Source organism: Citrobacter sp. KH_055_1, from assembly GCF_057838705.1.
The window spans coordinates 3,214,779-3,272,449 of record NZ_CM174473.1; the positions used below are offsets into that span (position 1 = coordinate 3,214,779).

The 57,671-nt window shown below is 53.6% G+C and carries 52 protein-coding genes, 5 tRNA genes and 1 riboswitch (2 of these 58 cut by a window edge); of the genes, 19 read left to right on the forward strand and 38 right to left on the reverse strand.

What is annotated here, in order from left to right; all coding sequences use genetic code 11:
• On the reverse strand, nucleotides 1-590 hold the 5' portion of the coding sequence (gene moaA / locus AC3ITF_RS15240) for a GTP 3',8-cyclase MoaA (protein ID WP_096757779.1). 400 nt of this gene lie to the left of the window's left edge; only the first 590 of its 990 coding nucleotides appear in the window; it begins with the start codon at nucleotides 588-590; its stop codon lies beyond the left edge, outside the window.
• A riboswitch (molybdenum cofactor riboswitch) is annotated at nucleotides 578-723 on the reverse strand. It overlaps the preceding gene by 13 nt.
• A 288-nt stretch (nucleotides 724-1,011) precedes the next feature.
• Here moaA and yvcK point away from each other — a divergent pair.
• A complete protein-coding gene (yvcK, locus tag AC3ITF_RS15245) occupies nucleotides 1,012-1,920 on the forward strand; it encodes a uridine diphosphate-N-acetylglucosamine-binding protein YvcK (protein ID WP_115259004.1) in 909 nt (302 codons plus the stop codon).
• A gap of 159 nt (nucleotides 1,921-2,079) precedes the next feature.
• Here yvcK and uvrB read toward each other — a convergent pair whose 3' ends face one another.
• The 5 genes from uvrB to bioB all read right to left on the reverse strand — a co-directional run bounded on the left by uvrB (nucleotide 2,080) and on the right by bioB (nucleotide 8,340).
• Complete coding sequence (gene uvrB, locus AC3ITF_RS15250; protein WP_115259005.1) at nucleotides 2,080-4,101, reverse strand: excinuclease ABC subunit UvrB; 2,022 nt, start codon at nucleotides 4,099-4,101, stop codon at nucleotides 2,080-2,082.
• Between the two features lie 632 nt (nucleotides 4,102-4,733).
• The gene (bioD, locus tag AC3ITF_RS15255) at nucleotides 4,734-5,414 is read right to left on the reverse strand and encodes a dethiobiotin synthase (protein ID WP_411508849.1); all 681 of its coding nucleotides are present in this window, start codon (nucleotides 5,412-5,414) and stop codon (nucleotides 4,734-4,736) included.
• Entirely contained in the window at nucleotides 5,407-6,162 is a 756-nt protein-coding gene (gene bioC, locus AC3ITF_RS15260) for a malonyl-ACP O-methyltransferase BioC (protein ID WP_411508850.1), read from the reverse strand. Before bioC ends, bioD begins: the two co-directional genes overlap by 8 nt.
• Nucleotides 6,149-7,303: an 8-amino-7-oxononanoate synthase gene (gene bioF, locus AC3ITF_RS15265; protein WP_489175808.1), complete on the reverse strand. Its 1,155-nt coding sequence runs from the start codon at nucleotides 7,301-7,303 to the stop codon at nucleotides 6,149-6,151. Before bioF ends, bioC begins: the two co-directional genes overlap by 14 nt.
• The gene (gene bioB, locus AC3ITF_RS15270; RefSeq protein ID WP_096757785.1) at nucleotides 7,300-8,340 is read right to left on the reverse strand and encodes a biotin synthase BioB; all 1,041 of its coding nucleotides are present in this window, start codon (nucleotides 8,338-8,340) and stop codon (nucleotides 7,300-7,302) included. The genes bioF and bioB overlap by 4 nt, the downstream gene beginning before the upstream one ends.
• Nucleotides 8,341-8,416: 76 nt before the next feature.
• On the opposite strand from bioB, the gene bioA reads away from it, so the two are divergent.
• Both bioA and AC3ITF_RS15280 read left to right on the forward strand, forming a co-directional pair.
• On the forward strand, nucleotides 8,417-9,706 hold the full coding sequence (gene bioA, locus AC3ITF_RS15275) for an adenosylmethionine--8-amino-7-oxononanoate transaminase (RefSeq protein ID WP_489175809.1): 1,290 nt from the start codon (nucleotides 8,417-8,419) through the stop codon (nucleotides 9,704-9,706).
• Between the two features lie 57 nt (nucleotides 9,707-9,763).
• The gene (locus AC3ITF_RS15280; RefSeq protein WP_115259010.1) at nucleotides 9,764-10,240 is read left to right on the forward strand and encodes a kinase inhibitor; all 477 of its coding nucleotides are present in this window, start codon (nucleotides 9,764-9,766) and stop codon (nucleotides 10,238-10,240) included.
• Between the two features lie 92 nt (nucleotides 10,241-10,332).
• Here AC3ITF_RS15280 and hutH read toward each other — a convergent pair whose 3' ends face one another.
• The 5 genes from hutH to hutI form a co-directional block, all read right to left on the reverse strand.
• A complete protein-coding gene (hutH, locus tag AC3ITF_RS15285) occupies nucleotides 10,333-11,853 on the reverse strand; it encodes a histidine ammonia-lyase (protein WP_096757788.1) in 1,521 nt (506 codons plus the stop codon).
• A 1-nt stretch (nucleotide 11,854) separates the two neighbouring features.
• Complete coding sequence (gene hutU, locus AC3ITF_RS15290; protein WP_096757789.1) at nucleotides 11,855-13,540, reverse strand: urocanate hydratase; 1,686 nt, start codon at nucleotides 13,538-13,540, stop codon at nucleotides 11,855-11,857.
• A gap of 135 nt (nucleotides 13,541-13,675) precedes the next feature.
• Nucleotides 13,676-14,401, reverse strand: coding sequence for a histidine utilization repressor (locus AC3ITF_RS15295; protein ID WP_096757790.1), 726 nt, complete (start codon nucleotides 14,399-14,401; stop codon nucleotides 13,676-13,678).
• A gap of 65 nt (nucleotides 14,402-14,466) precedes the next feature.
• Nucleotides 14,467-15,408 (reverse strand): formimidoylglutamase, encoded by a 942-nt coding sequence (gene hutG / locus AC3ITF_RS15300; RefSeq protein ID WP_115259012.1) that lies wholly within the window; start codon nucleotides 15,406-15,408, stop codon nucleotides 14,467-14,469.
• A complete protein-coding gene (gene hutI, locus AC3ITF_RS15305) occupies nucleotides 15,405-16,628 on the reverse strand; it encodes an imidazolonepropionase (RefSeq protein WP_411508853.1) in 1,224 nt (407 codons plus the stop codon). Before hutI ends, hutG begins: the two co-directional genes overlap by 4 nt.
• 223 nt (nucleotides 16,629-16,851) lie before the next feature.
• Between hutI and AC3ITF_RS15310 the strand changes: the two genes are divergently transcribed.
• Entirely contained in the window at nucleotides 16,852-18,135 is a 1,284-nt protein-coding gene (locus tag AC3ITF_RS15310) for a putative acyl-CoA thioester hydrolase (protein WP_182296414.1), read from the forward strand.
• 93 nt (nucleotides 18,136-18,228) lie between these two features.
• Here AC3ITF_RS15310 and AC3ITF_RS15315 read toward each other — a convergent pair whose 3' ends face one another.
• The 3 genes from AC3ITF_RS15315 to AC3ITF_RS15325 all read right to left on the reverse strand — a co-directional run bounded on the left by AC3ITF_RS15315 (nucleotide 18,229) and on the right by AC3ITF_RS15325 (nucleotide 23,154).
• Nucleotides 18,229-20,493, reverse strand: a complete 2,265-nt coding sequence (locus AC3ITF_RS15315) for a hydratase (protein ID WP_489175810.1) — start codon at nucleotides 20,491-20,493, stop codon at nucleotides 18,229-18,231.
• 91 nt (nucleotides 20,494-20,584) lie between these two features.
• Nucleotides 20,585-22,018, reverse strand: coding sequence for an anion permease (locus AC3ITF_RS15320; protein WP_117341659.1), 1,434 nt, complete (start codon nucleotides 22,016-22,018; stop codon nucleotides 20,585-20,587).
• An 80-nt stretch (nucleotides 22,019-22,098) separates the two neighbouring features.
• Nucleotides 22,099-23,154 carry a 4-oxalomesaconate tautomerase gene (locus AC3ITF_RS15325; protein ID WP_181490426.1) on the reverse strand — a complete coding sequence of 352 codons (1,056 nt, stop codon included), beginning with the start codon at nucleotides 23,152-23,154 and terminating at the stop codon, nucleotides 22,099-22,101.
• 179 nt (nucleotides 23,155-23,333) lie between these two features.
• Between AC3ITF_RS15325 and AC3ITF_RS15330 the strand changes: the two genes are divergently transcribed.
• Nucleotides 23,334-24,278, forward strand: a complete 945-nt coding sequence (locus tag AC3ITF_RS15330) for a LysR family transcriptional regulator (protein ID WP_181625530.1) — start codon at nucleotides 23,334-23,336, stop codon at nucleotides 24,276-24,278.
• Between the two features lie 65 nt (nucleotides 24,279-24,343).
• Here AC3ITF_RS15330 and pgl read toward each other — a convergent pair whose 3' ends face one another.
• Nucleotides 24,344-25,339: a 6-phosphogluconolactonase gene (pgl, locus tag AC3ITF_RS15335; protein ID WP_115259018.1), complete on the reverse strand. Its 996-nt coding sequence runs from the start codon at nucleotides 25,337-25,339 to the stop codon at nucleotides 24,344-24,346.
• 166 nt (nucleotides 25,340-25,505) lie between these two features.
• On the opposite strand from pgl, the gene AC3ITF_RS15340 reads away from it, so the two are divergent.
• Entirely contained in the window at nucleotides 25,506-26,324 is an 819-nt protein-coding gene (locus AC3ITF_RS15340) for a pyridoxal phosphatase (protein WP_115259019.1), read from the forward strand.
• Here AC3ITF_RS15340 and modC read toward each other — a convergent pair whose 3' ends face one another.
• The 4 genes from modC to AC3ITF_RS15360 form a co-directional block, all read right to left on the reverse strand.
• A complete protein-coding gene (modC, locus tag AC3ITF_RS15345) occupies nucleotides 26,325-27,383 on the reverse strand; it encodes a molybdenum ABC transporter ATP-binding protein ModC (protein ID WP_115259020.1) in 1,059 nt (352 codons plus the stop codon).
• 2 nt (nucleotides 27,384-27,385) lie between these two features.
• Nucleotides 27,386-28,075, reverse strand: coding sequence for a molybdate ABC transporter permease subunit (modB, locus tag AC3ITF_RS15350; protein ID WP_117341655.1), 690 nt, complete (start codon nucleotides 28,073-28,075; stop codon nucleotides 27,386-27,388).
• Nucleotides 28,075-28,848: a molybdate ABC transporter substrate-binding protein gene (gene modA, locus AC3ITF_RS15355; RefSeq protein ID WP_489175811.1), complete on the reverse strand. Its 774-nt coding sequence runs from the start codon at nucleotides 28,846-28,848 to the stop codon at nucleotides 28,075-28,077. The genes modB and modA overlap by 1 nt, the downstream gene beginning before the upstream one ends.
• 199 nt (nucleotides 28,849-29,047) lie before the next feature.
• Nucleotides 29,048-29,197: an AcrZ family multidrug efflux pump-associated protein gene (locus tag AC3ITF_RS15360; protein WP_085047482.1), complete on the reverse strand. Its 150-nt coding sequence runs from the start codon at nucleotides 29,195-29,197 to the stop codon at nucleotides 29,048-29,050.
• Nucleotides 29,198-29,326: 129 nt separating this feature from the next.
• Between AC3ITF_RS15360 and modE the strand changes: the two genes are divergently transcribed.
• The 7 genes from modE to gpmA all read left to right on the forward strand — a co-directional run bounded on the left by modE (nucleotide 29,327) and on the right by gpmA (nucleotide 37,507).
• The gene (modE, locus tag AC3ITF_RS15365; protein WP_096757798.1) at nucleotides 29,327-30,115 is read left to right on the forward strand and encodes a molybdenum-dependent transcriptional regulator; all 789 of its coding nucleotides are present in this window, start codon (nucleotides 29,327-29,329) and stop codon (nucleotides 30,113-30,115) included.
• 67 nt (nucleotides 30,116-30,182) lie between these two features.
• Nucleotides 30,183-31,655 carry a molybdate ABC transporter ATP-binding protein ModF gene (gene modF / locus AC3ITF_RS15370; protein WP_135912372.1) on the forward strand — a complete coding sequence of 491 codons (1,473 nt, stop codon included), beginning with the start codon at nucleotides 30,183-30,185 and terminating at the stop codon, nucleotides 31,653-31,655.
• A gap of 618 nt (nucleotides 31,656-32,273) precedes the next feature.
• A complete protein-coding gene (gene galE, locus AC3ITF_RS15375) occupies nucleotides 32,274-33,290 on the forward strand; it encodes a UDP-glucose 4-epimerase GalE (RefSeq protein ID WP_096757802.1) in 1,017 nt (338 codons plus the stop codon).
• A 9-nt stretch (nucleotides 33,291-33,299) separates the two neighbouring features.
• The gene (gene galT / locus AC3ITF_RS15380) at nucleotides 33,300-34,346 is read left to right on the forward strand and encodes a galactose-1-phosphate uridylyltransferase (RefSeq protein WP_117341651.1); all 1,047 of its coding nucleotides are present in this window, start codon (nucleotides 33,300-33,302) and stop codon (nucleotides 34,344-34,346) included.
• A 3-nt stretch (nucleotides 34,347-34,349) separates the two neighbouring features.
• Nucleotides 34,350-35,498 carry a galactokinase gene (galK, locus tag AC3ITF_RS15385; protein ID WP_137362292.1) on the forward strand — a complete coding sequence of 383 codons (1,149 nt, stop codon included), beginning with the start codon at nucleotides 34,350-34,352 and terminating at the stop codon, nucleotides 35,496-35,498.
• Entirely contained in the window at nucleotides 35,492-36,532 is a 1,041-nt protein-coding gene (galM, locus tag AC3ITF_RS15390; protein ID WP_489175812.1) for a galactose-1-epimerase, read from the forward strand. The genes galK and galM overlap by 7 nt, the downstream gene beginning before the upstream one ends.
• A 222-nt stretch (nucleotides 36,533-36,754) precedes the next feature.
• Nucleotides 36,755-37,507, forward strand: a complete 753-nt coding sequence (gene gpmA / locus AC3ITF_RS15395; protein WP_489175813.1) for a 2,3-diphosphoglycerate-dependent phosphoglycerate mutase — start codon at nucleotides 36,755-36,757, stop codon at nucleotides 37,505-37,507.
• Nucleotides 37,508-37,625: 118 nt separating this feature from the next.
• Here gpmA and aroG read toward each other — a convergent pair whose 3' ends face one another.
• On the reverse strand, nucleotides 37,626-38,678 hold the full coding sequence (aroG, locus tag AC3ITF_RS15400) for a 3-deoxy-7-phosphoheptulonate synthase AroG (protein ID WP_115259029.1): 1,053 nt from the start codon (nucleotides 38,676-38,678) through the stop codon (nucleotides 37,626-37,628).
• Nucleotides 38,679-38,995: 317 nt separating this feature from the next.
• On the opposite strand from aroG, the gene AC3ITF_RS15405 reads away from it, so the two are divergent.
• Entirely contained in the window at nucleotides 38,996-39,370 is a 375-nt protein-coding gene (locus tag AC3ITF_RS15405) for a YbgS-like family protein (protein WP_117341648.1), read from the forward strand.
• A 113-nt stretch (nucleotides 39,371-39,483) separates the two neighbouring features.
• Nucleotides 39,484-40,425: a CDF family zinc transporter ZitB gene (gene zitB, locus AC3ITF_RS15410; protein WP_115259031.1), complete on the forward strand. Its 942-nt coding sequence runs from the start codon at nucleotides 39,484-39,486 to the stop codon at nucleotides 40,423-40,425.
• Here the strand turns inward: zitB and pnuC are convergent.
• The 18 genes from pnuC to cydA form a co-directional block, all read right to left on the reverse strand.
• Nucleotides 40,422-41,141: a nicotinamide riboside transporter PnuC gene (gene pnuC / locus AC3ITF_RS15415; protein WP_489175814.1), complete on the reverse strand. Its 720-nt coding sequence runs from the start codon at nucleotides 41,139-41,141 to the stop codon at nucleotides 40,422-40,424. The genes zitB and pnuC overlap by 4 nt on opposite strands.
• 25 nt (nucleotides 41,142-41,166) lie before the next feature.
• On the reverse strand, nucleotides 41,167-42,210 hold the full coding sequence (gene nadA / locus AC3ITF_RS15420; protein WP_117341645.1) for a quinolinate synthase NadA: 1,044 nt from the start codon (nucleotides 42,208-42,210) through the stop codon (nucleotides 41,167-41,169).
• A 290-nt stretch (nucleotides 42,211-42,500) separates the two neighbouring features.
• Nucleotides 42,501-42,576, reverse strand: a tRNA-Lys gene (locus tag AC3ITF_RS15425).
• Nucleotides 42,577-42,623: 47 nt separating this feature from the next.
• Nucleotides 42,624-42,699 (reverse strand) — tRNA-Lys (locus AC3ITF_RS15430).
• A 49-nt stretch (nucleotides 42,700-42,748) separates the two neighbouring features.
• A tRNA-Lys gene (locus tag AC3ITF_RS15435) sits at nucleotides 42,749-42,824 on the reverse strand.
• A 3-nt stretch (nucleotides 42,825-42,827) separates the two neighbouring features.
• Nucleotides 42,828-42,903 (reverse strand) — tRNA-Val (locus tag AC3ITF_RS15440).
• A 35-nt stretch (nucleotides 42,904-42,938) separates the two neighbouring features.
• A tRNA-Lys gene (locus tag AC3ITF_RS15445) sits at nucleotides 42,939-43,014 on the reverse strand.
• Between the two features lie 165 nt (nucleotides 43,015-43,179).
• On the reverse strand, nucleotides 43,180-43,968 hold the full coding sequence (gene cpoB, locus AC3ITF_RS15450) for a cell division protein CpoB (protein ID WP_096757816.1): 789 nt from the start codon (nucleotides 43,966-43,968) through the stop codon (nucleotides 43,180-43,182).
• 9 nt (nucleotides 43,969-43,977) lie between these two features.
• Nucleotides 43,978-44,496, reverse strand: a complete 519-nt coding sequence (gene pal, locus AC3ITF_RS15455) for a peptidoglycan-associated lipoprotein Pal (protein ID WP_006685431.1) — start codon at nucleotides 44,494-44,496, stop codon at nucleotides 43,978-43,980.
• A gap of 34 nt (nucleotides 44,497-44,530) precedes the next feature.
• Nucleotides 44,531-45,823: a Tol-Pal system beta propeller repeat protein TolB gene (gene tolB / locus AC3ITF_RS15460; protein WP_096757817.1), complete on the reverse strand. Its 1,293-nt coding sequence runs from the start codon at nucleotides 45,821-45,823 to the stop codon at nucleotides 44,531-44,533.
• 128 nt (nucleotides 45,824-45,951) lie between these two features.
• Nucleotides 45,952-47,223 (reverse strand): cell envelope integrity protein TolA, encoded by a 1,272-nt coding sequence (tolA, locus tag AC3ITF_RS15465; protein WP_117342263.1) that lies wholly within the window; start codon nucleotides 47,221-47,223, stop codon nucleotides 45,952-45,954.
• A 64-nt stretch (nucleotides 47,224-47,287) separates the two neighbouring features.
• On the reverse strand, nucleotides 47,288-47,716 hold the full coding sequence (tolR, locus tag AC3ITF_RS15470; protein ID WP_005125437.1) for a colicin uptake protein TolR: 429 nt from the start codon (nucleotides 47,714-47,716) through the stop codon (nucleotides 47,288-47,290).
• Between the two features lie 3 nt (nucleotides 47,717-47,719).
• Nucleotides 47,720-48,412, reverse strand: a complete 693-nt coding sequence (gene tolQ, locus AC3ITF_RS15475) for a Tol-Pal system protein TolQ (protein ID WP_096757819.1) — start codon at nucleotides 48,410-48,412, stop codon at nucleotides 47,720-47,722.
• On the reverse strand, nucleotides 48,409-48,813 hold the full coding sequence (ybgC, locus tag AC3ITF_RS15480; protein ID WP_045441116.1) for a tol-pal system-associated acyl-CoA thioesterase: 405 nt from the start codon (nucleotides 48,811-48,813) through the stop codon (nucleotides 48,409-48,411). The genes tolQ and ybgC overlap by 4 nt, the downstream gene beginning before the upstream one ends.
• Nucleotides 48,814-49,088: 275 nt before the next feature.
• Nucleotides 49,089-49,382: a cyd operon protein YbgE gene (gene ybgE, locus AC3ITF_RS15485; protein WP_096757820.1), complete on the reverse strand. Its 294-nt coding sequence runs from the start codon at nucleotides 49,380-49,382 to the stop codon at nucleotides 49,089-49,091.
• Nucleotides 49,382-49,495: a cytochrome bd-I oxidase subunit CydX gene (cydX, locus tag AC3ITF_RS15490; protein ID WP_096757821.1), complete on the reverse strand. Its 114-nt coding sequence runs from the start codon at nucleotides 49,493-49,495 to the stop codon at nucleotides 49,382-49,384. Before cydX ends, ybgE begins: the two co-directional genes overlap by 1 nt.
• A 14-nt stretch (nucleotides 49,496-49,509) precedes the next feature.
• Complete coding sequence (gene cydB, locus AC3ITF_RS15495; RefSeq protein ID WP_115259034.1) at nucleotides 49,510-50,649, reverse strand: cytochrome d ubiquinol oxidase subunit II; 1,140 nt, start codon at nucleotides 50,647-50,649, stop codon at nucleotides 49,510-49,512.
• Nucleotides 50,650-50,664: 15 nt separating this feature from the next.
• A complete protein-coding gene (gene cydA, locus AC3ITF_RS15500; protein ID WP_096757823.1) occupies nucleotides 50,665-52,233 on the reverse strand; it encodes a cytochrome ubiquinol oxidase subunit I in 1,569 nt (522 codons plus the stop codon).
• A gap of 1,226 nt (nucleotides 52,234-53,459) precedes the next feature.
• Here cydA and glmS point away from each other — a divergent pair.
• The 4 genes in view from glmS to AC3ITF_RS15520 are tightly spaced (at most 18 nt apart) and all read left to right on the forward strand, a layout consistent with a single transcriptional unit that may run on beyond the window.
• Nucleotides 53,460-53,909 (forward strand): methylaspartate mutase subunit S, encoded by a 450-nt coding sequence (gene glmS, locus AC3ITF_RS15505; protein WP_096757824.1) that lies wholly within the window; start codon nucleotides 53,460-53,462, stop codon nucleotides 53,907-53,909.
• The gene (gene glmL / locus AC3ITF_RS15510) at nucleotides 53,909-55,297 is read left to right on the forward strand and encodes a methylaspartate mutase accessory protein GlmL (protein ID WP_115259035.1); all 1,389 of its coding nucleotides are present in this window, start codon (nucleotides 53,909-53,911) and stop codon (nucleotides 55,295-55,297) included. The genes glmS and glmL overlap by 1 nt, the downstream gene beginning before the upstream one ends.
• 18 nt (nucleotides 55,298-55,315) lie before the next feature.
• Nucleotides 55,316-56,761, forward strand: a complete 1,446-nt coding sequence (locus tag AC3ITF_RS15515; protein ID WP_096757826.1) for a methylaspartate mutase subunit E — start codon at nucleotides 55,316-55,318, stop codon at nucleotides 56,759-56,761.
• A protein-coding gene (locus AC3ITF_RS15520; RefSeq protein ID WP_117342261.1) for a methylaspartate ammonia-lyase crosses the window boundary here: on the forward strand, nucleotides 56,761-57,671 show its 5' portion. It continues 331 nt past the right edge of the window; the window shows 911 of its 1,242 coding nt (coding positions 1-911); it begins with the start codon at nucleotides 56,761-56,763; its stop codon lies off the right edge, out of view. Before AC3ITF_RS15515 ends, AC3ITF_RS15520 begins: the two co-directional genes overlap by 1 nt.

The window sequence follows — 57,671 nt, forward strand, 5'->3', positions numbered from 1 at the left end:
CCGGTTTCCATCAGCTCAATAAAGCGTAATTGAATCGGACGTGGCTGGATCCAGGCGAGAAAGGTGTCCAGTTGATGGTGGTTTACATCGCGCATCAGCACGGTGTTCACTTTGACTTTCTCAAAACCGGCATCAAAGGCGGCATCAATGCCCGCCATCACCTGTTGAAATTTATCCTGCCCGGTAATGGCATGAAACTGACGGGCGTCAAGGCTGTCGACGCTGACGTTCAGCGCCGTGAGCCCCGCCTCACGCCAGGTGGCGGCATCCCGTGCCAGACGATAACCGTTGGTGGTCACCGCTATCTGGCGGATGGCGTCATTTTCTCGCACGGCGGCGATGATGTCGGTAAAGTCGCGACGCAATGACGGTTCGCCCCCGGTCAGACGCACTTTTTCCGTTCCCAGATTGGCGAACGCACGCGTGACACGACGAATTTCATCAACGGTCAAAAAACCGTTATTGGTGACCCCACCGGGCTTGTAGCCATCCGGCAGGCAGTAGGTGCAACGAAAGTTACACACATCGGTAATCGACAAACGTAAGTAGTAAAACTTACGTGCGAAAGCATCGGTAAGTTGAGAGCCCATGTACACCTTTCCAAATACGGGAGGCGGAGTCATTTCTTCCTGCGCCCTGGTGACAATCTGATGTAAGCCTTGTCACGGCCAAAGCACCGTATCATTTGACCCAGGTGCAGAGGCTAGAGTGTTTATACTCGTCATACGTCGAGTACATGTTGGTTATGCCGATACTAGCGTGTAAATAACAGTTTTGCCATGTACACTTTCGCTATATAATCCTATACATAGCGACATGATCGTGCAATTTCGCTACAGAATAAGCAAAAATCACAGTTTTGCATTGATATACATCATCTTGCTATCAGGTGGATGTCGTCAAAAAGGGGTAGATCGCCTAAATTTATTTTCACACAACACCACCAGATAATTGCTGAAAACCCGTAATTTACGCTACTGTAACGGCGATCAATTAATATCAGGAATAACTATGCGCACTCGCACGTTGGCGGATCTGGATCGCGTTGTCGCTCTCGGCGGAGGGCATGGATTGGGACGCGTCCTCTCTTCACTTTCTCCTTTAGGTTCACGCCTGACGGGCATTGTCACCACCACCGATAACGGCGGATCTACCGGTCGAATTCGCCGCTCCGAGGGAGGTATTGCCTGGGGAGATATGCGTAACTGTCTGAACCAGTTAATTACCCAGCCCAGCGTCGCATCCGCGATGTTTGAGTATCGTTTTGGCGGTAATGGCGAACTTTCCGGGCATAACCTCGGAAATCTGATGTTAAAGGCATTAGATCACCTCAGCGTACGTCCTCTGGAAGCGATCAATTTAATTCGCAGCCTGTTGAAAGTTGACGCGCATTTAATTCCGATGTCCGAGCTGCCGGTCGATTTAATGGCTATCGACGATCAGGGACATGAGATTTATGGCGAGGTGAATATCGATCAGCTCACTATCCCGCCTCAGGAACTGATGCTGTCGCCAAAGGTGCCGACCACGCGCGAAGCGGTAGAGGCTATCGCTGAAGCCGATTTGATTCTGATTGGGCCGGGCAGTTTTTACACCAGCCTGATGCCGATCCTGCTGCTCGACGAACTGGCGCAGGCCTTACGTCGCACACCGGCTCCGATGGTATACATCGGCAATCTGGGGCGTGAATTAAGCCTCCCTGCCGCCAGTCTGACGCTTAACGATAAGCTGACTATCATCGAACAATATGTCGGGAAAAAAGTGATTGATGCGGTGGTTGTCGGGCCAAAAGTCGATGCTTCAGCCGTGAGTGACCGCATTGTGATTCAGGACGTACTGGAAGCCAGCGATATTCCGTATCGCCACGACCGTCAGCTGTTGCACGACGCGCTGGAAAAAGCGGTGCAAGCGTTAGGCTAGGTGGAATTGCCTGATGGCGCTACGCTTATCAGGCCTACCGAAGCGTTCTGTTCCGCCATCCGGCACCAAACACTGACTGATGTGCTGCGCTTATCAGGCCTACCAACGCGCTCTATCCCGTAGGCCGGATAAGGGATTTATCCCGCATCAGGCACCCACTTACGATGCCGCGATAAACAGCTCGCGCAGCTGGTGCAGCTGATCGCGGATTTGAGCAGCTTCTTCAAACTCCAGGTTCTGCGCGTGCTTCATCATCTGCCCTTCCAGTTCATGGATTTTCTGCTGCAGCGCCTTCGGCGTCATATCCAATTCAACCACCTCGGACTTCGCGCCGGAACGCGACTTGCCTCGGCCCTTGGCTTTGGTCTTGGCAATATTTTGCCCCAGCGCCAGAATGTCGACCACCTTCTTGTTCAGCCCCTGCGGCGTAATACCGTGCTCTTCGTTGTACTGATGCTGCTTCTCACGACGCCGTTCGGTTTCGCCGATCGCCTTTGCCATTGAGGCCGTAATTTTATCGCCGTAGAGGATCGCTTTACCGTTGATGTTACGTGCCGCACGGCCGATAGTCTGGATCAGCGATCGCTCAGAACGCAGGAACCCTTCTTTGTCGGCGTCCAGAATCGCCACCAGAGAGACCTCAGGCATGTCCAGACCTTCTCGTAACAGGTTGATACCCACCAGCACGTCAAACTCGCCCAGACGCAGGTCACGAATGATTTCCATACGTTCCACGGTGTCGATGTCCGAGTGCAGATAGCGCACCCGCTCGCCGTGCTCTTCGAGGTATTCAGTGAGGTCTTCCGCCATCCGCTTGGTTAGCGTCGTCACCAGTACACGTTCGTTGATCGCCGCGCGGATACGAATTTCAGACAGCAGGTCATCGACCTGTGTTGCCACCGGGCGCACTTCAATCACTGGATCCAGCAGGCCGGTCGGTCGTACTACCTGATCAACGACGTCATCGCCGGATTTCTCCAGCTCATAGTTGCCCGGCGTGGCGGAGACATAGATGGTTTGCGGGGCCAGCGCCTCAAACTCTTCAAACTTCAACGGGCGGTTATCCAGTGCTGACGGCAGACGAAAACCGTACTCGACCAGCGTCTCTTTTCGCGCCCGGTCGCCGCGATACATACCGCCGATTTGCGGAATAGTCACGTGGGATTCATCGACCACCAGCAGGCCATCGGCTGGCAGGTAGTCAAACAGCGTCGGCGGCGGCTCGCCAGGCCCGCGCCCGGAGAGATAGCGGGAATAGTTTTCAATGCCCGAACAGTAGCCCAGTTCGTTCATCATCTCCAGATCGAACTGCGTACGCTGGCTTAAGCGCTGTTCTTCCAGCAACTTGTTGTTCGCCAGCAGGTTTTTACGCCGCTCGGCAAGCTCGACCTTAATGTCTTCCATCGCCTGCACAATGCGTTCGCGTGGCGTAACGTAGTGCGTTTTAGGGTAGACGGTAAAGCGTGGAATGCTGGATTCAACCTGCCCGGTCAGCGGGTCAAACAGCGACAGGCGCTCCACTTCTTCATCAAACAGCTCCACGCGCAGCGCAATGTCGTCAGATTCTGCCGGGAAGATGTCTATCACTTCACCGCGCACACGGAACGTCCCGCGCTGAAATGCCTGATCGTTGCGGGTATATTGCAGCTCCGCCAGCCGCCGCAAAATGGCGCGCTGGTCGATGATCATGCCGACCGTCAGGTGCAGCATCATTTTCAAATACAGGTCCGGGTCGCCCAGACCATAGATCGCGGAAACCGAGGCCACCACAATGACATCCCGACGCTCCAGCAGCGCCTTGGTCGCCGACAGTCGCATTTGCTCGATGTGTTCGTTGACCGACGCATCTTTCTCGATGAATGTATCAGAACTCGGTACGTACGCTTCCGGCTGGTAATAGTCGTAGTAGGAGACAAAATACTCTACCGCGTTATCCGGGAAGAATTCTTTCATCTCGCCATAAAGCTGGGCCGCCAGCGTCTTGTTGGGTGCCAGCACCATGGTTGGCCGCTGGAGGTCCGCAATGACGTTGGCGATGGTGAACGTTTTCCCCGAACCCGTTACGCCCAGCAGCGTCTGATGCGCCAGACCATCCTCCAGCCCTTCTTCCAGGCGACGAATCGCCTCAGGCTGATCGCCAGAGGGTTTAAAAGCGGAATTCAGTTTGAACGGTTTACTCATGAGCAGCTACCTGAAGCAATGGGCGGGCAGGTGTCTAATTTTACTCGCAGCAGTAGATTTTGCCAGTAAAATATACTGGATGAAAAAACAGTAACACACCACAATATTTCTGTTACGCCCCCTTAACCCCCATCACGGCGGGCTAAAATTTCACCGCAGGCAAGATAAAACACCAGCAAAAATGTGTTATCCCCAGACCTATGACTTTTTTAACATTTGTCAAGCCAGGAGATGAAAGTTTTATGGCAACAGATGACACTTCCGCGACAGCCATTGCTTTTATCTAACAATCTGTATTTGAATAACTATTTCCTCAAGCCGTCTTTCGCAGCAATTTAGTCGCAGGCCGCGTCTTCTCTCGCTTACATAGTGTTTTCTAACTCTAATGCACAAGGTTATCCACAGGAATAGTGGATAACTGTCTCCAGCCCGTGCTGACTGCCGCCTGGCAGAAACGTATCGATGTCCTTTTTTGGTCGAATAAAAAAAAATTATCGCTAAATTTTGATATTTATCAGCTAACGAAGCGGGCTGGAGCAGTCGAGATCCTGCTCGCATTTTCATCATTTTTTTGCCTGCCCAGGGCGTTAACACGGGCAGGCCACAGCAGCCTATCCGCACCAGAATGGCGCCTAAGGCAGCGTGCTCAGATCGATATAGTGTCCGGTCTCTGCCCGCTCCGGCGTCGCTGACAGCCACGGGATCTCGCCCAGCAGCGGTGCCGCAAGTGTGCGCCTCAGCGTCGCCATGTATTCAGCGTGACGCTTCCCTGGCGGGGTTACGTCATTGGCAACCCAGCCGACCAGCGTCAGCCCGGCCTGGCGTATCGCCTGCGCGGTCAGGAGGGCATGATTGATACAGCCGAGCTTCACGCCCACCACCAGAATCACCGGCAATTGTTCCGTTTGCACCCAGTCGGCAAAGCTCAGCGTCGGCGAAAGCGGGGTCAACCATCCCCCGGCCCCTTCGACCAGCACCCAGTCGGCCTGTTTCTCCAGGGCGCGTAAACCAGCAGACATCACCGGGGCCTGAATCGGTCGCCCTTCATCGGCGCTGATAATATGCGGTGACGTGGGTTCGGCGAAGGTATACGGATTGATGGCCGCATAGTCCACTGCCAACGAACTGTTCCGCTGCAACGCCAGGGCATCGCTGTTACGCAGGCCGTCTGCCGTCATTTCACTGCCCGAGGCGACCGGCTTGTAGCCCACGGTCCGGTAGCCCAACTGTCCTGCCGCCTGTAACAATGCACAGCTGGCGATGGTTTTACCAACCTCGGTGTCCGTCCCGGTGACAAAATACGTTTTAGTCACGTTGAATCACTCCCCAAAAAAGATGGTACGTCAGCGGGTATTTCCCCTGTTTCTGGGGCCAGGCTAACTGTAACTGTTGCAGCTGTGAGCGGGTCAGCACGCGCTGTTCGCGACCTTCATGCAAATGCGTCGCGCCAATGCCTTTGAGCGAACGCATGGCGCTCAGCGCATCGTCAAACCACAGCGTGACGGCCTGCATCTGATACTCAACTTCCCAGCCGTGCAGCGCGTTTTCCAGCTGTTCGACGGGTAAAAAACGGTTGGCGTGCGCCCGGTTATCCACCGCCTGCCACGCCTGACGCAGTTCCGGCATCGAGCCATGCGCCAGGGTGCTGAAGGCCACCGTCCCGCCGGGGCGCACGACCCGGTAGAGTTCGCCTAATGCGTCGCGTAAATCGCCGCACCATTGCACGGCCAGATTGCTCCAGGCCAGGTCAAACGTCGCGGTATCTTGCGGAATGGCCTCAATATCAGCCAGCAGATAATGGTGCGCCGCATCGTGCCGCTGGGCTTGCGCTAGCATAGGCGCAGACAAATCCAGGGCGCTGACCTCGCTCCCCTGCTCTCGCCAGTAGCGACTCATACGACCTGGCCCGCAGCCGGCATCCAGCACGCGGGCATACTGCCGCCCCGCCAGCCGCGCCAGTAACGCATCGGCGCTTTGACGCTGTAATTCAGCGTGTTGTTCGTAGTGGGAGGCAGCGCGTCCGAACGCGGCGGCAATGGCCTGCTTATCAACCTGCGTCATGCAGCACCTCCAGCAAGCGGTCGATATCCTGAGCTTCATGCGCCTGAGTCAGCGTCAGTCGCAGTCTGGCAGTACCAACCGGCACGGTAGGTGGCCGGATTGCCGTCACCCAGCAACCCCGATCGCGTAACGTCTGCGCCAGCTGCAACGCTTTTTGGTTATCGCCGACGATCAGTGGCTGAATAGCGCTGTCTGACTGTGCCAGCAGCAAATCAGGGTTCGTCATACCGGCACGAAAACGCTGGATAAGCATCGCCAGCTTTTCCCGGCGCTCGTCGCCTTCGCGACTGCGGATCACCGCCAGCGCGGCGCGCAACGCCTGAGCCTGTGCCGGGGGCATACTGGTGCTGTAAATCAGATGGCGAGCAAACTGCAGCAGATAATCGGCCACGCTGTCAGAGCAGAGAATGGCCGCCCCGCTGACGCCAAAGCCTTTGCCGAAGGTCACCACCAGCAGCTCGGGCTTGACCTGCTGCTGCCAGCACGAGCCGCGTCCTTCCTCACCGGTGACGCCAATACCGTGGGCATCATCCACCAGCAGCCACGCCTCATGGCGCTGCGCCTCGGCGTGGATTTGCGCCAGCGGCGCGCTGTCGCCGTCCATGCTGAACACGCCTTCGGTGACCACCAGCTGTTGCCCCAGACAGGGAGCCGCCAGCAGACGAGCTAAATGCTGAGTGTCGTTATGGGTAAAGCGGCGCAGCATGGCCGGGCTCAGACTGGCGGCCTCCAGCAGCGAAGCGTGGCTGAGTCGGTCTGCAACAATGCGATCCTGTTTACCCATCAGCGCGGCAATCACCGCCTGATTGGCGGCAAACCCGGAGGTAAACAGCAGCGCGCGTGAATAGCCCAGCCATTGTGCCAGTTCGTCTTCCAGCGCCTGATGCGCTATGGAATAACCGCTGACATGCCCTGAGCCGCCGCTGCCGACGCCAAATCGGTCGGCCCCTTGCTGCCACGCACAGACGATCTGCGGATGGTGGCTTAGCCCAAGGTAATCGTTACTGGAAAAATTCAGATATTGACGACCATCTGCCTGCAACCAACGCCCGGCGCCCTGCGTCACCGCATGACGACGGCGCAGAGCATCGGCAGAACGACGCGCCGCCAGCGCATCGTCAATTTTTTGCTGCCAGGTCATACAGTTGCCGCGTTGTAGTAATCGTCAGTGTCTGGGGTGCGCAGGGCCTGTTCCAGACGCTGCTGCTGTTCGTTATCGCCCGCCAGCACCGCCGTTTGCTGGGGATTCAGGCCCAGCTTGCGGAACAGCAGAAGGTCTTTATCTTCGTTCGGGTTCGGCGTGGTCAGCAGTTTACAGCCGTAGAAAATCGAGTTAGCCCCGGCCATAAAGCACATGGCCTGGGTCTGTTCGTTCATTTGTTCGCGTCCTGCAGACAGACGGACATACGAGGTCGGCATCATGATGCGCGCCACGGCGATGGTGCGGATAAAATCAAACGCATCCACATCGTCATTATCCGCCAGCGGCGTGCCCTTCACCTTCACCAGCATATTGATGGGGACGCTTTCCGGCGGAGTGGGCAGGTTTGCCAGCTGCAGCAGCAACCCGGCGCGGTCAGTGACCGTTTCGCCTAAGCCGACAATGCCGCCAGAGCAGACTTTAATCCCGGCTTCACGCACTTTATCCAGCGTATCCAGGCGTTCCTGATATGAACGGGTAGTGATGATATTGCCGTAAAACTCCGGCGAGGTGTCGAGGTTGTGGTTGTAGTAGTCGAGACCCGCGCTGGCCAGACGCTGCGCCTGCGTTTCGTCCAGCGTACCCAACGTCATACAGGCTTCCAGCCCCAGTTCTTTCACGCCCTGCACCATTTGTTCCAGGTAAGGCATATCGCGCTCGTGTGGATTCTTCCACGCCGCGCCCATGCAGAAACGCGTTGAACCAGCTTGTTTGGCCTTACGCGCAGAGTCCAGTACCTGCTCAACTTCCATTAAACGCTCGGTTTCCAGACCGGTTTTATAGCGGGAACTTTGTGGGCAATATTTGCAGTCTTCCGGACAAGCGCCGGTTTTTATCGACAACAACGTACTGACCTGTACCTGCTGCGGGTCAAAGTGCTGACGGTGGATCTGTTGCGCTTCAAACAGCAGATCCAGCAGTGGTTTTTCAAATAATTCGGTAACTTGCGACATTGTCCAGCGAGAAGAATGAGCCATATTGGTGTTCGTTTCATTTTGAGTTTCGTGTAGACTCGTAAACCTAAATCTTTTTAATTTGGTTTACAAGTCGATTATGACAACGGACGATCTTGCCTTTGACCAACGCCATATCTGGCACCCTTACACCTCGATGACCTCCCCGCTGCCGGTGTATCCGGTAGCGCGCGCTGAAGGTTGTGAACTGATTTTAGCCAGCGGCGAGAGACTGATTGACGGGATGTCGTCCTGGTGGGCGGCGATCCACGGTTACAATCACCCGCAGCTGAACGCCGCGATGAAAACGCAAATCGACGCCATGTCACACGTGATGTTTGGCGGCATTACCCATGCCCCGGCCATTGCACTGTGCCGCCAGCTGGTTGCCATGACGCCAGAACCACTGGAATGCGTTTTCCTCGCGGACTCAGGCTCCGTTGCCGTGGAAGTAGCGATGAAAATGGCGCTGCAGTACTGGCAGGCAAAAGGCGAATCTCGCCAGCGTTTCCTGACGTTCCGTAACGGGTATCACGGTGACACCTTCGGGGCGATGTCGGTCTGCGATCCTGACAACTCAATGCACAGTCTGTGGAAAGGGTATCTGCCGGAAAACCTGTTCGCCCCAGCCCCGCAAAGCCGGATGGGCGGCGAGTGGGATGAGCTGGATATGGTGCCCTTTGCCCGTCTGATGGCGGCCCATCGCCACGAGATTGCGGCAGTGATCCTGGAGCCTGTCGTTCAGGGTGCAGGCGGCATGCGCATGTACCATCCCGAGTGGTTAAAGCGCATCCGTAAGATGTGCGATCGCGAAGGTATTCTGCTGATTGCCGACGAAATCGCCACCGGCTTTGGCCGCACCGGTAAGCTATTTGCCTGTGAACACGCCAACATTACACCGGATATTTTATGTCTCGGCAAAGCGTTAACCGGCGGGACAATGACCCTTTCTGCCACCCTGACCACTCGCCAGGTGGCGGAAACCATCAGTAACGGCGAAGCGGGCTGCTTTATGCACGGTCCGACGTTTATGGGCAATCCGCTGGCCTGCGCCGTCGCCTCCGCCAGTTTGTCTCTGCTGGAGTCGGGCGAGTGGCGCTCACAGGTGGCTGCAATCGAAGCGCAACTGCGCCGCGAACTGGCACCGGCGGCGGATTCGGCGTATGTCGCCGACGTGCGCGTTCTCGGTGCCATCGGCGTGATAGAAACCACCCACCCGGTGAAGATGGCGGCGTTGCAGAAGTTCTTTGTCGATCAGGGCGTATGGGTCAGACCGTTTGGCAAGCTTATCTACCTGATGCCACCGTATATTATCCAGCCCGAACAACTGCGTCGTCTGACCCAGGCGGTGAACGACGCCGTGCGCAATGCAACATTTTTTAGCGATTAATCGGCGGTAAACTGTGCGTTTTCTGGCTACACTTTTTGGCTAACGAGAGGAGTCGGCATGAAACTTATCAGTAACGATCTGCGCGACGGGGACAAACTCCCGCATCGCCACGTTTTAAACGGCATGGGGTATGACGGGGACAATATTTCCCCGCATCTGGCGTGGGACGATGTGCCCGCCGGGACCAAAAGTTTTGTCGTGACCTGTTACGATCCTGATGCACCAACCGGCTCCGGCTGGTGGCACTGGGTGGTGGTTAACCTGCCTGCAGATACCCGGGTTCTGCCGCAAGGGTACGGCTCCGGATTGGTTGCGTTGCCGGAGGGCGTGCTGCAAACGCGCACGGACTTTGGTAAAGCTGGCTACGGCGGCGCGGCACCGCCAAAAGGGGAAACGCATCGCTATATCTTTACGGTTCACGCGCTGGATGTGGAGCGTCTTGATGTCGATGAGGGCGCCAGCGGCGCGATGGTCGGATTTAACGTCCATTTCCATTCGCTCGCCAGCGCATCAATTACCGCGATGTTCAGTTAAGCGTAGTGCCGGATGTCGGCTTCGCCTCATCCGGCCTACCAGGCAGACCGTAGGCCTGATAAGACGCATCAGCGTCGCCATCAGGCAATTTGCTACAGAAATTCAGGCAACAATTTCAACAGCGTTCCTTGCGCTAACAGCTCGGTCGCACACTCGATATCCGGAGCGAAAAAACGGTCCTGGGTATAATGTGAAACCTGTTCGCGCAAGGCCTGACGCGCCTGTTCCAGCAGCGGGCTTGAGGTCAGTCCTTCACGTAAATCGATCCCCTGACAGGCCGCCAGCCACTCCACGGCTATCACACCGCGCGTATTTGCCGCCATCTCCCACAGTCGGCGACCAGCCGCAGGTGCCATGGAAACATGATCTTCCTGGTTGGCCGACGTGGGCAGGCTGTCTACGCTGTGCGGGTGCGCCAGCGCTTTGTTTTCACTGGCCAGTGCGGCGGCAGTGACCTGCGCAATCATAAAGCCAGAGTTAACCCCACCATTTTTGACCAGGAATGGCGGCAACTGCGACATGTGTTTATCCATCATCAGCGCAATACGCCGCTCTGATAGCGCACCAATTTCCGCGATCGCCAGCGCCAGATTATCCGCCGCCATCGCCACCGGCTCGGCATGGAAGTTACCGCCGGAAATCACATCCCCTTCTTCGGCAAACACCAGCGGGTTGTCCGACACAGCGTTGGCTTCAACTAACAGTACGTCCATCACCTGGCGCATTTGCGTCAGGCACGCGCCCATCACCTGCGGCTGACAGCGCAGGGAATACGGATCCTGCACTTTTTCACAGTTATGATGGGATTGCGACAGCGCACTGGCGTCGGTCAGCACATGACGATACAACATAGCGGCGTCAATCTGCCCGCGCTGTCCGCGCGCGGCATGAATGCGAGGGTCAAACGGACGACGTGAGCCCAGCACCGCTTCGGTCGTCAGCGCGCCGCACACCGTCGCTGAAGCAAACAGCTCCTGGGCTTCAATCAACCCACGCAGGGCAAAGGCGGTGGACGCCTGAGTCCCGTTCAGCAGCGCCAGCCCCTCTTTTGCCTCCAGCGTAATCGGCTCCAGTCCGGCTTTTTTCAGTGCCTGCGTCGCCGGGAGCCATTCCCCCTGCCAGCGTGCTTTCCCCTCACCTAGCAAAGTCAGCGACATGTGCGCCAGCGGGGCCAGATCGCCCGATGCGCCGACAGAACCTTTCGCTGGGATCAGCGGGTAAACTTCGGCGTTCACCAGCGCAATTAACGCTTCAATCACGCTCAGGCGAATACCGGAGAAACCGCGCGCCAGGCTGTTGATTTTCAGCACCATGATCAGACGCACCATGGCATCATCCAGCGCGTTGCCAACGCCAGCAGCATGTGAAAGCACCAGCGAGCGCTGAAGATTTTGCAGATCTTCCGTGGCGATACGGGTCTGGGCCAGCAGGCCAAATCCCGTATTGATGCCGTAGGCCGTTCGCCCTTCGGCAACAATATTATTCACGCAGGCCACGCTGGCGTTGATGGCATCAACCGCGCTGGGGTCCAGACTCAGTTGTACCGGCTGCTGCCAGATCTCCCGTAGCTGCGTAAAACTCAGATGACCTGGTGTTAACGTAAGCTTAGTCATTTCAGTCTTTCCCCTGCGTCCCGGCAATCATCGGTAAATTCAATCCTTGCTCAACGGCACATTCCACCGCGATGTCATACCCGGCGTCTGCGTGACGCATGACGCCCGTGGCCGGATCGTTATGCAGAACCCGAGCAATACGCGCGGCGGCTTCATCGGTGCCGTCACACACAATCACCATCCCCGCATGTTGCGAGAAGCCCATGCCGACCCCGCCGCCGTGGTGCAGCGACACCCAGGTTGCCCCGCTGGCGGTATTGAGCAGCGCGTTAAGCAGCGGCCAGTCGGACACGGCGTCAGAACCGTCGCGCATGGCTTCGGTTTCACGGTTTGGGCTGGCAACAGAGCCAGAGTCCAGATGGTCACGTCCAATGACGATAGGCGCGGAGACTTCACCGCTGCGCACCATTTCGTTAAACGCCAGCCCCAGCTTTTGCCGCCACTCCAGACCAACCCAGCAGATACGGGCTGGCAAGCCCTGGAAGTTAATCCGCTCACGTGCCATATCCAGCCAGTGGTGCAGGTGTTTATCGTCGGCAACAATTTCTTTTACTTTGGCATCGGTCTTATAAATATCCTGCGGATCGCCGGAAAGCGCCACCCAGCGGAAGGGACCAATGCCGCGACAGAACAGTGGACGAATATAGGCGGGTACAAAGCCAGGGAAATCAAAGGCATTTTCCACGCCCATCTCTTTGGCCATCTGGCGAATGTTATTACCGTAATCAAACGTCGGCACACCCATTTTGCTAAAGTCCAGCATTGCCTGTACGTGTGTGGCCATGGAACGTTTCGCCGCCTGCACCGTACCCTGCGGATCGGATACCGCTTTTGCCTGGTACTCTTCCCAGCTCCAGCCGGACGGCAGATAACCGTGTAGCGGGTCATGAGCGCTGGTCTGATCGGTGACCATATCCGGACGCACACCACGCTTCACCAGTTCCGGAACAACGTCGGCCGCGTTCGCGCACAGCGCAATAGAAACGGCTTTACCCTCACGGGTGTATTTGTCGATACGCGCCAGCGCGTCATCCAGCGTTGTGGCCTGCTCATCCACATAGCGGGTACGCAAACGGAAATCGATACGGCTTTGCTGACATTCAATGTTAAGCGAACACGCGCCCGCCAGCGTCGCGGCTAACGGCTGCGCCCCGCCCATTCCGCCAAGACCAGCGGTCAGTACCCAGCGTCCACTCAGGCTACCCTGATAATGTTGACGTCCGGCTTCAACGAAGGTTTCATACGTCCCCTGCACAATGCCCTGACTGCCGATATAAATCCAGCTCCCGGCGGTCATCTGGCCGTACATCGCCAACCCTTTCGCATCCAGTTCGTTGAAGTGTTCCCAGGTCGCCCAGTGCGGGACCAGGTTGGAGTTGGCAATCAGCACGCGCGGCGCATTGTCGTGGGTTTTGAAGACGCCGACTGGTTTACCCGACTGGACCAGCAGCGTTTCATCGGCCTCCAGTTTGGTCAGCGCCTTGACGATGGCGTCATAGCATTCCCAGTCACGCGCGGCGCGACCGATCCCGCCGTACACCACCAGCTCATGGGGATTTTCCGCCACATCAGGATCGAGATTGTTCATTAACATGCGCAGCGGCGCTTCGGTCAGCCAGCTTTTGGCCGTTAAGGTGGTGCCGCGTGGGGCACGAATATCCTGCTGACGATACTTGCTGTGAGACATGACGGAAACTCCTCGCGAACGTTCGGATAGATAAATAATATATACTTGTCTATACAAGTTGCCGCAAGGGTGGTTTTAACAATTAAGATACATTTTTATTATATTGCGTCAGCAATCACGGTTTTCATGTCGGGATCAGGACATGAAGCGCCCTTGCAGACGATAGCGGGAACCCGGAAAAAGCAAACGAGCATGAGAGACAATGGATGACGCGGACCAGGTCTTGCGACGGATCAGCAGGCAGGGATCGTGTTCTTTAATGTTCAGCAGCGCGCACTCTTCCGCGCTGGCACGAACCGCTTCGACAATATGCTCGCCTTCGGTCAACGGGGCGATCAGCGACAGATAGGCGTGCGGCGTGGTCTGACTGTAATCCTGTGTCAGGTACTCCGGCACAATCTCCGCATTGACGCAGCGATCTTCAATTTGTACAGGTAGGGAGTTTTCAAAGTGCACCATAATCGAGTGATAAATAAAGGTACCTTCTTTAACGTTCAGCGCCGTGGCCTGCTGCGCGTTCGCGCGTGTGCTTTCCAGCTTCAGCACCTCACACCGATGCTGATGCTGGCGGGCGATAATTTCATCGGCAATGCTGCGAATTTCAAACAACGCGGACTGACCTTTCGGCTCGGCGACAAACGTACCGACGCCCTGCAAACGCACCAGCAGCCCCTCGTCAGTAAGCTCACGCAGCGCCCGATTAATAGTCATACGGCTAAAACCATACTGCGCGACCAACTCCGCTTCCGACGGGATGCGATCGTGAGGTTGCCAGATACCGCTGGCAATCTTTTCACTGATCTCCTGTTTTACCTTTTCGTAAAAAGGTGCCGGGGCAGAACGGGAGTGGGATGGGAGCATGCGTTAGCCTTCCTTACGCTGAAAAATGAGAGTGGAAAAATGGCGGCGTAACGCTATTCGACACGTCAATGCCACCAGTGTGCGATTTGCCAGCCAAGACGCGCCGCAACGCGCGCCGCGTTGCCATCATCGTCAAAACGGGGATTAAATTCAACCATGTCTACCGCCTGCAGCTTACCGCAGCGGCACAGGGGCTCAATCAGCCTCAGCAGCGTCGACAACGGCACGCCCAGCGCGGCGGGCGCGGACACAGCGGGCATTTCCCAGACCGGTAGAACGTCGAGGTCGATGGTCAGATAGATGACGTCTACGCTGGAGATAAACTGCGCCATCTGTGCCTGCGCGTTTTGACAGTGCAGATCCTCCACCACTGTAACCCCAAGCCGCTGCGCTTCATCCCACAGCGCCTGGGTGTTAGCCGCCCGGTTAACACCAAAGCAGGCGTAATGAAATTCACGCTGCTGCACGTCGCAAAGCTGCGCCAACTGGCGAAACGGCGTACCGGAGGTGGCCCGATCGGCATGGCGTAAGTCGAGGTGGGCATCGAGATTGACGATGCCCACGGTTAAGCGTGGGAACGCATCCAGCACACCTGCACCGTGGGCAAAGGCGGTTTCGTGCCCGCCCCCCAGCACGAAAGTGCGCATCTCAGCCTGCTGACAACGCTGTACCGCATGGCGTAACGCCTGCTGCGCCCCTTCGAGATCGGGGGCTTGCGCCACAATGTTGCCCAGATCCACTAGCCGGTCATGGCCTTGGTGGCTGGCTAAATTCGCCAGCGCTTTACGCAGTGCATCAGGTGCGCCAGCCGCCCCCGTGCGTCCCTGATTACGCTTTACGCCTTCATCGCAGGCGAATCCCAGCAGCGCTATCTGTTCACGATAGTTTTCCGGGCTAAACGCTGCACTGAGCGTGATGGTCTGAAACAGCCGCAGCGCGTTGGGTGACTCAGCGCGATCATCGCGACCTTGCCAAAGCGCGGGAGATGCGGGATGCCAGTGACTCATGATGGTTGTCCTCGGAATACGCGTTGATACAGCGGGTTGCGGCCAGGTTCATACAGGATCTCAACCGGAAGGTGGGCGTCCCACACCACAAAGTCCGCCACGAACCCAGCCTTCAATTGCCCATGGGTCGCCTGACGACCAAGGGCTTGCGCCGCATGACGCGTGACGCCCGCCCACGCTTCTTCCGGCGTTAAGCCAAGCTGCACGCAGGCCATGTTCATCGCCCAGTGCAAACTGATAAACGGACTGGTACCAGGGTTGAAATCCGTCGCCACCGCCATTGGCACGTTATATTGACGTAGCCACTCCACCGGCGGGCGCTGTTTCTCTTTAAGAAAATAAAAGGCCCCGGGTAGCAGGACCCCTACCGTGCCGCTGTGGCTCATCGCCGCCACGCCCGCTTCATCAAGATATTCAATATGATCGGCCGATAATCCGTGATAGCGACTCACCAACTGCGCGCCACCGAGCAACGACAGCTGTTCAACGTGGCCCTTAACCGGAATGCCCAACGCCTGAGCGGCCTGAAATACCCGTTCACTTTGCGCCAGGCTAAACCCAACGCTTTCACAAAACAGGTCGACAGTCTCAAACAGTCCCTGTTCCCACAGCTGCGGCAAAATGGTCTCGCACACCAGCGTAATATAGCCGTCAGGATCGTCACGGTATTCCGCCGGTGTCGCGTGCGCGGCCAGCAGCGTGGGGCTAATTTCAAGGGTATTTTCCGCCGCCAGCGCAGAGACCACGCGCAAAATTTTCTCTTCTGTCGCCAAATCCAGACCATAGCCTGATTTCACTTCCAGCAACGTGACGCCTTCTTTTATCAGCCGTTCCATGCGCGCGCGCGCCACGGCAAGGAGCTGATCGTCAGATGCGCGGCGGGTCGCCGACACGGTGGCGTTTATGCCCCCCCCCTGGGCGCTGATTTGCTGGTAAGACACACCATTCAGCCGCTGCTCCCACTCGCCTGCACGATTTCCGCCAAAAACCAGATGCGTGTGGCAATCAATCAAACCTGGCGTAACCAGCCGACCCTGCATATCAAAGGTATTGTCATGTGTGCGGTATAACGAGGATTCAGGCACGATAGCGCGAATCTTGCCCTGTCGAATAATCAGCGCGTGACCGTCCACCAGCCCATACGGGGTATTACATTCAGGATCCATGGTCGCCAGGCGGACATTACGCCAGATGGCATCATCAGGGAAAAATTGCTGCATTCCACTCACCACTTGTCATAGGTTGTATAGACATTTATTGAGATCCTGCGGATGTTGTCAACCTGAAGGGCGATAATTGTTATTTAATTGTGATATCAGGACGTTCTGCATCCGACATTGCTGCTATAAAAAACAACTTTTTACCTTTTCGCCTTTCCGTTTCGCTCAACTTAGTATAAAAAAGCAGGCTTCAATGGATAAATTTCAAAGCCCGGAGCAACCTGTGAACATTTCATCAGTTTCCCGTCTGGCGCTGGTAATGGCTTTTGGCGTGACGCTGACCGCCTGTAGCGCAACCTCGCCCGATCAAATTCCTTCCGACCAGACCGCGCCAGGCACCTCCTCGCGCCCGATTCTGTCGGCAAATGAAGCCAGCAATTTTGTCGCGGCTCATTATTTTTCTGCACTGACGCCAAACACCGCGCCGTGGTCCCCTTCTGCGATTTCTCTGCCCGCACAGCCTGATTTTGTTGTCGGCCCGGCAGGGACTCAGGGCGTCACCCACACCACCATTCAGGCGGCGGTGGATGCAGCAATCATTAAACGCACCAACAAGCGTCAATATATTGCGATCATGCCGGGTGAATATCAGGGCACGGTTTATATCCCGGCAGCAACGGGCAGCCTGACGCTGTACGGCATGGGCGAAAAACCGCTTGATGTGAAAATTGGCCAGGCAATTGACGGAGAGATGAGCACCGCTGACTGGCGTCGTACGGTCAACCCAGGCGGCAAATATATGCCGGGTAAACCTGCGTGGTATATGTTTGATAATTGCCAGAGCAAGCGCGGTACCAACATTGGCGTACTGTGTTCTGCGGTCGTCTGGTCACAAAACAACGGTCTGCAGTTACAGAACCTGACCATCGAAAACAACCTCGGCGACAGCGTGGATGCAGGTAACCATCCGGCCATTGCTCTGCGTACCGATGGCGATAAAGTACAGATCAACAACGTCAACATTCTGGGTCGTCAGAACACCTTCTTCGTAACCAACAGCGGTGTACAAAACCGTCTGGAAAACGATCGTCAACCGCGTACGCTGGTGACAAACAGCTACATTGAAGGCGATGTGGATATTGTTTCTGGTCGCGGCGCGGTGGTATTCGAAAACACCGATTTCCGCGTCGTCAATTCTCGCACCCAGCAGGAAGCCTACGTGTTCGCACCTGCCACGCTGTCGAACATTTATTACGGTTTCCTTGCCGTCAACAGCCGCTTTACGGCTGCCGGTGATGGCGTGGCGCAGTTAGGCCGCTCACTGGATGTCGATGCTAATACCAACGGTCAGGTGGTGATCCGCGACAGCGTGATCAACGAAGGCTTTAACATGGCGAAGCCATGGGGTGACAGCGTAATCGGTAAGCATCCGTTTACCGGCAACACCGGTGCGGAAGACGACAAAGGTGAAATCCAGCGTAACCTGAACGACACCAACTTTAACCGCATGTGGGAATACAACAACCGCGGTGTGGGTAGCAAAGTGGTTGCCGAGCCGAAGCAGTAAACGTCATTCTCTTATGTAGGCCCGGTAAGCGCATGCGCCACCGGGCAATGTGCCGGATGGCGACGAAAACCGCCATCCGGCCTACAGTAAGCCTTACATCAAACGCGCTTTATTCGCGTTAATCAAACTTCCTGCCTTGATGATTTCACGCTCTTCCGCCGTCAGACTTTCCATATACAGGCTAATTTCACTGACCGAGCCATTCTCATACAGTACGTATGCGGTAATCTCGCGACTGCATGCGTCCAGCGCGCGGCGAATACCGGGAATGTAAATATAATCACCCACCTCGAAAGACGGCTTCCCGCTCATTTGCAGCGGCAGCATCCCCCAGTTGATGACGTTGGAACGGTAACGCTTGGTGGCATATTCCTCTGTGATATTCGCCAGCCCACCTATCACGCGCTGGCAGCTTGCCGCCTGCTCACGCGCGGAACCATCTCCCGGTTTGACGGCATAAATCATGCTGCCAATCCCCGTTTCCAGTGGCACAACATCTTCCTGACCGGCAATCTGACGAATACGGTCGAAGATGGGTGACAATGCGCTGTTTACACCACCAGCCCGTCGCTGTTTTTCCAGCTCAGCAGTAGCTTTACTCCTCCCCACGTAACCGGGATCCCGCCGTGAAAGCGTAAATTCCGCCAACCCTAAAGGATTTGAGCGATAGGACGACGTCTCTCCTGATGGAATCAGCTCGTCGGTCGTGGTCACTTCATCAAGAATTTTCGAGGCGACCTTCAACAAAATATTATCAGTCAGTGCACCCAGCTCCGGCCAGTCTTTAATATTGGGACCATAGATTAACGCCTGCTGCGTGGCACCTTTCACAAAGCCCTGATACACAAGACTTTTATAAGGCGCAGGATCAAATGCATAGGCCGGAATTTCGTCCCAACAGTCCAGGTCGGTTGCCGGGGTCAGGAATCCGCCGTTTACCGCCGTTGCGGCTATGGAACGCGCGTCCATCAGCGCCACGGCTGACATTTGCCCGTTGCCCGGCTTCGAGCCTTCGCGGTTAGGGAAATTACGTGTGGTATGGCGAATGCTCAGCCCGTTATTGACTGGTGTGTCACCCGCACCGAAGCAAGGGCCACAGAACGCAGTTCGGATAATGGCACCCGCGCCCATCAAATCCGCCACCACGCCTTTCTTCGCTAAGTCCATAAACACCGGCTGTGATGAGGGGTAGACCGCCAGCGAGAAGGTGTCGCTACCGCAGGATTGACCGCGTAGCGCACTGGCGGCGGCAATCACGTTTTCGTAGTTGCCGCCCGAGCACCCGGCAATGATCCCCTGCTGTACTTTTAAACGCCCATTCTCAACTTTGTCGAGCAGTGAGAGGCTGGCTTTCCCTTGCGCGATACGCGCAGATTCAATTTCGATCCCGCGAAGAATATCGGTGAGATTCTCATTGAGGGTGTCAATTTCATAGACATTGCTGGGGTGGAAAGGCAGCGCGATCATTGGCTTGATGGCGCTCAGATCAACATAAATACAGCCATCGTAATACGCCATCGGCTGCGGGTTCAGCAGGCGATAGTCTTGCTCACGGCCATGTAGCGCCAGCCAACTGCGAGTTTCGTCATCCGTTTGCCAGACGGAGCTCAGACAGGTGGTTTCTGTCGTCATCACATCAACGCTGTTGCGAAAATCTGTGGAGAGAGACTTAATACCCGGACCGACAAACTCCATCACTTTATTTTTGACGTAGCCGTTTTTAAACACCGCGCCGATAATAGCTAGCGCGACATCCTGCGGCCCCACGCCAGGTGCCGGTTTTCCGGTCAGATAGACCGCAACAACGTCAGGATAATCAACATCCCAGGTATCGTTTAACAGTTGCTTGACCAGCTCGCCGCCACCTTCACCGACTGCCATTGTGCCCAGTGCGCCATAGCGCGTATGGCTGTCTGAGCCGAGGATCATTTTTCCGCCACCGGCCATCATCTCACGCATATATTGATGGATCACCGCAATATGTGGAGGCACAAAAATGCCCCCATAGCGTTGCGCCGCGGACAGCCCGAACAGATGATCGTCACCGTTAATGGTCCCGCCTACCGCACATAATGCGTTATGGCAGTTGGTCAACACGTAAGGCAACGGGAAACGCTCCATGCCTGAGGCTTTCGCTGTCTGAATAATGCCGACAAAGGTAATATCGTGTGACGCTAATGAGTCAAACTTAATTTTAAGCTTGTTCATATCTCCCGACGTATTGTGTGCCGACAGAATCGACCAGGCGATAGTCCCTTTTTTCGCGTGATCTTTTTCGATATGCCCGGAACAATGTTCCTCGGTTAACAGTTCATTGTTTTCGGAGAGAAAGACGCCTTTCTCATATAATTTAATCATCACATACTCCATGGTACAACGCCCGCACAAATACCGTGCACAAAGGCATTGTTAATCAATAAATTTAATAGGCTGAAGATTGACGTGTTATTTACAACATATTCCAGTCAATCAACATGCTCCACCACCATACGCCCAGGGTGATATGCACAATAAAAGTTAAGAATGTCAGCATGCCGCCAACCAGCCACCACGATTTAATGTCGTTATAGCCCACACCGAAAATAACCGGACCCGCCGCGCCGCCATAATGGGTTACCATTCCGCCATATGAGTTAGAGAACAGTAATGCCAGAGCCGTTAACATCAGTGGTGCACCAGAGACATTCGCTAACATGGCAAAGACGGGCATCATCGCCACAATATAAGCGCTACCGGAAGCGAAGAAATAGCGGACAATAATACTCAGGAACAAAATAACGAAGAAGGCTACATTGCTATGATTGTCAAAAGAGAGGTTATTTTTGAACAGTTCAGCTAACCAGTCAAAAAACTTCACTTTCGATAATAAAGAACTCAGGCCAATAATTCCGCCGTACCAAATTAAGGTATTCCAGCCCCCTTTATTTTTTACCACATCATCCCAGGTCACTACGCCCAAGAGGAGCATCGCGCCCATCACTACAATGGCCACCGTTGATTCATCAACGCCGAGGCTTTTACTGAAGATCCACCCTAATAGTGCAAGAACAAAAATGCCCAACAGCATTTTTTCTCGCCCTTTCATCGGCCCCAGTTCCTGGAGCCCGGCTTTGGCGATGGTTTTGTTATCCACTTTGGTAATTTCAGGCGGATACATAAAGTAGATAACTAACGGAGTCAGGAGCAACATCACAATACCAGGTAAACTCGCCGCCAGCGCCCATCCGCCCCAACTTAACTGCAGGTGACAGATATCGTTAATCATTTTCAATGCCAGGATGTTGCCTGCCATGGCGGTAAAAAACATATAGCTGGTGGTTTTGGTGACCATATAGACCGTCATCATCAGGTAGTGGCCAACACGGCGTGGGCTTCTGTCTGGTTCAGACCCCAATGCCACCGCCACGCTATTGATGATTGGCAGCACAATCCCTCCCGCTCGCGCGGTGTTAGATGGTGTTGCTGGCGCCAAAACCAGGTCCAGAAAAACAGTGACGTAGCCTAGCCCCAGTGTGGTATTCCCGATTTTGCCGATCAAAATATAGGCAATGCGCTTGCCCAGACCGGTAGTCACAAACGCGGCACTTAGCGTAAATGCAGAGAAAACCAGCCACGTGGTGCCTGACGCATAACCGCTGAGAACGCTGCTGGTTTTTAGTACGCCGTGACCTAAATTACCGACCACGACCATTGATGCCGCGACGGCAATCAACAACACTACCGGCTCAGGAAAAGGTTTGATCACCAACCCGACAATAGCGGCAAGATAAATACCGAAAAGAACCCAGGCCAGTTCCGTTAATCCTGCTGGCGCAGGAATAATGCCAATAATACAGGGGATCGCCAATATAACGATTAGCTTCCATAATGATTTCACATTCATGTGGTATTCCTGATTTATACGTACAGGCAATCTCGCGAAATAAATCCAGTATCCGCGATGCATAACCGTTTTAATTAACGTTATGCGGGAAGGTAAACCTCACCAGAAAATATTTTCCGGGCGGTGCGAATCACCGAGGCACGAATAGCCGTAGCATCATCACTTTCATTACTCAAATAAATATCCAGTGAGCCACCGGGGTGTTCAATGCTGATATTTCCATACCCTACCCCCGGTGCTACCTGCTGAGTTACCGTCCCAGCAATCACGCAACTGCTGGCAATGGCAATAGCGCCAGTGATCGCCAGCGCTTTATGGCAAGCGTGAGGCATAAAATAGCGCACAGTAATTGCACCACTCTGCTGCGGCGCTGAAATAAGGATAGGTTTAGGAATGACCATATTGGAAACATCCCCTAACCCCATAGCCAGCCCTGCCTGACAGCGAATAGATTCCATGCGTGCTAATAATTCTGAGTCAGCATCCAGTTCCTCCGGTGATTCATAACCGGTTTTGCCCAGATATTCAGCGGGAATAATCACCACCGGTGTCGCCATATCCATACAGGTCACCGGAACGGCATCAAAACAATCACGATGGTTCCCCGTTGGGAAAATACGTCCTGTTTTAGACCCCGCGGCATTCAGGAACGTGAGTGCTACAGGCGCTGACGTACCCGGTACGCCGTCTATTTTGACCGGGCCTTCATACTCAACAACACCTTGCGGCGTCTGCACATCGGCTTCAATAAACGTATTGGTGTTTATATTGCGAATCCGTACGCGCGTCGTCGGCGCTGTGGCGGCAATCAGCCCATTTTCGATGGCGAATCCCCCGACGGCGGAAAGCATATTGCCGCAATTTGGCGTGGTATCGACACGTTGTTCATGCACCAAAACCTGAGCAAATAAATAATCAATATCTGCCTGTGGGTCGGTTGAACGACTGATAATCGCCACTTTACTGGTTAGCGGATTGCCCCCACCAATACCGTCGATTTCCAGCGCATTCCCGGAACCCATAATTTTAATCAATACATCATCACGCTGCGTTTTCTCTTGTGGTAGATGTTCTGCTAATAAAAATGCGCCTCTGGAGGTTCCTCCACGCATCATAACGCAAGGTATTTTTTTCACGCCAATGCCCTCAACTATATTATTCATATTAAAGACAGGATTACATGCGTGAAATACGCTGGCTAATGACTTTGTTGTCGTGATTAGTGACTTTTTTTTATTAATTCAAGATTAACAATGGCAGGTAAACTGGTCGCTCTATCAGGACAGAACGTCCCTTAACCTTGTCTGGAGTCGGAATGAAACATGAATTATCGAGCATGAAAGCATTTGTCACGCTGGCAGAGTCCAATTCTTTTAACAATGCGGCTAAGTTACTTAATATTACGCAACCTGCATTAACACGTAGAATAAAGAAAATGGAAGAGTATTTACACACTCAACTATTTGAGAGAACAACCCGCAAAGTCACATTAACAAAAGCAGGCCAGTTGTTATTACCAGAGGCCCGTGAATTAATTAGAACCCTTGATGAAACAATCTTTAATATCAGCAAAATGAATACACATTATCACGGGATGGTGACGTTATCCTGTATCCCTACCGCCGTTTTCTATTTTTTACCGTTGGCGATCGGCAAATTTAATGAGCTATATCCCAATATTAAGGTGCGAATTATTGAACAAGGTACGAATAATTGTATGGAATCCGTGCTTTGCAACGAGGCTGATTTTGGCATAAACATGAACAACATCACAAATTCTTCCATTGAATTCACCCCACTGGTTAACGAACCCTTTGTTCTGGCATGTCGGCGCGATCATCCACTCGCCCATAAACAGCTGGTCGAATGGCAAGAACTGGTGAATTGCAAATTAATAGGCGTGCGTTCGTCGAGCGGTAACCGATTGCTGATTGAGCAACACCTGGCAGACAAACCGTGGAAGCTGGATTGGTTTTACGAGGTTCGCCATTTATCCACCTCGCTTGGCCTGGTGGAGGCTGGGCTGGGGGTTTCCGCGTTGCCAGGGTTGGCCATGCCGCACGCATCGCATCCAACGCTGATCGGCATCCCGCTGGTTGAGCCCGTGATTAGGCGCACGTTAGGCGTTATTCGGCGTAAAGATGCGGTGCTCTCTCCTCCCGCTGAACGCTTTTTTTCTCTGCTGTTAAATCTGTGGGCCGAAGAGAAGGACAACTTGTGGCGACCGATTTCCGATCTCCAGGGGAAACAGAGTGCCTGATGGCGGCTAATGCCTTATCAGGCCTACGAAGCGTGTGCTTATCGTAGGCCATTTGGCATAAAGTCTTAGTATGCGTTGATCACGACCCACATCGGGCCTTGTCCAACCGCATAGCGACCTTTCTCGGTCAGCAGTCCCTGCTCACCCGCAATGTCATACACCGCAATGTGGTGCGATTTCTGCCCGGCGGCAATCAGGTATTTTCCGCGGCTGTCGATATTAAAACCACGCGGCTGGGTTTCGGTAGGCTGGAAGCCCTCTTTGGTCAGCACGCTGCCGTCTTCTGACACGCTAAACACCGTAATCAGGCTGGCGGTACGGTCACAGGCATACAGATGACGACCATCAGGCGTGATATGAATATCTGCCGCCCAGCGGGTGTCGGAGAAATCAGCTGGCATCATATCCAGCGTTTGTACGCACTCAATTTTGCCGTGCGGATCGTTCAGTTCCCAGACATCAACCGAACTGTTCAGCTCATTGACGCAATAGGCGTACTGATGATTCGGATGGAACGCCATATGACGCGGTCCCGCGCCCTCTACGGTCGTCACCTCCGCCGGATCCTGTGCGATCAGCTTGCCATCATCACTGAGGCCAAATAGACAGATACGATCCTGCTTCAGTGCGGGAACCCACAGCGTGCGGTTATCCGGAGAGATATTGGCCGAGTGGCACCCGTCCATACCTTCTACTACGTCCACCAGCTCAACCGGTAGGCCATCCTCCAGACGCGTCACGCTCACGCTGCCTGCGTTGTACGATCCGACAAACACAAAACGACCTTGATGATCGGTCGAAATATGCGTCGGGCTGCCCGGCAGCGCAGATTCTGCGGCAAAGGTCAGCGCACCGTCATCCGGCGCAATACGGTAGGCCAGCACGCGAAACTCAGGACGCACGCCAACATACAGATAGCGCTTATCCGGGCTGACGACCATCGGCTGCACCTGACCCGGTACATCAACCACCTGCGTCAGCGTCAGTGAACCGTCGTGGTTCAGGCTCCAGACGTGGATCTGCTGACTTTCAGGGCTGGCGGTATAAACGGTTTGCTTCATGAATGCTCCTTTTACTTTTTGGCAAGTGGCTGCAATTGCCTGACACACGCCTAAGGTAGACGCTTTTAACGGTGAATGCTTAATTAAGACTCAGAATTTTGTCCGGTTGCCGACTCGGTGTACCATGCCCAAAGACACAATTCTCAACCTTAATCTGGAATAACTGATGACCACTCGCGTGATTGCCCTGGATTTAGACGGTACGTTGCTGACCCCGAAAAAAACCTTACTGCCCTCTTCTCTCGAAGCGCTCTCGCGCGCCAGAGAAGCCGGCTACCAACTTATCATTGTCACAGGTCGCCATCACGTTGCTATTCATCCTTTTTATCAGGCACTGGCGCTGGATACACCTGCAATTTGCTGTAATGGCACTTACTTGTATGATTATCAGGCAAAAAAGGTTCTGCAATCCGATCCCCTTCCCGTTGATCAGGCGCTGCAACTGATCGATCTGCTGGAGGCACATCAGATCCACGGTCTGATGTATGTAGACGATGCCATGCTGTATGAGCGCCCGACCGGGCATGTGGTACGTACCGCAAACTGGGCGCAAACCCTGCCGCCGGAGCAGCGTCCCACCTTTACCCAGGTCCCCTCACTGGCGCAGGCCGCGCAGGACGTTAACGCCGTCTGGAAATTTGCCCTGACCGACGAAGATATTCCTAAGCTGCAGCAGTTTGGCAAGCACGTTGAGCAACAGCTGGGACTGGAGTGCGAATGGTCATGGCACGATCAGGTCGACGTGGCCCGCAAAGGCAACAGCAAAGGAAAACGCCTGACCCAGTGGATTGAAGCACAGGGGGGGTCAATGGAGAATGTCATCGCCTTTGGCGACAACTTTAACGATATCAGTATGCTGGAAGCCGCAGGCACCGGCGTGGCGATGGGTAATGCAGATGACGCGGTCAAGGCCCGCGCCAATATCGTGATTGGTGACAACACCACCGACAGCATCGCCAAATTTATTTATTCTCACCTGCTGTAATCAGGCGGTTATCGACACGCTCTTAATTTGCGCGTACAGCCACAGGCCAGGTTTGATGCCCAGTTCATCCCTGGCCCACGGGCTGATCCTCGCCCACAGCGTTTTACCGCCGACCTCAAGCTGCACTTCCACCTGCCCGTTGTCGTCATAGCACTGCGCGACCTTGGCGCGCAACACGTTGCGAATACTGGTCTGCTGCGGCGGTTGTAATACCAGTGATACATCCGAGGCCTGAATACGAATACGCAGCGCGGTTTGCAGCGGCTGCTCCAGTTTATTAACCCACAGATGCTGGTCGCCCAGCGCCAGCGCGGTCATTGAATAATGCGGATGATGTTCCAGCACGCTGACTTTGAGGATGCTGCTTTGCTGTTCTTTCGGTAGCCAGGGGTGCATCACGCTGCTGCCCCAGACATCCTCCAGCGAGCCAAACGCTTTTACCTGGCCGTTCTCCAGCACCATCACTTTATCGGCCAGATGCAAAATCTCATCCAGCGAATGGCTGACATACAGCATCGGGATGTTGATTTCGCGCGCCAGGCGTTGCAGGTAGGGTAGCAGTTCACGCTTACGCGGAATATCCAGTGACGCCAGCGGCTCGTCAAGCAGCAGCAACTCAGGCGCGGTCAGCAGCGCCCGACCAATGGCCACGCGCTGTTTTTCACCGCCGGAAAGGCTACCAGGCAGGCGCTCGAGTAGCGGTTCAATCCCTAACAACGTCACCAGCTTATCAAACTGCCCGGCCATGCTTTTCGCCATGCCGTAGCGCAGGTTACCGCGCACTTTATAATGCGGGAACAGGCGCGCATCCTGAAAAACGTAGCCGACCCGGCGTTTTTCAGGGGTTAAACAGATGCCATTTTCTACATCGTTCAACACCCGACCGTTGAGCACAATGCGCCCGGACTGCGGCTTCGTCAGTCCGCTAATGGCGTTAATCAGCGAGGTTTTGCCCGCCCCGGACACGCCAAAAATCGCGGTAATGCCAGTGGCGGGTAACGTTTCGTTGAGCGTCAGACAGTGCGAGCCTAACGTCTGGGTGAAATTCAGTTCCAGCATGATTATCGCCCCGTCCGTTCGCGGCTGATGCGCGCCAGCCACTCAGAAATCAGTAGCGAAATTAACGCCAGCACAATAGAAATCATGCAAAGTCTCGCCGCCGCGCTTTCACCGCCAGGAGTCTGGATCAGGGTGTACATCGCCGAAGGGATAGTGCGGGTTTCGCCAGGAATATTGGAAACGAAGGTGATCGTCGCGCCGAACTCGCCGAGCGAGCGGGCAAATGCCAGCACCGTGCCGACAATAATGCCCGGTAGCATCAGCGGCAAGGTGATGGTCAGGAATACGCGCCAGCGACCGGCCCCCAGCGTACGGGCGGCCTGTTCCAGCTTGACGTCCACGCCTTCAAGCGCCAGACGGATGGCCCTCACCATCAGCGGGAAAGACATCACCGCCGCCGCCAGCACCGCGCCGCGCCAGCTGAAGGCAAACGTAATACCAAACCAGTCGTACAGCCGCTCGCCGATAAATCCGCGTCGCCCCATGGCCACTAACAGCAGATAACCGACCACCACCGGTGGCAGTACCAGTGGCAAGTGCAGCACGCTGTCGAGCAGAGCTTTACCTGGAAACGTGCAGCGCACCAGCAGCCAGGCAAAGAAGATCCCAAACGGCAGGCTGAACAGCACGGCCAGGGAAGAAACTTTCAGGCTCAGTATAACGGCCTGCCATTCAGGATCGCTGAGTATCATTACTTGGTCGTAAATCCATAACGTTTAAAGATTTCAGCAGCCTGCGGTCCTTTCAGGTAATCATAGAACGCGCTGACCGTGGCGTTAGAATGCCCATCAACAATCGCGATAGGGTATTCGACTTTTTTGTGTGAATCTTCCGGGAACGTGGCGACTACTTTGACGCCTTTGCTGGCGACGGCATCGGAACCGTAAACAATCCCCAGCGGCGCTTCGTTACGTTCGACCAGCGCCAGTGCGCCGCGTACGTCTTCAGCTGGGGCCAGTTTCGGCGCCAGAGTATCCCATGCGCCCAGTTTTTGCAGCGCTTCTTTGGCATAAATGCCCGCCGGAACATGTTCCGGGTCACCGACCGCCAGACGCCCACCGTTCAACAGGTTGGTCCAGTTGGTTTTACTGTCGATGGTAAACGCTTTCTGCTCGCTCGCTTTTGGCGCCACGACCACCAGGCTGTTACCGAGCAGCGTTTTACGCGATGCGGTGTCGATAGACTTTTTGTCTACCGCATAATCCATCCATTTCTGGTCGGCAGAAATAAACAGATCGGCGGGCGCACCGGCTTCAATCTGGCGCGCCAGCGTAGAAGACGAGGCAAAAGAGGAGACGACGTCCACGTTCTTCTCTTTTTTATACAGGGCTGCAATGTCCTGCATCGCATTCGTCAGCGACGCCGCGGCGAACACCGTAATTTTGCCTTCATCCGCCAATGCATGCCCGGCAACAGAAAGAGAGAGTGTTGCCCCTGCAAACAAGCGTAACCATGTACGTGCCATCTGTAACTCCTTTGAGCTTCGTTATGTACGCAGTAATATAACGATTAATTCAGGATTTTCCCAGTGGTTATTCGTACCCATCAAAGGTTATATAAAGAAATTATCGGCAGGAAAAGCAGGATCTTGAGAAACCACAGGCACCGAAAACGAGCTGGAAGGCGAAAAAGATAAACGCCCGACTGAGCGGGCGTTTGGGGAATCAATGGTTCTGTTTGGACTGATCTTTCTGACCGATACCGGAGAAAATGTTGAACACTTCACCCAGTCCGTAAATCAGCCCCAGAATGATGGCCATCACCACAGGAACCATGATTACGGCGAATACCAGACTTTTCAATAACTCTAACATGATCAACTCCAGATATAGTCCTTAGCTGTATTTTAACCCCATAACGCAGAATTGCACTCCCCTTTTGTGCGGTCGACTTTGCGCGCGCGCGGTTTTCCGTCACAATATCCCTTTTGCCAGGAGCTTGATATGCAGGCCGAAATCCTTCTTACCCTGAAACTTCAGCAAAAGCTGTTTGCCGATCCCCGCCGCATTTCGCTGCTTAAGCACATTGCGCTTTCCGGCTCTATTAGTCAGGGCGCGAAGGATGCGGGCATCAGTTATAAAAGCGCCTGGGATGCCATCAATGAGATGAACCAGCTCAGTGAGCAAACGCTGGTAGAGCGCGCCACCGGCGGCAAAGGCGGCGGCGGCGCGGTATTAACCCGCTATGGCCAGCGCCTAATCCAACTTTACGATTTGCTGGCACAAATTCAGCAGAAAGCGTTTGATGTCCTGAGCGACGACGACGCCCTGCCGCTGAACAGTTTGCTGGCAGCCATCTCCCGTTTTTCACTGCAAACCAGCGCCCGTAACCAGTGGTTTGGCACCATTACCGCACGCGACCACTCTCAGGTTCAGCAGCATGTTGATGTCCTGCTGGCCGATGGCGAAACGCGGCTGAAAGTCGCGTTGACGGCGCAAAGTGGCGAACGTTTAGGGCTGGATGAGGGTAAAGAAGTGCTGGTCCTGCTGAAGGCGCCATGGGTGGGGATCACCCAGGACGACGCTATCGCCCAGGCGGCTGATAACCAACTACAGGGGACCATCAGCCATATTGAGCGCGGCGCCGAACAGTGCGAAGTGTTAATGGCGCTGCCCGATGGCCAGACGCTGTGCGCCACGGTTCCGTCGGAAGACGCCGCGACGCTGCAAGAAGGCGCTAACGTCACCGCATATTTCAACGCCGACAGAGTGATTATTGCCACGTTGTGTTGAGTCGATTGACATCGGCTCGCAGAACACGTATCCCTGTTGTTCATTGCTGCAAAACATGGGATATAAAATGTCATCGTTGCAAATTTCGCAAGGCACGTTTCGTCTGAGCGACACAAAAACGCTCCAGTTGAATACGTTGACGTTGAACGCGGGGGATAGCTGGGCGTTTGTCGGTTCTAACGGCAGTGGGAAATCCGCGTTAGCGCGTGCGCTGGCGGGGGAATTGCCGCCGTTAAAAGGCGAGCGCCGCTGTCAGTTCACGCGTATCACCCGACTCTCCTTTGAGCAGTTGCAACAACTGGTCAGCGACGAATGGCAGCGTAATAACACCGATCTCCTCAGCCCCGGCGAAGACGACACCGGACGCACGACGGCAGAAATCATTCTCGATGAAATCAAAAATCCAGCGCGATGCAAAGCGCTGGCGCAGCAGTTTGGCATTACGCATCTGCTCGACAGGCGTTTCAAATACCTCTCTACCGGCGAAACACGTAAAACCCTGCTTTGTCAGGCGCTGATGTCGGAACCGGAATTGCTGATCCTGGATGAACCGTTTGACGGACTGGACGTTGCGTCACGTCATCAGTTAGCGGATTTGCTCGCCACGTTGCATCAGGCAGGTATTACGCTGGTGCTGGTCCTCAACCGCTTTGATGAGATTCCAGAATTCGTGCAGTTTGCTGGCGTCCTCGCGGATTGCACCCTGACTGAAACCGGCGAGAAAGCCGGTTTACTGCAACAGGCATTGATAGCCCAGCTTGCGCATAGCGAACAACTGGCCGGGATTACATTACCCGAACCCGATGAACCCTCTGTTCGCCGTACGTTGGCCGATCACGAGCCGCGTATTGTGCTCAACGATGGCGTGGTCTCGTATAACGATCGCCCTATTCTGCATCACTTGAGCTGGCAGGTGAATCCAGGCGAACACTGGCAAATTGTCGGCCCAAATGGCGCGGGGAAATCCACCCTGCTCAGCTTAATCACCGGCGATCACCCACAGGGTTACAGCAACGCACTGACGCTGTTTGGTCGTCGTCGCGGCAGCGGTGAAACCATCTGGGATATTAAAAAACACATTGGCTATGTCAGCAGCAGCCTGCACCTCGAGTACCGCGTCAGTACCACGGTACGCAACGTGATCCTCTCTGGTTATTTTGATTCGATCGGTATCTACCAGGCGGTTTCTGACCGGCAGCGTAAGCTGGTACAGCAGTGGTTAGACATTCTGGGCATCGATAAGCGTACTGCCGACGCGCCGTTTCACAGCCTTTCCTGGGGTCAGCAGCGACTGGCGCTGATTGTTCGCGCGCTGGTTAAGCACCCTACTCTGTTAATCCTCGATGAACCCTTGCAGGGGCTGGATCCGCTGAATCGCCAGTTGATCCGCCGTTTTGTTGATGTGCTGATCGGCGAAGGTGATACCCAGCTGCTGTTCGTTTCTCACCACGCCGAGGATGCGCCAGCCTGTATTACGCATCGACTGGAGTTTGTGCCTGACGGCGAGATCTATGGCTATCGACAAACGTCCCTGGAATAATAAACATGTTATTTCAGGCAAGCTGTTCCGTTCACCTCATGTATATAGCTTCTCCGATGCCACACTACCCGTGAACGGGTAAAGGGCGTTCTCCGCCACGCCCTTTACAATCCCGGCTCCCGGCGGGAAAATTGCCACTTCGTGGTCCCCTCCGCTAATTCCTCCAGGCTACCGGGCCGGGCGCGAGGAAGCCTCCATGCAAAACGCGCCCTGAACCCGCATCCCTGCGGGTTCTCCCGGCCTTACGGAAACTCGTCGGCAATTTTCAGCCGGACCAGCCCACACCTAACCACCGGTGTTGTTATTTGAACTTACCTGAACAGAGAAATTAATTTGACTGAAAGTCAGAGCGCTGAAGCGACATCCTGCTTCGGGCTAATACATTTTCCATACATGTCTAACTGACGTGCTGTACGCATTGGACGCCCATTTTTTTACCTGCTTTTTCGGATAAATGGCGCAGTCGTGAACAAAACCTATGATTTACAATTAAAAAAAAGACGCTAAACGGTGAAAACACTGAAGTGTAAACGATTCCACTAATTTATTCCATGTCACACTTTTCGCATCTTTGTTATGCTAGGATCATTCCATACCATAGGCTTAACGGAGCGAATTATGAGAGTATTGGTTACAGGTGGTAGCGGTTACATCGGAAGCCACACGTGCGTGCAGTTACTGAAAAACGGTCACGACGTAGTGATCCTTGATAACCTCTGCAACAGTAAGCGCAGCGTACTGCCCGTTATCGAGCGTTTAGGCACGAAGCATCCGACCTTCATTGAAGGGGATATCCGCAACGAAGCGCTGATCACCGAAATTCTCCACGATCACGCCATTGATACGGTCATTCACTTTGCCGGTCTGAAGGCCGTGGGTGAGTCTGTTGCCAAACCGCTGGAATACTATGACAACAACGTCAACGGTACCCTGCGTCTGGTAAACGCGATGCGCGCCGCCAACGTCAAGAACTTCATCTTCAGCTCCTCAGCCACAGTCTATGGCGATCAGCCGCAAATTCCTTACGTTGAAAGCTTCCCAACCGGAACCCCGCAAAGCCCGTACGGCAAAAGCAAACTGATGGTCGAGCAGATCCTAACCGATCTGCAAAAAGCCCAGCCAGAGTGGAGCATCGCGCTGCTGCGCTACTTCAACCCGGTTGGCGCACATCCGTCAGGCGATATGGGCGAAGATCCGCAGGGCATTCCCAACAACCTGATGCCTTACATTGCTCAAGTTGCCGTTGGCCGCCGCGAGTCGCTTGCGGTATTTGGCAACGACTACCCTACCGAAGATGGTACCGGCGTTCGCGATTACATCCACGTGATGGATCTCGCCGACGGGCACGTTGTCGCTATGGAAAAACTGGCGGGTAAACAAGGTGTGCATATTTATAACCTCGGCGCGGGCGTCGGCAGCAGCGTACTGGACGTGGTCAACGCCTTCAGTAAAGCCTGTGGTAAACCGATTAACTACCATTTTGCACCGCGTCGTGACGGCGATCTTCCCGCCTACTGGGCAGATGCCAGCAAAGCCGATCGCGAATTAAACTGGCGCGTAACCCGCACGCTGGACGAAATGGCACAAGACACCTGGCACTGGCAGTCACGCCATCCGCAAGGATATTCGGATTAAGGACACGTCATGACGCAATTCAATCCTGTCGATCATCCACACCGCCGCTTTAACCCGCTTACCGGGCAGTGGATCCTCGTCTCACCACATCGCGCCAAACGCCCCTGGCAAGGGGCGCAGGAGACACCGTCTAAGCAGGTTCTCCCTGCACATGACCCGGACTGCTTCCTGTGTGCAGGTAACACGCGCGTAACCGGTGATAAAAACCCGGATTACACCGGCACCTACGTCTTTACCAATGATTTTGCCGCGCTGATGTCCGACACCCCGGACGCACCGGACAGTCACGATCCGTTGATGCGCTGTCAGAGCGCACGTGGAACCAGCCGTGTCATTTGCTTCTCACCCGATCACAGCAAAACGCTGCCGGAACTCAGCGTGCCTGCGCTGACGGAGATTGTGAAAACGTGGCAGATGCAAACGGCCGATCTGGGGAAAACCTATCCCTGGGTACAAGTGTTTGAAAATAAAGGCGCAGCGATGGGGTGCTCGAACCCACATCCGCACGGTCAGATTTGGGCCAATAGCTTCCTGCCCAATGAAGCAGAGCGTGAAGACCGCCTGCAAAAAGAGTATTTCGCTGAGCAAGGCAAACCGATGCTGGTCGATTACGTCCAGCGTGAACAGGCAGACGGCAGCCGCACGGTGGTGGAAACCGAGCACTGGCTGGCGGTCGTGCCTTACTGGGCGGCATGGCCGTTTGAAACGCTGCTACTGCCTAAAGCACATGTGCTGCGTATTACTGATTTAACCGACGCGCAGCGTGCCGACCTGGCGCTGGCGCTGAAGAAACTGACCAGCCGTTACGACAATCTGTTCCAGTGTTCTTTCCCTTATTCCATGGGCTGGCACGGCGCACCGTTTAATGGCGAAGAGAATCAACACTGGCAGCTGCACGCGCATTTTTATCCGCCCCTGCTGCGTTCCGCGACCGTGCGTAAATTTATGGTCGGTTATGAAATGCTGGCGGAAACCCAGCGCGACCTGACGGCAGAACAAGCCGCCGAGCGTTTGCGTGCGGTCAGTGACATCCATTTTCGCGAATCCGGAGTTTAAAAAATGAGTCTGAAAGAAAAAACACAATCTCTGTTTGCTGAAACATTTGGCTACCCTGCCACCCATACGATTCAGGCGCCCGGTCGCGTCAACCTGATTGGCGAACATACCGACTATAACGACGGCTTCGTTCTGCCTTGCGCCATCGACTACCAAACCGTGATCAGCTGTGCGACGCGTGACGATCGCATCGTGCGCGTGATTGCCGCTGACTACGAGAATCAGGTTGATGAGTTTTCTCTCGACGCGCCGATTATCGCCCATGACAGCCAGCAGTGGTCGAACTATGTCCGCGGCGTGGTAAAACACCTGCAAAAGCGTAATAACGCCTTTGGCGGTGCCGATCTGGTGATCAGCGGCAATGTACCGCAGGGCGCTGGCTTAAGCTCCTCAGCGTCGCTGGAAGTGGCGGTCGGCACCGTGTTCCAGCAGCTTTATCACCTGCCGCTCGACGGCGCGCAGATTGCCCTGAACGGTCAGGAAGCCGAAAACCAGTTCGTCGGTTGCAACTGCGGCATCATGGATCAGCTGATTTCCGCGCTGGGCAAGAAAGATCATGCGCTACTGATCGACTGCCGTACGCTGGGTACCAAAGCGGTCTCCATGCCTGAAGGCGTCGCCGTGGTGATCATTAACAGTAACTTTAAGCGTACGCTGGTCGGCAGTGAGTACAACACCCGTCGCGAGCAGTGCGAAACCGGCGCGCGCTTCTTCCAGCAACCCGCGCTGCGTGATGTCAGCCTTGAGGCATTCAACGCCGTCGCCCATGAGTTGGACCCGATCGTCGCCAAACGCGTCCGCCACGTGATCACCGAAAATGCCCGTACCGTGGAAGCCGCTGATGCCCTGGCAAAAGGTGACCTGCTGCGCATGGGCCAGTTGATGGCGGAATCTCACGCCTCCATGCGCGATGACTTTGAAATTACCGTGCCGCAAATTGATACCCTGGTGGAGATCGTCAAAGCGACCATCGGCTCCCAGGGCGGCGTGCGCATGACCGGCGGCGGCTTCGGCGGCTGCATTGTGGCGCTGATCCCTGAAGCGTTGGTTCCTGCGGTACAGCAGGCTGTCGCTGCGCAGTACGAAGCGAAAACAGGTATCAAAGAAACCTTCTATGTGTGTAAACCTTCACAAGGAGCCGGACAGTGCTAAACGAAATTCCCGTCATGGCCCCCGATGGCCAGCCGTTTCGTCTGCTGACCCTGCGTAATGACGCAGGGATGGTGGTCAACCTGATGGACTGGGGCGCAACGCTGTTGTCGGCCCGCATTCCTCTGAGCGATGGTAGCGTGCGTGAAGCATTGCTCGGCTGCGCCAGCCCGGAGCAATATCCTGATCAGGCTGCGTTTCTGGGGGCATCGATTGGCCGCTACGCGAACCGTATCGCCAACAGCCGTTACACCTTCGCTGGTGAAACCATTGAATTACTGCCAAGCCAGGGTGAAAACCAGCTGCACGGCGGGCCGGACGGTTTCGATAAACGTCGCTGGCAGATAGTGAATCAGAATGATCGTCAGGTGCTGTTCGCACTGACCTCTGACGATGGCGACCAGGGTTTCCCTGGCCACCTTTGCGCGACAGCGCAGTATCGCCTGACCGACGACAATCGCATTTCAATCACCTATCGCGCGACGGTCGATAAGCCCTGCCCGGTGAATCTGACCAACCACGTTTATTTCAACCTCGACGGTGATAAAACCGATGTCCGCCAGCATAAGCTGCAGATCCTCGCCGACACGTATCTGCCGGTTGATGCGATGGGTATCCCACACGAGGGCCTAAAGCCGGTGGCGGGCACTTCTTTTGACTTCCGTACGCCAAAAGTTATCGCCAGCGAATTTCTGGCCGATGACGATCAGCACCACGTAAAAGGTTACGATCACGCCTTCCTGCTACAGGCACAAGGTGATGCCCGTAAGCCGGTCGCGCTGCTGTGGTCGCAGGATGAAAAATTGCAGATGGAGGTCTACACCTCGGCCCCGGCTTTGCAATTCTACTCCGGGAATTTCCTCGGCGGCACGCCGTCCCGTGGTCCAGAGGCGTACGCCGACTGGCAAGGTCTGGCGCTGGAAAGCGAGTTTCTGCCGGACAGCCCGAACCATCCGGAATGGCCGCAACCGGACTGCTTCCTGCGCCCGGGCGAAGAGTACGCCAGCGTGACGGAATACCGGTTTATTCCGGCCTGACGACTAACCATGACGAGTCCAGTATCGGGCTCGTCGTTTATTGCCCTCCCCCAACCTGCTCAAAGCCTCACCACCAAAAGCCAAAATCGCAACCTTGAGTTCACAAGAACCTTACACTGTGCAGCTATTTTCGCTATGGTTATGCGTAAGCATTGCCGCTGACGCATTACGGCAATATAATGAGAACTATTATCATTCAATATGGTTTATAGGAGTGAGTGTATGGCTGTAACTAAGCTGGTTCTGGTACGTCACGGTGAAAGTCAGTGGAACAACGAAAACCGCTTTACCGGTTGGTACGATGTTGATCTGTCCGAGAAAGGCGTAGGCGAAGCAAAAGCGGCAGGCAAACTGCTGCGAGAGGAAGGCTACAGCTTCGATTTTGCTTACACTTCTGTGCTAAAACGTGCCATCCACACCCTGTGGAACGTACTGGATGAACTGGATCAAGCGTGGCTACCGGTTGAAAAATCCTGGAAGCTGAACGAACGTCATTACGGCGCTCTGCAGGGTCTGAACAAAGCCGAAACCGCTGAAAAATACGGTGACGAGCAGGTTAAACAATGGCGTCGTGGCTTCGCGGTAACACCGCCGGAGCTGACCAAAGATGACGAGCGCTATCCGGGGCACGATCCGCGTTATGCTCAACTCACTGACAAAGAGCTGCCGGTTACCGAAAGCCTGGCGCTGACCATCGAGCGTGTTATCCCTTACTGGAACGAAACCATTCTGCCGCGCATGAAAAACGGTGAGCGCGTGATTATCGCTGCTCACGGTAACTCCCTGCGTGCGCTGGTGAAATACCTGGATAACATGGGCGAAGATGAAATTCTGGAACTGAACATTCCGACCGGCGTACCGCTGGTGTATGAGTTCGACGAAAACTTCAAGCCGATCAAACGTTACTATCTGGGTAATGCTGACGAGATCGCGGCAAAAGCGGCCGCCGTTGCCAACCAGGGTAAAGCGAAGTAATTTCTTCGCTGAATATAAAAAAGCGCGGATTATCCGCGCTTTTTTTATTTCGCTGCTACCCGGCAGTCTGCGCAGAAAAGCCTGATGGCGCTACGCTTATCAGGCCTACGAGACTCGGTTAGCCGCGACGCGTTTTGACCGCGTTTGCCAACTGGCGTAACACCGCATCAGTATCTTCCCAGCCGATGCAGGCATCAGTAATGCTCTTACCGTAGGTCAGCGGCTCGCCGCTATCCGGATTCTGATTACCTTCCACCAGATGACTTTCAATCATCACGCCAATAATCGCTTTCTCACCGCCAGCAACCTGTCCGCAAACGTCTTTCGCGACATCCATCTGCTTTTTAAACTGCTTGCTGGAGTTTGCATGGCTAAAGTCAATCATCACCTGCGGGGACAGACCTGCTTTAACCAGCCCTTCCTTCACGTCTGCAACGTGCTGAGCACTGTAGTTTGGCTCTTTACCACCGCGCAGAATGATATGGCAGTCACCATTACCACTGGTATTCACAATGGCTGAATGACCCCATTTGGTCACCGACAGGAAACAGTGCGGCGCGCCAGCGGCGTTGATGGCATCAATGGCCACTTTGATCGTACCGTCAGTCCCGTTTTTAAAGCCAACCGGGCAGGAAAGACCGGACGCCAGCTCACGGTGAACCTGGGACTCCGTCGTACGTGCGCCGATCGCCCCCCAGCTCATCAGATCGGCCAGGTACTGTGGGGTGATCATATCAAGGAATTCACCCGCTGCTGGCAAGCCGCTGTCGTTAATATCCAGCAGCAACTTACGCGCTATGCGCAGGCCATCGTTGATCTGGAAGCTGTTATCCATATGCGGATCGTTGATCAGCCCCTTCCAGCCTACGGTGGTACGCGGCTTTTCAAAATAGACGCGCATGACAATTTCAAGCTCGTCTTTAAGCTCATCACGCAGCGCCAGCAGGCGAGCGGCATAGTCTTTGGCGGCTGCCGGATCATGAATCGAGCACGGCCCGATCACAACCAGTAAGCGATCGTCGCTGCCTTTCAGAATTTTATGAATCGCTTTGCGGGCGTGAGCAACCGTATTTGCGGCATTTTCAGTAGCAGGGAATTTTTCCAGCAGTGCGACCGGGGGGAGTAACTCGTTGATCTCTTTAATGCGTAAATCGTCGTTCTGATAATTCATGATTATTCCAGCGTTGCCATACTTATATAAATGAATGCAATCCCTCCAATCTATATCTTCAGTTCTAAAGTGTAAACGGGGTTTTACACTTTGGACGGATTAATCCTGGAATAAGCCAAAAAAACGCAATAAAGTAGCGATAAACGAGATCCAAACTACAATTTATAACTGCAACAGCTTATTTTTTTATTAATTTCAATATTCTATGCTGGTTTTAATTTTCATACTGAAATAGTTAACTACCTTCTGAGGATTTAACTGGCACATGCACTGTTGGAAGAGGTTATCCGACATATCGACCATAACAGGAGCATATTATGCAAATGACAAAGCTGGCCTCACTCTTTCTTACTGCCACTCTTAGCCTCGCCAGCGGCGCGGCGTTGGCTGCAGACGCAAACACGCAGTCAAATAACGGTCAGGCGAATTCTTCGGCGGATGCCGGGCAAACCGCACCGGACGCACGCGAGAACGTGGCACCGAATAATGTCGACAACAACAACGTTAATTCGGGCGGCACCATGCTGCATCCGAACGGTTCATCAATGAATCATGAAGGGATGACCAAAGACGAGATGCACAAAAACTCAATGTGCAAAGACGGTCGTTGTCCGGATATCAACAAGAAGGTAGAGACCGGAAACGGTATCAACAATGACGTAGACACCAAAACCGACGGCACCACCCAGTAAAGCTAAAAATATGGCTAATAACGGGAGAGCAAAAGCTCTCCTTTTTAATTTTGTCAGCCCAAACCCGGTATGATGTCATACAGTAATGATGAGAATAACAAAGGGATGACATTATGGCGCACTCACATACCCCCACTTCCCCTGACCTGCCCAAAGATAATAACGCCCGTCGACTGCTGTTCGCCTTCTGCATTACGGCGGGATTTATGTTCGTGGAGGTGGTCGGCGGGATCCTGTCAGGCTCGCTGGCGCTGCTGGCGGACGCCGGCCATATGCTGACAGATGCAGCCGCTCTGCTTTTTGCACTGCTGGCTGTCAGGTTTGCTCGCCGACCGCCGACCATCCGACACACGTTCGGCTGGCTGAGGCTCACGACGCTGGCCGCGTTTGTGAACGCTATCGCGCTAGTGGTGATCACCATTTTAATCGTCTGGGAGGCGATAGAGCGCTTCTATACCCCACGACCGGTAGCTGGCGGCATGATGATGGTGATTGCCGTGGCAGGTTTACTGGCTAACGTTCTTGCCTTTTGGGTGCTGCATCGCGGGAGCGAGGAGAAGAACCTCAATGTTCGCGCCGCGGCCTTGCACGTAATGGGCGATTTACTGGGGTCGGTTGGCGCGATCATCGCGGCGTTGATCATCATCTGGACTGGCTGGACGCCAGCGGATCCGATCCTGTCGATTCTGGTTTCCGTGCTGGTACTGCGTAGCGCCTGGCGGTTATTGAAAGATAGCGTGAACGAATTACTCGAAGGCGCACCGCTGTCACTGGATATTCCCGCGCTACAGCGCCACCTCAGCCGGGATATTCCTGAAGTTCGCAACGTGCACCATGTGCACGTCTGGATGGTGGGTGAGAAACCGGTGATGACGCTACATGTGCAGGTGGTTCCCCCGCACGATCACGACGCATTGCTGGAACGCATTCAACATTTCCTGACGCATCATTATCAGATTGAACACGCAACGATCCAGATGGAATATCAGCCATGCAACGGACCGGACTGCCACCTGTATCAGGGACTGTCCGGCCATTCACATCACCATCACTAAGGGGAGAGCGCGCGTGAGCCACGTTCGCGCGCGCTGTTCATCCACATCCTGCTGCCGTTAAGCGCAATAACGGTGAGGATCATGTATTCCAGCGACATCGCATACACGCCTTGTAGGGCGAAGATCACCACGCTGATGACGTTAATGATCACCCACAGCAGCCAGTTTTCAACGTATTTCCGCGTCATCAGGATCATCGCCGCAATCGACAGCACCATCATGCAGGAATCCCAGAACGGGAATGCATCGGGTTGCAACTCAGGTGCGGCAACCTGTAATCCCAGCCCTTGCATAATGTTCACGGCCATACGGGTCAGAAACGCGAAGACCGGATCGATAAATACCGTCATCAGACCAATCGCCACCACGCAAGCCGCCAGCCAACCTAGCGCTTTCGGCAGCGGCAGCCAGCGAATTTTCAGCTCAGCCTCATGTTGGCTGGTTTGCCGGGACCAGGCATACCAGCCGTAGATATTGGCGGCAAAAAAGAACACCTGTAATAACAGGCTGGCGTAGAGTTGGATCTGAAAGAAGATGATCGCAAACAGCGTGACGTTTATCAGACCAAAGACGTAGTTGCTGATTTTCTCAAGGCTTGCCAAACCAATGCACAGTAAACCGGCAACGGTCCCCACTGCTTCAATCCATGACAGGTCGTATCCCCCCGCGCCAATCGGGATATGAACCAAAATATTCTGCGTGCTAAAAAAATCCATCTTTTCCCCCAGAGCAATACTTTATTTAAGCTCGTAGTGTAGCCGCAAATTCCAGCATGCGGTTTAACGGCAATAGTGCCCCTTCTCGCAGCGCGTCATCAACCTGTATCTCATGGGCTGCCCCACCTTGCTCAAGGCCCTCTGCAATCGCTTTGAGGCCGTTCATCGCCATCCACGGGCAATGCGCACAGCTGCGACAGGTTGCCCCTTCGCCGGCAGTCGGGGCTTCAAGCAACTCTTTGTCCGGCACAGCCTGCTGCATTTTGTAAAAAATACCCCGGTCAGTCGCCACGATAAGCTGCTTATGCGGTAACGTTTTTGCCGCGTTGATGAGCTGACTCGTCGACCCCACGGCATCGGCCATATCGACTATTGATTGAGGCGATTCAGGGTGTACCAGCACGGCTGCGTCGGGATATAACCCTTTCATGCGCGTTAATGCCTGTGTTTTGAATTCGTCATGGACGATACAGGCCCCTTGCCAACAAAGAACATCGGCTCCGGTCTGTTTTTGCACGTAGTTGCCCAGATGCTTGTCCGGAGCCCAGATGATTTTTTCACCTAAACTATCCAGGTGCTCAATAAGTTCAACCGCAATGCTGGATGTCACCACCCAGTCCGCACGCGCTTTCACTGCCGCCGACGTGTTGGCATACACCACGACGGTACGGTCAGGATGCGAATCGCAAAATGCACTGAATGCGTCGATTGGACAGCCCAGGTCTAAGGAACATTCCGCCTGCAGCGTTGGCATCAAAATGGTCTTTTCCGGGCTGAGGATTTTAGCCGTTTCGCCCATAAATCGGACCCCAGCCACCAGCAGCGTAGAGGCCGAATGCTTTGAGCCAAACCGCGCCATCTCCAGCGAGTCAGAAATGCATCCACCGGTTTCCTCAGCCAGCTGTTGGATCTCTGGGTCGGTATAATAGTGCGCCACCATCACAGCATCGCGCTCTTTTAGCAGGCGTTTGATTTTCTCGCGATAAAATTGTTTTTCATCTTCGCTCAGCGGCAGCGGCTTAGGCGGAAACGGATAAATTGCGGCTTCAGGGTCAAACATCACGCTCATCATGCTTTCTCGTTTTACTGGCTTAACGAAATAACCGAGTAAAAGCGTGACGTACGCCATAATCGGTTAGATTTGTTTTATATGCTAAACAAGATAGCGGATTGGCGTAAAAAAGTCACAATAATTGCGTTGGACAATGCCGGATGGCGACTGGCGTCTTATCCGGCCTACAGGTACGGTGTCGATTTGTAGCTTCGTAGATCTGATAAGCGCGGCACCATCAGGAAAGTAGGTTCGAATCTTATAAATCGCAGATAGCAAAAAGGCGCCTTTAGGGCGCCTTTTTACACTGGTGGGGCGTGCAGGATTCGAACCTGCGACCAATTGATTAAAAGTCAACTGCTCTACCAACTGAGCTAACGCCCCCATATGGGGTTTACTGCTTTACTGTTTTCAGGAACCCACCGCGATATTGGTGGGGCGTGCAGGATTCGAACCTGCGACCAATTGATTAAAAGTCAACTGCTCTACCAACTGAGCTAACGCCCCATACGGGTGTTGCCTGAAATATTTTTTACTCGGAACCACCAAAAATAATTGGTGGGGCGTGCAGGATTCGAACCTGCGACCAATTGATTAAAAGTCAACTGCTCTACCAACTGAGCTAACGCCCCGAGTGGTGGGTGATGACGGGATCGAACCGCCGACCCCCTCCTTGTAAGGGAGGTGCTCTCCCAGCTGAGCTAATCACCCGATACTACGCTGGATACTGCTTACTGCTAAGTTAGTGGTGGGGCGTGCAGGATTCGAACCTGCGACCAATTGATTAAAAGTCAACTGCTCTACCAACTGAGCTAACGCCCCACTTTTTTGGCCGCTTTCGGGCTGTTTGATATCCCTTGGCAACGGCGGCATATATTACTGATTTCAGATTTTAGCGCAACAAAAATTTCGATGTAAATAACTCAACTGCTTAGGAATCACACGACGCGACCAGAAATAACACGATTTCTGGTCGCATGGTGCGCATTACATCGCGCCGAGGCGTTTTTGCGCTTGTTTCGCGCCATCAGTACCAGGGTATTTAGTGATAACCTGTTGATAAACCGCTTTGGCTTTTTCTTTATCACCTTTGTCCTGCATGATGACGCCAACTTTGTACATCGCGTCTGCAGCCTTCGGTGATTTCGGGAAGTTTTTAACTACCGATGCAAAATAGAACGCCGCATCATCTTTTTTACCCTTGTTGTAATTCAACTGTCCCAGCCAGTAATTCGCGTTCGGCAGGTAGGTGGAATCAGGGTAATTTTTGATGAAGTTCTGAAATGCTTCAATCGCGTCATCCTGGCGGGATTTATCCTGCACCAGCGCAATTGCCGCATTGTAATCGGTATTCGCATCGCCAGAGCTTGCTGGAACGCCTGACGTCGCTGCTGCGCCTGCACCCGACGCAGGGGCCGCAGCCCCGCTCTGGTCGCCCGCTGCTGGCTGCGCCGCTGGCGTACCACCGCTGCTAAGACTGTCCATCTGCGTCAAAATCTGCTTCTGGCGCTCAACAACCTGATTCAGTTGATACTGACTTTCCTGAATTTGACCACGCAGGGAATCAATATCGGACTGGTTATCGGAGAGTTGTTGCTGGAGTTGGGTTAAAAGCTGACTGTGAGCGTTAGAAATACGCTCGAGTTGAGTGACACGGTCTTCGACCGAGCCTGAGCCGACACTACTGATTGGCGCCTGTGCAAAAGCGGCCCAAGGGGCCGCTATGCCAACCAGTAACGACAGACTCAACAGGTGATGTCTGAAGTTACTGCTCATGCAATTCTCTTAGTAAACCAGTACGGCACGACGGTTTTTGGAGTAAGCCGCTTCGTCATGACCCAGTACTGCAGGTTTTTCTTTACCGTAAGAAACGATGGAGATCTGGTCAGCAGAAACGCCTTTACCCTGCAGGTACATCTTAACGGCGTTCGCACGACGCTCACCCAGGGAAATGTTGTACTCAGGAGTACCACGTTCGTCCGCATGACCTTCTACGGTGACTTTGTAAGACGGGTTGCTACGCAGGAAGTTAGCGTGCGCATCCAGCATTGCAGCGAAGTCAGAACGGATATCGTACTTGTCCAGATCAAAGTAAACGATGTTGTTCTGCTGCAGCTGTTGCATCTGCAGACGCGCTTGCTCTTCGGAGGACATGTTGCCGCTGCCGTTTGCATCCATACCAGTGCCGGCACCCAGCATGCCTTCGCTGCCGTCATTGCTGGCGTTCTTGTTAGAAGAACATGCCGCAATAGCCATAACAGGCAGAGCAATCATCAGCCCTTTCAGCACTTTGTTCAGTTGCATTTCAATGATTCCTTTATTAATCAATTATTTATTATCACAGATACGGCGACCAGGCAGGGAATTTAACCTGACCATCGGTTGCCGGAAGACGCGCCTTGAAACGCCCATCTGTAGAAACCAAATTCAGCACGGATCCCATCCCCTGAGAAGAGCTGTAGATTACCATAGTGCCGTTAGGTGCCAGACTTGGCGTTTCATCCAGGAACGTTGACGACAGAACTTGTACGCCACCCGCTACCAGATCTTGTTTGGCAATGTGTTGCTGCCCACTGTTTGAGCTTACCATTACCATAAATTTACCGTCGCTGCTGACATCCGCATCCTGGTTTTGCGAACCTTCCCAGGTTATGCGCTGCGGAGCACCGCCGTTGACGTTAACTTTGTATACCTGCGGACGACCGGCCTGGTCAGACGTGAAGGCCAGGTTTTGGCTGTCCGGGAACCAGGTTGGTTCCGTGTTGTTGCTGCGACCATCAGTGACCTGACGGATTTGGCCAGAGCCAATGTCCATCACATACAGATTCAGGCTACCGGTTTTAGACAGGGCAAATGCCAGTTTGCTGCCATCCGGAGAGAATGCTGGCGCACCGTTGTGACGCGGGAATGACGCAACCTGACGCACAGCGCCGTTAGACAGCGTCTGGATAACCAGCGCAGAACGACCGCTTTCAAAGGTTACGTAGGCCAGTTTAGACCCGTCCGGAGACCATGCCGGAGACATCAACGGCTGCGGAGAGCGGTGAACCACAAACTGGTTGTAGCCATCGTAGTCAGACACGCGTAATTCATACGGGAACTGGCCACCGTTAGTCTGAACAACGTACGCGATACGGGTACGGAATGCGCCCTTAATACCGGTCAGTTTTTCAAACACTTCGTCACTGGCAGTATGGCCCGCGTAACGCAGCCACTGCTTGTTCACTTTGTAGGTGTTCTGTGCCAGTACGGTACCCGGCGCACCGCCGGTATCCACCAGCTGATAAGCCACGCTGTAGGAACCGTCCGGATTCGGCGTAACCTTACCGACTACTACGGCATCAATACCCAGCGCAGACCATGCCGCAGGCTGAACTTCAGCCGCAGTGCCCGGCTGCTGAGGCAGACGAGACCGGTCTAATGGGTTGAATTTACCGCTGTTACGCAGGTCAGCGCCCACGATACCACCGATATCTTCAGGTGCAGCACCCGGCCCTGCCCACTGGAACGGGACAACACCAATCGGGCGCGCCGAGTCCACCCCTTGGGTGATCTCGATACGTACTTCTGCATGCAGCACCGCTGCCCACAGCATCAGAAAACCAAATGCTACTCGTAATGCCTGCTTCATCATATCTCCCTTATCTGGACCAAAAGCCCACGATAATTTAGCAGAATGTTAACAAACTCAAATACACAAAACTACCAGAACTCTGTCTCAACCTTAGACTGTTTTCGTCCGAAAATACGGAAAAACGGTTACAGTTTAAAATCCAGTTTGGCGTCTTTTATCTTTTCGTAAACAGCCTGGTTAGGCGGTTTAGGAATACTTGCCGATCTCGCCGCCGCTAACGCGGCCTGGCATAGTGCAGGATCTCCACCTTCAGATGTCACACTCTTTAATCGTCCATCTGGTGCCAGGTTAATGTGCAGTACGCATTGTTTACCCTGGTAGAGGCCCGCATCAAACAGACGGCTCTGAATCGCGACCTGAATTTGCTTCGCGTAAGCGCTGATATCAGCACCTGTTGCGCCACCATTCGCACCACTTGTACCACTGTCTTTCGACGGTTGTCCGCTACCTTTCGCGCCACCACCTGATTTCGGTGCATTCTTACCGGAGCTTAAATCACCTAACAGATCGTCAACGCCAGAGGCGGCAGCAGCTTTCTCCGCCGCGGCTTTTTTAGCAGCAGCGGCTTTATCAGCGGCAGCTTTCTTGTCTGCGGCGGCCTTTTCTGCAGCGGCGGCTTTCTTGTCTGCTGCCGCTTTTTCGGCTGCTGCTTTCTTATCAGCAGCGGCCTTTTCAGCGGCGGCAGCTTTCGCGGCTGCAGCTTTCTCTGCAGCTGCAGCGGCCTTCTCTGCTGCGGCCTTCTCGGCAGCAGCTTGCTTAGCGGCTTCTGCTTGTGCTTTTTTCGCTGCATCTGCAGCAGCCTTGGCGGCTTGCGCCTCGGCAACTTTCTTCGCATCAGCGGCGGCTTTTGCTGCGGCGTCAGCCTCTGCTTTTTTCGCCGCGTCAGCGGCGGCTTTCTTCGCAGAATCTGCAGCTTGTTTCGCCTGAGCGTCCGCCTTGGCTTTGGCGTCTGCAGCAGCTTTCGCCGCCGCTTCTTCAGCCTGCTTCTGTTGCTCCTGCGCTTTCGCGGCCGCAGCTTCAGCCTGTTTTTGCTGTTCCGTCTGTTCGCGCACTTTTTCCTGCGCGGCTAAACGTTCTTTCTCTAGCTGCTTCAGTCGTTCCTGCTCGGCCGCCTGCTTCTCACGAAGTTCCTCGGCCTGCTGCTGCGCCTGCTTTTCACGCTGTTCTTCTGCGCGTTTCGCACTTGCCTGCTGCTGCTGTTGCCTGTCGTACTGTTGAACAACGGCACCAGGGTCGACCATGACGGCGTCAATAGACGAACCGCCACCGCCGCCTGAAGCATCAATGTGCTCATCGAACGAACTCCAGATCAGTACCGCAAATAAAATGACATGCAGCACCGCTGAAATAATTATCGCCCGTTTGAGCTTGTCGTTTTGTTCGGTTGCCTTTGACACTCTGGGTTCCCAAAAAACTGTTCGCCTGTTACGCGCTATCTTTCAAGCCAGGAATACGCAGACATCAGATTGGCTGCGTCATCAAGCCAACCGATTTCACGCCTGCGCTGTGTAACAGATTCAGCGCTTTAATTATTTCATCATAAGGCACGTCTTTCGCACCACCGATTAAGAAGACCGTTTTCGGATTGGTCTGCAGGCGGCTTTTCGCTTCCGCGATAACCTGCTCCGGCGGCAGTTGATCCATTCTGTCTTTCTCAACCACCACGCTGTACTGCCCAACACCGGAAACTTCAATAATGACCGGTGGTTCGTCGTTACTGCTGACGGCCTGCGATTCGGTCGCATCCGGCAGATCGACTTCCACGCTCTGGGTAATGATCGGCGCCGTTGCCATAAAGATCAGCAGCAGCACCAGCAGTACATCGAGCAGCGGTACAATATTGATTTCGGACTTAAGTTCGCGACGACCTCGTCCACGCGTTCTGGCCATGGTTTACCCCTTGTTGCTCTCGCTAACGGTAAACGCCTGGCGGTGCAGAATCGCGGTGAACTCTTCCATGAAGTTGTCGTAATTCAGTTCCAGCTTATTCACACGCTGATTCAGTCGGTTGTACGCCATTACCGCCGGGATTGCCGCAAACAGACCGATTGCGGTGGCAATCAGTGCTTCTGCGATACCCGGAGCAACCATTTGCAAGGTTGCCTGTTTTACCGCACCGAGGGCGATAAACGCATGCATGATCCCCCAAACGGTACCGAACAGACCGATATACGGACTGATGGAACCGACGGTGCCGAGGAACGGAATATGCGTTTCCAGTGTTTCCAGCTCACGGTTCATGGAGATACGCATCGCACGGGATGCCCCCTCAACCACCGCTTCCGGTGCATGGCTATTAGCCCGATGCAATCGCGCAAATTCTTTGAATCCGCTGTAGAAAATTTGTTCAGAACCCGTCAGGTTATCACGACGCCCCTGACTTTCCTGATACAGGCGCGATAATTCGATGCCGGACCAAAACTTGTCTTCAAACGCTTCTGCTTCACGTGAAGCCGCATTCAGTATACGGGTCCGCTGGATAATAATGGCCCAGGATGCGATTGAGAAACCAATCAAAATCAACATGATAAGTTTAACCAGAAGGCTTGCCTTCAGGAACAAATCAAGGATATTCATGTCAGTCACTGCTTAAACTCCGCGACAATAGACTTGGGAAGCGCACGAGGCTTCATCTTGAGTGGATCAACGCAAACAATCAGAACTTCGGCTTCATTCAGCACGGTGTTCTCTGCGTTGACAATGCGTTGCGTGAAAACCAATGAGGTGCCACGCATTGACGTAATTTCGGTTTGGACTTCGAGCATGTCGTCGAGCCTGGCTGGCGCAAAATATTCCAGGGTCATCTTGCGCACCACAAAGGCTACACGTTCGGCCAGCAGCACTTGCTGACTAAAGTGATGATGACGCAGCATCTCTGTGCGTGCTCGTTCATAAAAAGCGACGTAACTGGCGTGGTAAACCACCCCACCGGCGTCGGTGTCTTCATAATAGACACGAACCGGCCATCGAAAAATATACTTATTCATTCTTACTGCCTCTTTGTTGGCTTCGCCCACTCACACCGGTTACTTACTTTTGTAAGCGCCAGGTGACTCGCGTTCTTGCCGCCGCGATGCTTCAAGAATGTCGTTTGTATATCGCGTTGTATTCACTTTACATCCCGGTAATGCAACAAAAGTTAGAGCTTTTAACCGGTGCTACTATACGCGCGGGAATGATGCTTTGGAATGGGGGAAAGTAAACGGAGAGTAAAAAATTATGGGCTTATGCAAGCCCATAAATATTTAAGGATGTTTCTTATTCAAAAGAAGAAGAAAATCAGACCAACCACCAGCACGATGTCGGCTATCAGCGGGCAGAAGATGCCCTGCCAGTGCACCGCGCGAGGACGAAACCCGACGCCATGGATAATGCCAGCGCAGACCGCCCACATCAGCAGAAGGCCATGCCAGATTTCAAGCTCGCTGGTTTTTGCTGCGAAGCGTGAGGGATCCCAAAAAATACATCCTGCCAACACTAACGCCATGACTAAAGAAAGCGCCCGCAAGGGGCGCTTATCCATCGCGTTATATAACATCGCGATAACGTTGGTCATTAGCTTTCTTCTGGCCCTGCTTTGCCTGCTTCGACATGCTCAAGCGCCAGCGCTGTGATTATCCCAAATGCACAGGCAAGAAGCGTTCCCAAAATCCATGCGAAATACCACATTTTAAGCTCCTTACTTAGTACAGAGAGTGGGTGTTGTTTTCAATATCTTCTTTGGTGATACGACCGAACATTTTCCAATAACACCAGCTGGTGTAGAGCAGAATGATCGGTACAAACACCGCCGCAACCCAGGTCATCAGGTTCAATGTTCTCTGGCTGGAGGTAGCATCCCACATGGTCAGGCTGGCATTCATCATGGTGCTGGATGGCATCACAAATGGGAACATTGCGATACCCGCAGTCAGGATGATGCAGGCCAACGTCAGTGAAGAGAAGACGAACGCCCAGGCCCCTTTCTCCATACGAGACGTCAGGATGGTCAGCAGCGGCAGGGCTACACCCAGAGCCGGAACCAGCCACAGGATAGGTGCATTGTTAAAGTTCACCATCCATGCGCCCGCAACTCGCGCGACTTCTTTGGTCATCGGGTTAGAGGCAGCGTGGTGATCCAGTGCAGAGGTCACAACATAACCGTCAATACCGTACATCACCCAGACACCGGCCAGCGCGAAGCACACCAGAGTAACCAGCGCGGCAACCTGTGAAGTAGCACGTGCACGCAGGTGCAGTTCACCTACAGTACGCATCTGCAGATAGGTCGCGCCCTGAGTGATGATCATGCCCACGCTTACTACACCGGCCAGCAGACCAAACGGATTCAGTAACTGGAAGAAGTTACCGGTGTAGTACAAACGCATGTACTCATCCATATGGAACGGAACCCCTTGCAGCAGGTTACCGAACGCCACACCAATGACCAGCGGCGGTACGAAGCTACCAATGAAGATGCCCCAGTCCCACATGTTGCGCCAGCGCATGTCTTCAATCTTAGAGCGGTAATCAAAACCGACCGGACGGAAGAACAAGGACGCCAGTACCAGAATCATCGCCACATAGAAGCCGGAGAACGCAGCGGCATACACCATCGGCCAGGCAGCAAATAATGCGCCGCCCGCGGTGATGAGCCAAACCTGGTTACCGTCCCAGTGTGGGGCGATGGAGTTAATCATAATTCGACGCTCGGTATCATTACGACCGAGGAAACGGGTGAGCATGCCCACCCCCATGTCGAAACCATCAGTGACTGCAAAACCAATCAGCAGAATGCCAACCAGCAGCCACCAGATAAAACGCAATACTTCATAATCGATCATTTGACGACTCCTGTCTTAGCGTGCCGGCTGAGAAGTCACAGTGGACTGCTCGTAGTGATAACGACCGGTTTTCAGGCTGCTCGGGCCAAGGCGTGCGAACTTGAACATCAGGTACAGTTCAGCCACCAGGAACAGGGTATACAGGCCGCAAATCAACAGCATCGAGAAGATCAGGTCGCCCGCAGTCAGTGACGAGTTCGCCACGGCTGTCGGTAGCACTTCACCTATCGCCCACGGCTGACGCCCGTACTCTGCAACAAACCAACCGGACTCAATCGCAATCCATGGCAGCGGAAGCGCATACAGCGCCGTGCGCAGCAGCCATTTTTTCTCACCGATACGGTTACGAATGACGGTCCAGAAGGAAACCGCAATGATAGCCAGCATCAGAATGCCGCACGCCACCATGATACGGAACGCAAAGTACAGCGGAGCGACACGAGGAATAGAATCTTTCGTTGCCTGCTGAATTTGTGCTTCGGTCGCGTCGGTCACTTTGTCGGTATAGCGTTTCAGCAGCAGACCATATCCCAGGTCTTTCTTCATGCTGTTGAACTGGTCACGAACGGCCTGATCGGTGGAACCCGCACGCAGTTCTTCCAGCAGCTGATACGCTTTCATCCCGTTACGGATACGCTCTTCGTGCTGCACCATCAGGTCTTTCAGACCAATGACCGGCGTATCAACAGAGCGGGTGGCAATGATGCCCAGCGCGTAAGGGATTTGAATCGCAAAATGGTTTTCCTGCGCATCCTGGTCCGGAATACCGAACAGCGTAAAGGATGCCGGTGCAGGCTGGGTTTCCCACTCTGCTTCAATCGCGGCAAGTTTGGTTTTCTGCACGTCGCCCATTTCGTAACCGGACTCATCACCCAGAACGATAACAGACAGAATGGCAGCCATACCGAAGCTGGCAGCGATGGCAAAAGAACGCTTAGCAAATGCGAAGTCACGACCGCGCAGCATATAGTAAGAGCTGATACCCAGAACGAACATCGCGCCGCAGACATAACCAGACGCTACAGTGTGAACAAATTTCACCTGTGCAACCGGGTTAAGCACCAGTTCAGAGAAGCTCAGCATCTCCATGCGCATGGTTTCGAAGTTGAAATCCGCTGCAATTGGGTTTTGCATCCAGCCGTTCGCCACGAGGATCCACAGCGCAGACAGGTTTGAACCCAATGCCACCAACCAGGTGACGCACATATGCTGGACTTTACTCAGACGGTCCCAGCCGAAGAAGAACAGACCTACAAAGGTGGATTCGAGGAAGAAGGCCATCAAACCTTCGATCGCCAGCGGCGCACCGAAAATATCCCCGACATAGTGGGAATAGTAAGACCAGTTAGTCCCGAACTGGAACTCCATGGTCAGACCGGTAGCCACACCCAGAGCGAAGTTGATACCAAACAACTTGCCCCAGAACTTGGTCATATCTTTATAAATCTGTTTGCCGGAAAGGACGTAGACCGTTTCCATGATGGCCAACAAAAACGCCATACCCAGCGTTAGTGGCACAAAAAGGAAGTGGTACATCGCGGTCAAGGCAAACTGTAAGCGCGACAGTTCGACTATATCTAACATCATGACTCCTTGCTCATCGCATGAAGACTCCGAGAGTGAACCCCGTTAGAAAGGGTCACACGCATGCCCCAATACAAATTTATTTGCGTCCTTCCACCGTCGCTCTTTCTTCTCATTTGAAGAAAGGACAATGATGAAAAGTTACAAACATGTTAATAAAACACTCAAATTGATCCCGCAATTATATTACGCCGTAAAATCCTTACAATAAACAGGTTTTTATCGAGACAAATTTGCATTTTTCGATAGTGATCAATTTATAGCTAATTTACCACTTTCAGACCAATTTGATCTGCAGCAATTTAACCTCATTTGATGAGGTTTACCAAGTTTTAAACATTGATTTAAATCAATTTACAGATTTAATGTTAATGATGTTTACCGATAACATGACTAGTGAATTTCATGTTAATTTCTTGTTTTACAATAAGTAATCATAGTTACCATAAATGATAGATTATTAATTAAAATCCACACGATCTTTTAAGCCATCAAGATGGCAACGGTCAGGAGGTAGATAAAGAGTCACTCTTGCTGGGTAGCTCACAGTTTTTTTTTAGCAAGCCATAACATTGTTATTTTATACAAATAATTCATTTTATTTTCACTTATAATTAACACCGAGATGTAACTATCTCAATCAGAAGTGAAATGCGGCTGCATTCAGTGACTCTACTGAAGCGGGATCACCGCCGCGCGCCGAAACCCAAACATCATCGCCCAAAACATCATTATAAGTTATAGGTCATTCCTTCTCTATGCTTATGCGGCAAAGATTAAATATGTTCCGAACAATCTATTATCATTTTTATCTTAAATTTAACAAAAAATATTTCTGCCATATAAGATATATAAATAAAAAAACGTTATGTCGTTCACAAGTTATTTAGTGAACCTACCTTTTTCTATTATTAAAAATCGCACATTAAAACCTCGCATAACAAAATAAGATTTTGATCACAAAGATGGCAAGTCATTTATTAGTGAAATTACTAACAAAATGACAATGCGACAAAAACAACAACACAACTCATTGAATCATCACAGATTTACCAAAATGCAATTATAACAATCATTTTAATCAGGATATTTTGAAAATAGATCAATTGCTTCCTTTTCAGCTTCCACAGAAACTCCGACTCTATTAAGAGGTTGTCACAATCCATGTTCTAAATATTAAAAAATAATTTTTACTTATTGACCATCAGCCCTACAGAGGATTCCCCATGAAGAAATCTACACTTGTTATTGGCGTTATCGGTGCTGACTGCCATGCAGTAGGCAATAAAGTTCTGGATCGCGTTTTTACCTCCCACGATTTTCACGTAATCAACCTCGGGGTGATGGTGAGTCAGGATGAATATATTGATGCCGCGATTGAAACAGGCGCGGATGCCATCGTGGTGTCATCTATCTATGGCCACGGTGATATCGACTGCCTCGGCTTGCGTGAGCGCTGCATCGAACGTGGCCTCGGCGATATTCTGCTCTATGTCGGCGGCAACCTGGTTGTGGGTAAACATGACTTTGCAGACGTCGAAGTGAAGTTTAAAGAAATGGGCTTTAACCGCGTCTTTGCACCAAGCCACGACCTGGAAGATGTTTGTGCGCTTATCACCAATGACATTCACCAACACAATGGCCTCGAGCAGCGTTGCCTGGAAGAGGCTATCTGATGCAAACAGTTTCTGTCGATATCGGCTCGACATGGACCAAGGCAGCCCTCTTCGCACATGAAGGTGAAGAATTAACGCTGGTAAACCATGTCCTGACCCCAACCACCACACATCATCTGGCAGACGGTTTTTTTGCCAGCCTGAATCAGGTGCTAAATGTTGCCGATGCTCGCCCGTTACTGAAAAGCGGTGAAGTGCAGTTGAAATACTCCTCGTCAGCCAAAGGTGGACTCGCCGTTGCAGCAATGGGGCTGGTGCCTTCCATTACGCTGGAATCGGCCAAAGTAACCGCCCATTCGGCTGGCGCAAAAATCGCGCAATATTATTCGTACAAACTTAACCGCCATGACATTCAGGAGCTGGAATCATCACCACCAGACATCCTGTTGTTTACCGGCGGCACGGATGGCGGTGAAGAAAGCTACGGTCTGGCTAATGCGCGTGCACTGGCCGAGTCAAAGCTTGATTGCGCCATTATCTACGCTGGTAACCGCGACATTCAGGACGATGTGCAAACTCTCCTGGGACATAAAGATCTGACTACGGTAGATAACATCCTGCCCGATCTCGACCACCCTAATCCGTTTGCTGCTCGTCAGGCCATTTGCGATGTGTTTTTGTCCCGTATCGTCAAAGGCAAAGGACTGGACGTTATTGTCGGTGAAACCGGCGAAGAGCCGATGCCCACGCCGTGGACGGTGTATGAACTGGTAAAAGCGATTAGCGACTACGACAGCGCATGGAAGGAATTCATGCTGATCGACATGGGCGGCGCCACCACGGATGTCTATTCAGCCAGCGCGAATACCCTCTCCCCTGACACCGTTCTGCACGGCGTCCCAGAACCCTTCGTCAAACGTACTGTTGAAGGCGATCTGGGGATGCGAGTTTCCGCCGTTGTCGTCGGAGAAAGCACGCAGGAAATGGTGAAAGTTATCTTTGCCCAACAGCCACAGCGCGAAGAGGCGTTTTACCGCTATCTGCGCCATCTGGTTGGGCAACCGGATTACCTGCCACTCAGCGAGGAAGAGAAATATTTCGACACCCTGCTGGCAGGTTTGTGCGTGGGCTATGCCACTGAGCGCCACGCGGGCACTAAAAAGCAGGTTTGCACCTGCGTAGGTAACGTGGATTTACAGATGGGTCGCGATCTCACCACCGTACGCAAAGTTGTCGGTTCAGGGGGATGGCTCTCGCGCGCCAGCCAGTTTGATATTCATAACTGGCTCAAATATCGGGAGTTAGACGACCAGGGTAAAAGAATTCTGTTACCGAATCAGTTTGAGTATTACCGCGATTCACATGGCCTGCTCCCTCTACTGGCAAACGTCGCCAGGCTGTACCCGCAAGCCGCTGCTCGCACCAGCATTCAGTGTTTAACCCTATAAAACTTAAGGCAGCTACGAATGGAACTTCGAAATAAAAAACTGACCCATGACGAATTTATGACCGAAAGGCTGCAGGTGTTACAAACCTGGGAAACCGGCAAAGACGTTGAGAACTTCGAAGATGGCGTGAAGTACCAACAAACAATTCCAGACCAGAAGCGCTTCTCCCTCGCGCTGTTGAAGGCCGATCAGGAAGGTAAAACCCTGAGCCAGCCGCGTGCAGGCGTTGCATTAATGGATGAGCACATTGCGCTGCTCAAAACATTGCAGCAAGAGTGCGACCTGCTGCCCAGCACCATCGATGCTTATACCCGTCTGAACCGTTATGAAGAAGCCGCCGTCGGGATCCAGAAATCTATCGAAGCGGGTACGTCCAAGCTGAATGGTTTACCGGTCGTCAACCACGGGGTTGCTGCCTGCCGTCGGATGACGGAATCCCTGGAGAAACCTATCCAGGTTCGCCACGGTACGCCAGATGCGCGCTTGCTGGCAGAAATTGCCATGGCCAGTGGTTTTACCAGCTACGAAGGTGGCGGTATCTCTTACAACATCCCTTACGCCAAGCGCGTCACCCTGGAAAAATCCATCCGTGACTGGCAGTACTGCGACCGTCTGATGGGACTGTACGAAGAAAACGGGATTCGCATTAACCGTGAACCCTTTGGTCCGCTGACCGGCACCCTGATTCCGCCATTCATGTCTCACTCCGTCGCGATCATCGAAGGTCTGCTGGCGCTGGAGCAAGGCGTGAAGTCCATTACCGTGGGCTACGGCCAGGTCGGTAGCCTGACGCAGGACATTGCTGCGATTCAAGCGCTGCGTGAACTGTCACACGAATACTTCCATAACTACGGCTTCGACGACTATGAACTGAGCACCGTATTCCACCAGTGGATGGGCGGATTCCCGGAAGACGAAGCGAAAGCTTTCTCCGTCATCGCCTGGGGTGCGGCAGTGGCTGGCATGTCTGGCGCAACGAAAGTGATCACCAAGAGCCCGCATGAAGCATTTGGTATCCCGACTGCGGCAGCAAACGCCCAAGGCCTCAAAGCGTCACGTCAGATGCTGAACATGGTTAGCGACCAGAAATTCCCGCAGTGCGCAGCCGTGGAGCAGGAAGTAGAACTGATTAAGAGCGAAGTCCACGCAGTGCTGAAGAAAGTCTTCGAACTGGGTAATGGCGACATTGCACGCGGTACCGTGCTGGCCTTTGAAGCAGGCGTACTGGACGTGCCTTTCGCACCTGCAGCCTGTAATGCTGGCAAAATCCTGCCGGTTCGCGATAACTCAGGCGCAATCCGTATTCTTGAAGCCGGCTCCGTACCGTTGCCGAAAGATATTCTCGCCCTGCACCACGACTACGTCGCAGAGCGCGCCCACTTTGAAGGCCGCAAGCCTTCTTTCCAGATGGTCATTGATGACATCAACGCCGTATCCCACAGTAAATTAATAGGAAGACCATAATGAAAATTAAACAGGCCCTTTTCACAGCTGGCTACTCCTCATTTTATTTTGACGACCAGCAGGCCATTAAAGACGGCGCAGGTCACGATGGGTTCATCTATACCGGCACGCCGGTAACGCCTGGATTTACTTCTGTTCGCCAGGCGGGTGAATGCGTTTCGGTTCAGCTGATTCTGGAAAACGGCGCGGTAGCGGTCGGTGATTGTGCAGCTGTACAGTATTCCGGTGCGGGCGGTCGTGACCCGCTGTTCCTGGCAGAGAACTTCATTCCGTTCCTCAACGATCACATCAAACCGCTGCTGGAAGGTCGCGATGTCGATGCGTTCCTGCCAAACGCCCGTTTCTTCGACGAACTGAGCATTGACGGTCGTCTGCTGCATACCGCCGTTCGCTACGGCCTGTCTCAGGCGCTGCTGGATGCCGCTGCGCTGGCGACCGGTCGTCTGAAAGCAGAAGTCGTTTGTGACGAATGGCAGCTGCCATGCGTTCCGGAAGCGATTCCTTTATTCGGCCAGAGCGGCGATGACCGTTATATCGCCGTAGACAAAATGATCCTCAAAGGTGTGGACGTTCTGCCGCACGCGCTGATCAACAACGTCGAGCAGAAGCTGGGCTTTAAAGGTGAAAAACTGCGTGAGTATGTGCGCTGGTTATCCAACCGCATCTTAACCCTGCGCACCAACGAAGCGTATCAGCCTACGCTGCACATTGATGTGTACGGCACCATCGGTCTGATTTTCGATATGGATCCGGTTCGTTGCGCCGAATACATCGCCAGCCTGGAAGTTGAAGCACAGGGCCTGCCGCTGTACATCGAAGGTCCGGTTGATGCCGGTAACAAACCGGATCAGATCCGCATGCTGACTGAGATCACCAACGAGCTGGCTCGTCTGGGCTCCGGCGTGAAAAT

Excerpts from the sequence above, each read along its gene's own strand:
- uvrB (WP_115259005.1), bottom strand. The coding sequence starts at position 4,101 with ATGAGTAAACCGTTCAAACTGAATTCCGCTTTTAAACCCTCTGGCGAT.
- AC3ITF_RS15295 (WP_096757790.1), bottom strand. The coding sequence starts at position 14,401 with ATGCTCCCATCCCACTCCCGTTCTGCCCCGGCACCTTTTTACGAAAAG.
- AC3ITF_RS15280 (WP_115259010.1), top strand. The coding sequence starts at position 9,764 with ATGAAACTTATCAGTAACGATCTGCGCGACGGGGACAAACTCCCGCAT.
- AC3ITF_RS15515 (WP_096757826.1), top strand. The coding sequence starts at position 55,316 with ATGGAACTTCGAAATAAAAAACTGACCCATGACGAATTTATGACCGAA.
- AC3ITF_RS15315 (WP_489175810.1), bottom strand. The coding sequence starts at position 20,493 with ATGATTAAATTATATGAGAAAGGCGTCTTTCTCTCCGAAAACAATGAA.
- galK (WP_137362292.1), top strand. The coding sequence starts at position 34,350 with ATGAGTCTGAAAGAAAAAACACAATCTCTGTTTGCTGAAACATTTGGC.
- modC (WP_115259020.1), bottom strand. The coding sequence starts at position 27,383 with ATGCTGGAACTGAATTTCACCCAGACGTTAGGCTCGCACTGTCTGACG.
- pal (WP_006685431.1), bottom strand. The coding sequence starts at position 44,496 with ATGCAACTGAACAAAGTGCTGAAAGGGCTGATGATTGCTCTGCCTGTT.
- cydA (WP_096757823.1), bottom strand. The coding sequence starts at position 52,233 with ATGTTAGATATAGTCGAACTGTCGCGCTTACAGTTTGCCTTGACCGCG.
- AC3ITF_RS15320 (WP_117341659.1), bottom strand. The coding sequence starts at position 22,018 with ATGAATGTGAAATCATTATGGAAGCTAATCGTTATATTGGCGATCCCC.
- modB (WP_117341655.1), bottom strand. The coding sequence starts at position 28,075 with ATGATACTCAGCGATCCTGAATGGCAGGCCGTTATACTGAGCCTGAAA.
- ybgE (WP_096757820.1), bottom strand. The coding sequence starts at position 49,382 with ATGACCAACGTTATCGCGATGTTATATAACGCGATGGATAAGCGCCCC.
- pnuC (WP_489175814.1), bottom strand. The coding sequence starts at position 41,141 with ATGGATTTTTTTAGCACGCAGAATATTTTGGTTCATATCCCGATTGGC.
- gpmA (WP_489175813.1), top strand. The coding sequence starts at position 36,755 with ATGGCTGTAACTAAGCTGGTTCTGGTACGTCACGGTGAAAGTCAGTGG.
- cydX (WP_096757821.1), bottom strand. The coding sequence starts at position 49,495 with ATGTGGTATTTCGCATGGATTTTGGGAACGCTTCTTGCCTGTGCATTT.
- bioC (WP_411508850.1), bottom strand. The coding sequence starts at position 6,162 with ATGACGCAGGTTGATAAGCAGGCCATTGCCGCCGCGTTCGGACGCGCT.
- bioB (WP_096757785.1), bottom strand. The coding sequence starts at position 8,340 with ATGGCTCATTCTTCTCGCTGGACAATGTCGCAAGTTACCGAATTATTT.
- yvcK (WP_115259004.1), top strand. The coding sequence starts at position 1,012 with ATGCGCACTCGCACGTTGGCGGATCTGGATCGCGTTGTCGCTCTCGGC.
- tolB (WP_096757817.1), bottom strand. The coding sequence starts at position 45,823 with ATGAAGCAGGCATTACGAGTAGCATTTGGTTTTCTGATGCTGTGGGCA.
- hutU (WP_096757789.1), bottom strand. The coding sequence starts at position 13,540 with ATGTCTCACAGCAAGTATCGTCAGCAGGATATTCGTGCCCCACGCGGC.
- AC3ITF_RS15360 (WP_085047482.1), bottom strand. The coding sequence starts at position 29,197 with ATGTTAGAGTTATTGAAAAGTCTGGTATTCGCCGTAATCATGGTTCCT.
- modA (WP_489175811.1), bottom strand. The coding sequence starts at position 28,848 with ATGGCACGTACATGGTTACGCTTGTTTGCAGGGGCAACACTCTCTCTT.
- aroG (WP_115259029.1), bottom strand. The coding sequence starts at position 38,678 with ATGAATTATCAGAACGACGATTTACGCATTAAAGAGATCAACGAGTTA.
- cydB (WP_115259034.1), bottom strand. The coding sequence starts at position 50,649 with ATGATCGATTATGAAGTATTGCGTTTTATCTGGTGGCTGCTGGTTGGC.
- hutH (WP_096757788.1), bottom strand. The coding sequence starts at position 11,853 with ATGACTAAGCTTACGTTAACACCAGGTCATCTGAGTTTTACGCAGCTA.
- tolR (WP_005125437.1), bottom strand. The coding sequence starts at position 47,716 with ATGGCCAGAACGCGTGGACGAGGTCGTCGCGAACTTAAGTCCGAAATC.
- cpoB (WP_096757816.1), bottom strand. The coding sequence starts at position 43,968 with ATGAGCAGTAACTTCAGACATCACCTGTTGAGTCTGTCGTTACTGGTT.
- hutG (WP_115259012.1), bottom strand. The coding sequence starts at position 15,408 with ATGAGTCACTGGCATCCCGCATCTCCCGCGCTTTGGCAAGGTCGCGAT.
- AC3ITF_RS15340 (WP_115259019.1), top strand. The coding sequence starts at position 25,506 with ATGACCACTCGCGTGATTGCCCTGGATTTAGACGGTACGTTGCTGACC.
- modE (WP_096757798.1), top strand. The coding sequence starts at position 29,327 with ATGCAGGCCGAAATCCTTCTTACCCTGAAACTTCAGCAAAAGCTGTTT.
- hutI (WP_411508853.1), bottom strand. The coding sequence starts at position 16,628 with ATGCAGCAATTTTTCCCTGATGATGCCATCTGGCGTAATGTCCGCCTG.
- galE (WP_096757802.1), top strand. The coding sequence starts at position 32,274 with ATGAGAGTATTGGTTACAGGTGGTAGCGGTTACATCGGAAGCCACACG.
- bioF (WP_489175808.1), bottom strand. The coding sequence starts at position 7,303 with ATGACCTGGCAGCAAAAAATTGACGATGCGCTGGCGGCGCGTCGTTCT.
- zitB (WP_115259031.1), top strand. The coding sequence starts at position 39,484 with ATGGCGCACTCACATACCCCCACTTCCCCTGACCTGCCCAAAGATAAT.
- galT (WP_117341651.1), top strand. The coding sequence starts at position 33,300 with ATGACGCAATTCAATCCTGTCGATCATCCACACCGCCGCTTTAACCCG.
- bioA (WP_489175809.1), top strand. The coding sequence starts at position 8,417 with ATGACAACGGACGATCTTGCCTTTGACCAACGCCATATCTGGCACCCT.
- pgl (WP_115259018.1), bottom strand. The coding sequence starts at position 25,339 with ATGAAGCAAACCGTTTATACCGCCAGCCCTGAAAGTCAGCAGATCCAC.
- ybgC (WP_045441116.1), bottom strand. The coding sequence starts at position 48,813 with ATGAATAAGTATATTTTTCGATGGCCGGTTCGTGTCTATTATGAAGAC.
- AC3ITF_RS15330 (WP_181625530.1), top strand. The coding sequence starts at position 23,334 with ATGAAACATGAATTATCGAGCATGAAAGCATTTGTCACGCTGGCAGAG.
- glmL (WP_115259035.1), top strand. The coding sequence starts at position 53,909 with ATGCAAACAGTTTCTGTCGATATCGGCTCGACATGGACCAAGGCAGCC.
- nadA (WP_117341645.1), bottom strand. The coding sequence starts at position 42,210 with ATGAGCGTGATGTTTGACCCTGAAGCCGCAATTTATCCGTTTCCGCCT.
- modF (WP_135912372.1), top strand. The coding sequence starts at position 30,183 with ATGTCATCGTTGCAAATTTCGCAAGGCACGTTTCGTCTGAGCGACACA.
- glmS (WP_096757824.1), top strand. The coding sequence starts at position 53,460 with ATGAAGAAATCTACACTTGTTATTGGCGTTATCGGTGCTGACTGCCAT.
- AC3ITF_RS15405 (WP_117341648.1), top strand. The coding sequence starts at position 38,996 with ATGCAAATGACAAAGCTGGCCTCACTCTTTCTTACTGCCACTCTTAGC.